The organism is Limosilactobacillus sp. (assembly GCF_051873035.1).
Classification (GTDB): Bacteria; Bacillota; Bacilli; order Lactobacillales; family Lactobacillaceae; genus Limosilactobacillus.
On sequence record NZ_JBJEEL010000010.1, the window covers coordinates 1 to 57671 of the forward strand.

A 57671-nucleotide genomic window follows, 5' to 3' on the forward strand; every position below is an offset into this window, starting at 1 on the left:
ACATTTGATTCGTCGAAACTTTGTTCAGTTTTCAAAGGTCTACCTTGTTAGCAGACAGCTAACAAATTTATTTTATCATAACCGCTAATTAATGTCAACAACTAATTTTAATTAATTATTTGTCAGCGCTCAATCAAGCAGCCTTAATAATATAGCATGATATCAAAACGATGTCAAACATATTTCAGAATTTTTTTCAAGAAACACATTGCCGCTTTGACAACGTTGACTATAATACATGGATTTACGATCATCGTCAAGCATTGATTTGCCAACTTTTTTGGTTGTCGGCCAAGAACATGAACTTCTCATCACCACCGCCGGCTTTCGTTTGTGTTTTAAACAAATTGTAAACAAAAAGCGGCATTATGGATTTCATAATACCGCTTTCTTATTAACAATTGTCACAAAAAAATTATTTTACCCGTGCCAAGAAGTAATGCTTCTTACCGCGCCGGACGATTACAAACTTACCGTCAAAGTGCGTGCTTGGGTCGACTTCAGCTTCCAGATCAGTGACCTTTTCACCGTTAATCCGGATGGCACCATTGGAAACATCTTGGCGTGCTTGCCGCCGTGATGGCTCAATCCCGTTATCCGTTAACCAGATAACAATGTTTTCCTTCTTATTTTCAACCTCCACGGATGGCATGTTCTTGAAGCCTTGTTCAATTTCATCGACGGATAATTCGGCAACATCCCCAGAGAAGAGGGCCTTGGTAATCCGTTCAGCTTCTTCAACCGCCTTTTCACCATGGACAAATTTAGTAACCTCTTCGGCCAGTCGCCGTTGCGCTTCCCGCTTCCAAGGTTCCTTCTTAACCTTTTCTGCTAAGTCGTCGATTTCTTCCTTAGATAGGAAGGTAAAGTACTTCAGGTATTTAACGACGTCCCGGTCATCCTGGTTAATCCAGAACTGGTAGAACTCGTATGGTGAGGTTTTCTTTGGATCCAGCCAAACAGCCCCACCGGCAGTCTTACCAAACTTTGTTCCATCCGCCTTCAGCATCAACGGAATTGTTAAACCATATACCTTAGTTTCTGGTCCTTCCACCTTGTGGATCAAGTCAATTCCAGATGTAATGTTTCCCCACTGGTCGGAACCACCAATCTGCAGTTGAACATTATTATGCCGGTACAGGTGTAAGAAGTCGACCGACTGGAGAATTTGGTAAGTGAATTCCGTAAAGGAAATCCCGGCGTCCAGACGACTGGCAACTACTTCCTTATTCAGCATCGTATTAATGTTGAAAAGTTTACCGTAGTCTCGTAGGAAGTCCAATAGGCTAATCTGGGAAAGCCAGTCATAGTTGTTAACAATCGTGAAGTTTTCGGTCCCGAAAAGCTTCTTCATTTGGGCTGTCAGGGCTTCTTCGTTATGGCGAACCTGGTCCATCGTCTGGAGCTTCCGTTCACTCTTCCGGCCGGACGGGTCCCCAATCGCACCCGTTCCCCCACCGATGATAATAACGGGGTGGTGGCCCGCCAACTGGAATCTCTTCAGGATCATAAATGGGATCAAGTGCCCGATATGAAGACTATCGCCTGTCGGGTCAGTCCCACAGTACAGTGCGATCTTATCGTTTTCCGTCAACTTCTTTAGTGCGTTGAGGTCAGTGGCCTGGTTAATCGCACCCCGCCACTCCAAATCGTCAATAATGTTCATTACTATTCCTCCTAAATCTCAGACAGCGGATAAAAAAAGTCCCTAACTTCAAAAGAAGTCAGGGACGATTTAACCGCGTTACCACCTTGAATTGCAGCCCTAAGGCTACCACTCTCGTCGATAACGGGACGATCCGTTCATTTAGACGGGCTCGGTAAGTGTAATTCGTTAACTAGCATTGGTGGGCTTACAACAACCGCCCACTTTCTATCTGTCCAGCTAGCCACTACTGTTTTACGTCAGCGCCCTTTAATAATTGCCGCTATTGTACCGGCTTTTGACCGTTGCTGTCAACCCTTATTAGCGGGCGACTCGTTTTAAGAAATGGTCATTTTGCAGGTAATGGTGACCCGCCGTTAGGTCATACTGGACCAACTGGTAGTCATGGAAAAGGCGGCGCTGGTGCTTATTTAACTTAACATGGCGCCCCTGCTGGTCAATAAAGTCGGTACCCCCTTGGTGGGCCGAGTTATTCTTGGCAGTTCCGTTAGTCGGCAAGGAGATGGCGGGCAGGTCAGTTTGCACCCTAGTTAGCAGCGCATAGTATGGCGAAACCTGAACGTCCATCTTAGCCAGTGCCATAGCCGCAAAGTCATTAGGGCTTACTAACTGGTGCGGCTTAACTAGGCGGTCATGGTTCATCCGCCGGGCGGCTTTATTACTATAGATAAAGTAATCCGTTTCGTGGAGCGGTACCCCGTACTTACCCATCGGCAGACCGTGATAAATTCCGGGAAGGTGGTCCCCATACCAGACTACGGTGATCGGTTGCTTGCTAGCATCCAGGCGTTGGATCCATGCCCGTAAGGCCTGATCAGTATAGTGAACCCCCTGAATATAGGCCTCAATCTGGCCCTGTTGGTCAGGATTATTGAAGCCCCGACCGCTGACATGGTACTGCCGCCGACGGTAATAATTTGGCTGGTACGGCATATGGTTTTGCATCGTGGCAACCTGGACAAATTTACCGTGAGGCTGGCGACGAAGGTTTAAGTCGATTTCCTTATAAGTCGAATCATCGCTAACCCGGGGATTATGCTGAATTTTACTCGTGTAGGTAATCTTGTCCCCACCATCGAAGTGGTAAAACTTATTAAAGCCAAACTTCCGATAGACCGTCTTCCGACTGTAAAGGTTGGCCGTGAAGGGGTGGATCCCAATACTGTAATTGAAGAGGTTATTAATGGTAAAGGTTCGCTTCTGGTATGGAACTAACTGGGAGTACGGTGTCGGCAAGGTCGGTGAGAAGTTGGCAATTGATAACCCGGTCAATGCCTGGTACTCCATATTAGCCGTACCACCACCATAGCCCGAACTCAGCATCAGGCCGCTGGTCGTTTGCTTCTTAAACTGGTGAAGGAACGGCAGTGGGTCGCCACCGCTGATCTTCATCCCCGGTACCCGGCGGGGGTCAGCAAAACTCTCACTCAGTACAAAGACCAAGTTCTGCTTCCCAACGGTTCGGTGGGTCCGCTGACGGTTAATCTGCTCCCCCACCCGATTGTAGCGACGTTCAATCTGCTGCATCCTAGCCGCCGAGTATCCGGCCGGCCGGTTCATGACGTGAACGTCGATGTTATTAGCAAACTGCAAGAGCGTCCCGTTCATCCGGGCACCCCGGATTTGTGAGTAGAAGTAGGGGGTGTCATCAATCCGTTGTAACTGTTTGTAAACAACTGAATTACTGTGGTTGGCCCGGGTAAAGCAGGCTAAGAAGCCGACCGCCAGGCAAGCTACAATCACCCGACTGACAATGTTAAAACGACAGGCCTTACCATAGCGGTGTTCTAGCCAGACAAATAGGGCCAAAACGAGGATAATCCCCGCTACCGTGACGATAATTACCCTTGGGTTAACCATCCCTAGTAACTCGCCCGGCGCCGCGACCGCTGAAATATCCGTCGGTAAGATCGGCTCATTTCGGGCCGCAATCTTAAGTACGGATGCACAGAGCCAGCCCAGGTAGAAGATAATCCCGATTCCGCTACTGAGCCACCAGCGGTTAGTGAGGGCCATCAAGATGAGGACCAGGGCCAGAATTATCAAGACGTTCACCGTTACAATCTTGGCCCGTTCCGTAATAACCCACTGGACCATCGTCAGGTCGTTGGCCCAGAGGTAGGCAAATGACGCTACAGTAATTAGCCAGAGAAGGGCGTAAGTCAACAAGAGTGGCCAGTAGCGACGGGCCACTTCACGCAGTCCGTGGAGTAGCTGCGGCCAATCAAATTGGAACTGCCACCGGCGCCCCAACCTTACCGCTAGCCAAGGCAGGGCCAGGGTTAGTAGCCAGAGGATAACCGCCGTCGTTACCGCCAGTGACCAGTTGACGGTGGGCCGCACCATTGGTGTGATTGCCCGTGCAGTCCCCAGCAGTCCCAAGAGGATAACCAACTGGCTAGCATTTTGGTCGTTAGCCCAGCGAACCGTTGTCGACCGCACCAACCAGGCCACTGCTAGGATACAGGTAATTACTACCAGTGGCTGGAAGGGGTTGATCGCTAATAGGTAGTGGGTATCGGGCGTTAATCCCTTGTGGGGGCTGTAAATTACGTGGCTCATATTAAGCCAGGTTACAATTCCTGACAACAGGAATGCTCCAATGGTAATGAGCAGGTAGCGCCACCGGGCCCAGCGTGCCAACCAGGCACGGTCATTAACTAACCAGTCCCCGACGGCAAAGAGGTAGATAAACCAGATCGCACTGGTCCCCCGGTGGAAGCCTAACAGGTCATTCCCATTAAAGAGACGTATCAAAAAATACGCCACCGTAATTCCAATCAACCAGTGGCGCCGTTGGCGAATCGACCAGCGGTGCAGTAGTCGCTGGAGTGGTTGCGCCAGTGCAAACAAAAAGGTGCTAGACAACCAGGTCACGAATATTTCCTGCGCCGCATAAAGTTCTGGCGACGACTGGGCCGCATTGACCACCGGCTGGGTCGTGTACTTGGCCCACAGGAAGCCCAGTGCCCCAATCAGCCAGAGAACTACCGTGGCCCCCCACCGCGACTGGGTATGGCGTTGTCCGCACCCAATCAGAATCGGTACTAGCACCACTAGGGCACCAACCGCTAACTTAACGAGCCACCAGCCCGCAAATAGTAGTGATGAATGGCCGGTTAAATGTGTCAGTAATTGTCCGGCCGTACAAAAGTAACACAGGATTGTCACTGCACTGATAAAAGCACCTGCAATGTAACCCGTGTTTCTCAAACGTTTGTTACTCATCCAATCCAACTTTCTATTAGAAATTCACTATCCATTATAAAAAGTCAACTACTGTCGATTCAATAGTCATTCCTGGGAATTAGTGTCATGATGCAACAACCAAAAAAGCTCCTAGTATTCTAACTTTGAACACTAGGAGCTAAAAATATTGCTACTTAATTAGGATTAGTCTTCCTTCTTAGCTTCCGGCTTCTTTTCATCGTCCGGTTTAACCGTTGGGGAAGGTTGTTCCTTGGCCTTCTTAGGTACGTAAACTTCGTGCACAAAGGCCTCACCGGTTAATTTTGCGACCGGCTTGAAGACATCCTTGAAGTCATCTTCAATGTCATCATCCGCTTTACTCTTAACATAGAAAAGAGCCCCGGTTGCAAAGACTACGGGTAGGTAGCAAATCAGACCGATAACGGCGATCAGCAGGCCGATGTACATCAGAACGTAAGTAGCGGTGTAATTACCGTAAAAGGCCAAGCCACCAAAGATTGCGGCCCAAACGACCATCGGTAAGATGATAACCAACAAGGTTACCAAGAAGTAGTTCAACTTGCGACCACCCATGAAGCGCCGACTAGCAGTTAGGGCGTGCCGCATCGATTGACCAAGAAACTGTGGTTGCTTTTCCCGGTACAGGAAGTAAGATTGGGAGAATTCAATACTCTTCCAAATTACAACGATCTCATTTACCAGTTGAATACCGCAAAGCCACATGGCGTTGTGTGTTAAGCCGCCGACCACATCTGCAACGATGGTTAACGACAGGCTCCACAAGAAGATAAACAGACCAATGTAAAGGGCAATCCGCCACAGTTGGTTCTTCCGTAGGTGCTTAAAGTACATCCAGATTGAACCAGCACTTACCGGTTGGTCCGGATTAGCCAAGTAGTCTTGGTAGGCATATTGGGCTGCCACCACGTAAAAGTTATAGAAGAAGGACAGCGTGGCAATCAGGGCAATTCCCACGAGTACTTCCAAAAGTCCCATCAACAGTGCTAATGGTGAGGCCATCCCGTACATGATCATCATGACACTCATCATCATTGACTGCAGAACGTTGGTTGCAAAAAGACTAATAATGCAAACAAGGGCAAAGTAAATAATGGTAACCCCACCGATCGGCCACATCGCTGAAAGGTAGTGTGGCTTCACCAGGGCCTTGAGATCCTTCACGAAGTCACTCAAGGATAAACTATGCTGTTTCTTCATATAAAAAACAATCCACCTTTTTAACTCAATTTGTTTTCCATCATACCACAACCTGTGCAGAGCTCAATTCTTTGGGCAGATCTTCGCACTTTTTTCATTAATTCAAAAGAGCATACGGCCCGCAGAACCCCCACAAGCGCAAATAGGCTTCAAGTGTTCAGATCACCCGAATACTTGAAGCCTATTTAATTTAACTCAATGTGTAGCACTTATATTTTAGTACTTTTCCTTGCTCAATACGTTGAGCTTGTCATCGAAGTCGTAAACAACTGGTTGGCCGGTTGCCATTTCCAGGTTCATGATGTCTTCGTCAGAAATGTTTTCGATGTACTTGCTCAATGCACGCAGTGAGTTACCGTGGGCAGCAATGATAACGTTCTTGCCATCCAACAGCTTTGGTGCAATTTGGTCTTGCCACAATGGGATAACCCGTTCCAGCGTAACCTTTAAGTTTTCACCACCAGGAATAGCCCGTGGGTCCAGGTTAGCGTAACGACGGTCGTTAGCAGCAGAACCTTCGTCGTCAGCACTCAGCAGTGGCGGCAAAACATCGTATGAACGACGCCAAATGTGAACTTGTTCGTCACCGTACTTTTCAGCGGCCTTCTTCTTGTTGTGGCCTTGAAGAGCACCGTAGTGACGTTCGTTCAAACGCCAAGTCTTGTATTCAGGAATCCACAATTGGTCACATTCTTCAAGTGCGTAGTGCAAAGTCTTGATAGCCCGCTTCAAAACAGAAGTGTAGGCGTAGTCAAATTCAATGCCGTGTTCCTTAAGGGCCTTACCAGCGTTCTTAGCTTGTTCAACACCCTTTTCACTTAAATCAACATCAACCCAACCGGTGAATTGATTGGACAGGTTCCATTCACTTTGACCGTGACGGATAAGTACTAATTTAGCCATGTTCAAATTGACCTCTTTCTTCTTAAAATCACTATATTATATAGCATACCCTACCATTTTAATCCAACCGGCTTAAAAATCCAATAGTAGGGACTAATTTTCGGTCGTCAGCCCCGCCTTGGCACCAATGTCGTGGCGGTAAAAGCACTCCGGTTCGTTCAAACTAGCCAGGTAAGCATAGACCCGGTCGTGGGCCGTTTGAAGTGAATCGGCTAAGGTTTCCACCATTAATAACCGGCCCCCGTTCCCGACGAGCTGGTCCTGGTCACCAGCAACGTTAGCATAGTCAATACTAATTCCGGCAACTTGGGGGAAACGGCCTAGGGTTTGACCGTGAACCGGCTTTTGCGGATAGCCCTTGGAAGCGAGCACGACACCAAAACTAGCCTGTGAGCTGGTCTTTACTTCTGGCAGGGGCTGGTCATTAAGTGCCCGGTCAACCAGTTCGAACAAGTCGGTCGCTAGTCGGGGTAGAATCACCTGGGTTTCTGGATCACCAAGCCGAACGTTATACTCAATTACCTTCGGACCCGCCGCGGTCATAATGAGGCCGATGTAAAGGATACCGTGGTAGTGGTACTCACCAGCCACCAGGCCATTAACAGTTGGTTCGACGACCTCATCAATGATTTGCTGGCGCGCGGCCGCCGATAGTTGGGGTAACGGGCTGTAAGCACCCATCCCCCCGGTATTGGGTCCCCGGTCACCATCATAGGCCCGCTTATGGTCTTGGGCCATTGGTAAAATCCGGTAGTGACCATTGCTCAATAGGACAAACATGGAGTATTCCTGCCCCGTCAGGCATTCCTCCAGTACCAACCGGGCCTGCCCGCTAGCAAACATTTCCTTGATCGTCCTAATGGCGGTTTCTCGGTCTGGCGCAATTACAACCCCTTTGCCGCCGGCTAGGCCATTTTCCTTAATCACAAGTGGGAAGCTAAACTGGTCAACCCCGGCTAACGCAGCCGTTTGATCACGGTACGAAGCGTGGCGGGCGGTTGGTACCCCGTAATTATTCATGAAGTTAAGGGCATAGTCTTTGGAGCCTTCGAGCTGGGCCGCCCGGGCACGCGGGCCAAACGCCTTTAAACCCGCTGCCTGAAAGTCATCCACGATTCCATCAACCAGACAATCTTCCGGGCCCACAAAGGTCCAGGCTACGTCATGTTCCTTAGCGAATTTAATGAGGCCGGCAAAATCAGTTTCCGCAATATCAACCGGCTGGACGCCCACCGTCGACATCCCAACATTTCCCGGTGCACAATAAACTTGCTTAACGTGGGGACTGGCCTGTAATTTTTTAGCAATCGCAAACTCCCGACCACCTTCACCAACAACTAATAGATTAACCTGTTCTGACATGCTAACCCTCCTACTAATTAGTGCCGGAAATGCCGGACGCCAGTTGTTACCATGGCAATTCCATACTTATTAGCCATGTCGATCGATTCCTGGTCCCGGATCGAGCCACCTGGTTGAACCACGGCCTTAATCCCGTGCTGACCGGCATATTCAACGCAATCACCAAACGGGAAGAAGGCATCACTGGCCATCACGGTGCGGTCATCGATATCGTCACCGGCGTGCTTAACGGCAATTTTTAGTGAGTCAATTCGGTTCGGCTGACCTTCGCCTACCCCGAGGGTCCGGTCACCATTGGCGACCACAATGGCATTAGACTTGGCGTGCTTAACCGCCTTCCAGGCAAACATCAGGGCCTTGAGCTGGTCTTCACTTGGCTGGGCCTTGGTGACACACTTCCAGTCATGGTAGTCCTCAGTTAGGACATCTTGTTCCTGCATCAAGAGACCGCCCATAACCGAAACAACCTCGTGACGCGGTTCTTCATCCTTCTTACTAAAGTCAACGGTCAGTAAGCGGATGTTCTTCTTCTTGGCTAAAACCGCGTAGGCATCATCATCGAACCCGGGGGCAATGACGATTTCCAAGAAGATCTTGTGCATCTTTTCCGCCGTAGCCAGGTCAACTTGCCGGTTAAGGGCAATGACACCCCCGAAAATTGAAACCGGATCCGCTTCGTAGGCCCGGTCCCAGGCCTGTTCAAGGTTGGCACCGCGGCCGATCCCACACGGGTTCATGTGCTTCATGGCAACAACCGTTGGTTCGTCAAACTCACGGATACACCGCAGGGCCTCATCCGCATCCTTAATATTATTGTAGGAAAGTTTCTTGCCGTGCAGCTGCTTAGCGGCCAGTACCGAGTATGACTTTGGCAAGGCGTCTTCGTACAACCAGGCCTTCTGGTGACTGTTTTCCCCGTAGCGCATCGTTTCCTTGAGGTCCCAAGTCAAAGTTAACTTTTCCGGATCTTCCAGGCCATTTTGCTTGGTCAGGTATTGGGCGATTAGGGCATCGTAAGCAGCCGTGTGCCGGAAGGCCTTGGCAGCCAGTTGCGCCCGGGTCGCTAGCGTCGTCGTTCCCTGGTTCTTAATTTCGGCAAGAACCCGGTCATAGTCAGCCTGGTCAACCACAATCGTGACGTCTCGGTAGTTTTTAGCGGCGGACCGGACCATTGATGGGCCACCAATATCAATATTTTCAATCGCATCGGCTAGCTTAACGTCCGCCTGTTCGATCGTCTGCTTAAACGGGTAGAGGTTGACACAGACCAAGTCGATTGGCGTAATGTTAAGTTTCTTCAGCGTTGCCATGTGTTCAGGTAGCTCTCGCCGGGCTAACAGGCCACCATGGACGTAGGGATTTAGTGTCTTAACCCGGCCATCAAGGATTTCAGGGAAGTGGGTCACGTCTTCAATGCTAATCGTCTTAACTCCTGCTTCATCTAAGACCCGCTTGGTTCCGCCAGTAGAAACAATTTCGTAGCCGTTATCAACTAATCCTTGGACAAAGGGGACTAGGTTCGTCTTGTCCGATACGCTTACCAATGCTCGTTTCATTATTAAAACTCCTTTTCTGTTGCCGCTAATAGTGCTTCACGTAATGCTAATGGGTACAGCTGGTGTTCAGTGGCATGAACCCGTTTCTCCAAACTTGTCAGGGTGTCATCTTTTCGAATTGGGACGTGGCACTGGGCAATTATTGGACCGGCATCCAGGGCCGCGTCAATATAGTGGACCGTTACCCCTGTCCGGGGACGGTGGTCATTAAAGGCCCGCTCAATAGAATGTAACCCCGGATACTCCGGCAGCCACGCCGGATGCAGGTTTACGATACGGTGGTCATATTCAGTTAAAATGGTCGGTCCAACTACCCGTAGGTACCCCGCCAGGGCAATGAAGTCAACCCGGTACTCTTTCAACACCGCCAGTAGTTTCTTCTCATATTCTTCTTTGCTCCCGCAAGACTTCACCGTAAAGCTAACTGCCGGAACCCCCAGTCGTTTGGCGCGGGCCATCACCGGGGCGTCCGGGTGGTTACAAAAGAGTAATACCAGTTCCCCCGGAAGGTCACCGGCCTGGAAATGCCGGGCAAGTTCTTCAAAGTTAGTCCCGTTACCAGATGCCAAAATTGCTACTTTCATCTCATTGCCTCACTTAATCTCGATCTTTTCTGCACCCGCTGGCCGTGGTTGGAGGGCCCCAATCCGGTAGTACGGCTGCTGCTGATCTTGCAATACCTTTTCAACAGTTGCTAATCGATCTGGCGCAACTGCTAACACGAAGCCGATCCCCATATTAAAGGTCGACCAACAATCGGCTAGCGGGAGGTCACCAAGTTGGCGGAGGTAGTTAAAGACGGGCAGCTGGGGCCAGCTTTGCCCATCAATTACCGCCTGCAAGTTATCCGCAAACATCCGTGGAACATTTTCAATCAGGCCACCACCCGTAATGTGGCTAATCCCGTGGACCAGACCCTGCCGAAGTAATGGTAGGACCGGACGAACATAAATTTTCGTCGGTTCGAGGATGGCCGCACCCACGGTTGCTCCCGCAAGTTCCGCTGGTCGATCACTGAGTTGAACATCGTGGTCCTTAAATAAGATTTGCCGAACCAAGGAAAAGCCGTTTGAATGCAGACCACTGGATGGTAACCCTAACAAGATATCCCCTGCTGCTGGTCGGTCGGCGGTTAACAAGGCCGCCTTATCAACCACGCCGGTCACGGTTCCCGCCAAGTCATACTCCTCTTTGGCATACATATCTGGCATCTCCGCCGTTTCACCACCAATCAAGGCTGCTCCTGCCTGCTGGCATCCTTTAGCAACCCCACTGACAATCGCTGCCATCTTAGCTGGCTCGTTATGACCAGCTGCAATGTAATCGAGAAAGAAGAGTGGTTCGGCCCCCTGCGCCAACACATCGTTGACACACATTGCGACCACGTCAATTCCAATGGTGTCATGTTTGGCCATCTTTTGGGCAATTAATAGTTTGGTTCCGACCCCATCGGTTCCTGAAACAAGGATCGGATGTTTCACGTGTAACATCCCCAGGTCAAACAGGCCACCAAAGCTGCCAATACCGCCCACCACTCCGGGACGGTTAGTTGAGGCCACGGCCTTTTTAATGCGGTCAACCAGTTCATAACCGGCATTAACATCGACCCCGGCTGCTTGATAACGGTTCATCGACTAGCACGCTCCTTTCGCTCACGCTGTTCTTGCTCGTTCAATGATTTTAAGTAACCGGCCTCGTAGTCATACAGTGGTGTCGGATAATCACCATTAAAGTAGGCGACCGTCAACCCGCCATAGGGCGCATTCCCAGCATCCGGGACATTAATCGAATTGATCAGGCCCTTGATGCTTAGGAAATTCAGGCTGTCGGCCCCAATCCGGCGGCGCATCTCGTCAACCGAGTAGTGGGCCGCAAACAACTCGGACCGGGTAGAAATATCAATCCCGTAGAAGCAGGGAAACTTGAATGGCGGTGAGGCAATCAGCATGTGGACCTCACGAGCACCGGCGGCCCGGAGCATTTTGATAATCTGCTTAGAGGTGGTCCCCCGCACAATCGAGTCATCGACCACCGCCACCCGTTTACCACTGACCACACCGCGAACGGCCGAGAGCTTCAGGTGTACCCCCCGCTCGCGTAGTGCCTGGGTTGGCTGAATAAAGGTCCGGGCCACGTACTGGCTCTTGATTAACCCCATTTCATACGGTAGGCCAATCTCCTCAGCATACCCCGAGGCGGCCGACAGTGAAGAGTTCGGCACCCCAATCACCATATCGGCATCCACCGGGTGTTCCCGGGCCAGTTGCCGTCCCATCGCCTTACGGGCATTATGAACGGTTACCCCATGGATAATCGAATCCGGCCGGGCAAAGTAGATATATTCCATTGAGCAAATGGCCAGTTGGGTCTTGGTGGTGTAGTGGTCGATGTGTAGGCCATCACGGTCAATGATGATCAACTCCCCTGGCTGAACGTCCCGCACAAAGCTGGCATTAACGATATCCAGGGCGCAAGTTTCGCTAGCGACCACGTAGGCCCCGTTGGCCAACTGGCCAATACACAGTGGGCGAATACCATTCGGGTCGAGGGCCGCAATCAGGCGGTCCTTTTGCAAAAGCAGGTAGGCAAAGCCCCCGTGGACCTGGTTGAGGCTTTCCTTCAGTGCTGGTATTAGGCCCTTTTTAATGTGCTTGCGAATCAAATGGATCAAAATTTCCGTATCAGAATCAGACTGAAAGACGGCCCCCTCGTCTTCAAGTTGACGACGGAGGGTGACTGCGTTAGTCAAGTTGCCGTTATGGGCCAGGGCAATATCACCATCGTGGAAGTGGAACAAAAAAGGCTGGACATTCACAATCGAGTTATGGCCACTAGTTCCGTAACGAACATGACCAATCGCCGAATCGCCAACCAACCGTTTTAATTCGGCCGGGTCGGCAAAGACCTTTGCTAGTAACCCCCGGTCCCGGTGCTGGTAAAGCTGTTGACCATCAGTAGAGACAATTCCGGCTCCTTCTTGTCCCCGGTGTTGGAGGGTATGCAGGCCGTAGTAGGTCAGCTGGCTGGCATCAGGCGCGCCAAAGACGCCAAAGACACCACATTCTTCATTTAGTCCTTTGATTTCAGCTGGCACGGCAAAGCCTCCTCCCAGATTTTCTGTAATTCCGTAACATTCTCATTCAGCTCGGCATCGGCTAAGTGGGCTTCTAACCAGTGGGTATTAGTGACGGCCCCAATTAATTGGGCCGCCGTACCGACCTTCTTTTCAAAGGCGGCCGCAAAGTTAGCTGGAACGGTAACGAGCAACCGGCCCGGCGTCTCGCTAAAGAGCTGGTTGGCCGTTACTTGTCGTAAGTCGAGGTCGAAGCCGTAGTCCGTCTTAAAGAGGGCCTCACTCAAGGCCACCCCGAGGCCACCTTCACTCAGGTCATGGGCACTTGCGACATGGCCGGCCTGCATCTCGGCCAGCACGCTGGTCAACTGGCGGTGGACCTGGTCAAGGTCAAATTCATTCAGGGTACCACCGATCTCCCCCGTCAGCATCTTTTGCAATTCAGACCCCGCATAGTCAGCGCCGGTCCGTCCCACCAGGTAAACCCGGTCACCGGGGTGTTGGACCGTCATCGGGATCACGCGGTCAACGTTTTTAACCAGACCAACCATCCCCACCATTGGCGTTGGGTGGATCGCCTGCCCGTTGTTTTCGTTGTACAGGGAAACATTGCCCGAAATAACCGGGGTATCAAAGACCCGGCAGGCAGCGGCCATCCCCGCAACGGACTGGTGGAGTTCCCAGAAAATCTCGGGATCATTCGGGTCCCCATAGTTCAGGCAGTCCGTAATCGCTAGCGGTTCGGCACCGGCGGCAATTACGTTAGCGGCTGCCTCAACCAAGGCAATTTGGCCCCCAACCTTAGGGCTGAGGTAAACAAAGCGACCATTACCATCAGTAGTCATCGCAAGGGCCTTGTGTGTTCCGCGAACCCGAATCACTCCCGCGTCGCTACCGGGACCGACAACCGTGTTAGTCCGAACCTGCGAGTCATACTGCTGGTAAAGACTACTCTTATCCGCAACGGTGCTCTGTTGAAGCAGGCGCCGTAAAATAGCTGCCGGATCCTTAATAGCGGGTTGCCAGGCGGGTGCCGATTCAGCAGCCGAAATCCGGGCCGGTTTCTTTTCGGCACTGGCCTCTTCCAGCACGTCATCGGTTAGGCTGGCTACCGGAATGTCACAGACAACCTGACCATCGTGGTGTAAAACGTACTGGTGACCGTCAGTAATCCGCCCGATCGTAACGGCTTCTAGGTCGTAGTTATCGAAAATCTGTCGAACATCTTCTTCGTGACCCTTGTTGACACACAGGAGCATCCGTTCCTGTGATTCGCTCAGCATAATTTCATAAGCCGACATATTGGCTTCCCGCTGGGGTACCAGGTCTAAGTTGAGGTTCATCCCGCTCTTTCCTTCCGCGGCCATTTCGGCACTGGAGGACACAATCCCAGCGGCCCCCATGTCTTGAATCCCAACTAGCCAGTCGGGATGTTTGGTAATGACTTCTAGGCAGGCTTCCAAAAGTAGTTTTTCCATGAAGGGATCACCCACCTGGACAGCTGACCGTTGGGTGGCGTGCTCATCACTAAAGTCAGCCGAAGCAAAGGTGGCCCCGTGAATACCATCACGCCCGGTCTTGGCACCGACGTACATCACCGCGTTGCCAACCCCGGCGGCCTTCCCCTTTTGAATGTCCTTTTGGTCCATCAGGCCAACACTCATGGCATTGCACAAGACGTTACCCTGGTAGCAGGGATCAAAAGTGGTTTCGCCAGCCACCGTCGGAATCCCCATACAGTTACCGTAGTCACCGATCCCCCGAACGGTCCCCGTAACTTTCATCCGGGTCTGATCGTTATCTAATTCGCCAAAGTGGAGTGAGTCGAGCGAGGCCACCGGACGGGCACCCATGCTAAAGATGTCCCGGAGAATTCCACCGACCCCGGTTGCTGCTCCCTGGTAAGGTTCGACCGTCGTTGGGTGGTTGTGGCTTTCCGCCTTGAAAACGACCGCCTGTCCATCGTCAATGTCGACGACCCCAGCACCCTCACCAGGTCCCTGCAGGACACGTCTACTCTTGTTGGGAAAAAGCCGCAGGACTGGCTTTGACTTCTTATAGGAACAGTGCTCGCTCCACATGGCCGAGAACAGGCCGGTTTCGGTATAGTTAGGTAACCGTCCCAGGAGTTTTTCACTAATGTAGTTATACTCATCCTCACTTAGGCTCCAGTCCAGGTAGGGTTTCTTCTCCTTAATTTCTTCCGGTGTCATCGCTTGCTTCATTATCTATTCCTCCACTCGTGCACGACCGTTTTCCAACAGCGACTTAAATAACCGTAGTCCATCAGTATTTCCTAGGATGGCTTCGACTGCCCGCTCGGGGTGGGGCATCATTCCCAGAACGTTTCCCCGGCGGTTAGTAATCCCCGCAATGTTACGGAGGCTACCGTTGGGATTTTCCTCGGCATAACGGAAAACTACTTGGCGGTGGGCCGCCAAATCGTCTAGTGTCGCCTGGTCAGCATAGTAACTACCGTCAGCATGGGCAATTGGTAGGGCAATCCGTTCATGGGCCTGGTATTGTTTGGTAAATAGGGTTTGGTTATTGACGACTTCCAGCGGTACCGTCTTGCAAATAAACTGCTGACTATCATTACGCTTCAAGCCCCCTGGTAACAACCCGGCCTCGGTTAAAATCTGAAAACCATTGCAGGTCCCGAAAACGGGCTTTCCCTGCTTGGCCATCTTTACTACGGCACCCATCACCGGTGCAAAACGGGCAATGGCACCCGCCCGCAAATAGTCACCATACGAGAAGCCCCCCGGTAACATCACCGCATCATAATCATCCAGCTGGTCTTGCTTATGGGAAACATAGTCCACATCGGCATGGCAAGCCGTGGCGAGGGCTTCGTAAATATCAATGTCACAATTAGAACCAGGAAAAACGATTACCGCAATCTTCATTAGTCTTCCTCCATTACTTGGTAGGTATAAGTTTCCATATTGAAGTTAACCAGCAATTGGTCGGCAATTTCCTTCACGGTTGCGGCTACTTGGTCGCCGGTCGCGGCTACCGTAATGTCAAAGAACTTCCCAACCTGGACATCTTTAACCTCGTCATGGCCCAAGGTGTGGATGGTCTTTTTAATTGTGTCCCCCTGGGGATCAAATACGGACGGCTTGTAGGTAACGAAAATCCGAACTTTAGTCATTAGTCTTCCTCCGCAATTGCTTTTTGTAACCGATCCAAAACTTCATCATAGGTGGTCGTTAAATCGGCCAGGTCCCGCCGGTAAACATCCTTATCCAGGTGGGCGTTAGTTTTCAGGTCCCATAGGCGGCAGTTGTCCGGCGAAAATTCATCGGCCAAGACGATCCGGCCATCACTGAGGTGACCAAATTCCAACTTAAAGTCCACCAGCCGCATCCCGGCCTGGGCAAATAAGTGGGTCAACAGGGTGTTAACTTCGCGGCAAATCCCCCACATTTGCTCTAGCTCCCAGTGCGTTGCAATACCGAGTGCGATTGCGGCTGATTCATTGATAAAGGGGTCATCAAGCTGATCACTCTTGTAGAAGGTTTCTTCTACCGGTGTCGTCAGGCCAGTGCCTTCTTTTAGGCCATAGCGGCTCGCAAAGTGGCCCGCGATGATATTCCTGGTAACGAATTCTAATGGAACCATCCGGCACTTTTTGACCAGCTCTTCGTTATCGGCCAGCTTCTTAATGAAGTGGGTTTGAATACCATGACGGATCAAATATTGGAAAACCAGGGTTGAAATAGCATTGGCGGCCTTCCCTTTTCCCGCAAAGTGGTCCTTTTCCTTCCCGTTGAGGGCCGTGGCCTGGTCCATGTAAACGACCCGCAATACTTCGGGATCTGTTGTCTGCCACATTTGCTTAGCCTTACCGGTATACAATAACTTTTCCATCTTTTCGCCGACTCCTTCTGATAAAAACCGAATATTTTCAAGACACAAGCGAATTTAATTCGCTCTTTTACGTAATCAATATACTATTTCACAATAATGGTGTCAACATAATACGCTAACTTTATGTATTTTGTTCGGCGAGATAGTTCGTGTTTTGGCGAAAGGAGACTTTAAATAGGACTCGAAATCAGTTAATTATCCGTAAAAAAAGCTTCTCATATTCTAAGGCAGAATATGAGAAGCTAAAATTCTTAGGTTAACCGCATAATTAGCGCTACAATACTAGTAAATTAAAACGTATCAAGGAGGAATCCCTTGTGATTGAACATAATAAGATCCAAATTCGTCGGGCCCAGCCAAGTGACCGTCAGACAATCATTGATATCTATAACGAGGCGGTCCTGGCCGGAATTGCCACCGACGAAAGCCAGCCCGTCACCGTCGCTGCCCGGCAAGGTTGGTTTGACCAGTTTGATGCCCGGCACCCGCTTTGGGTAATTTGTGTCCAGGGCCACGTCAGCGGCTGGTGTGCATTAGAACACTTTTACGCCCACCCCGCCTACCGTGACTCGGCAGAAATCGCTATCTATATTCGTCGGCAGTCCCACCGGCATGGTCTTGGACGAGCCCTATTAAATTATGCCGACCAGCAGATCAAGGCCCACCTGCACTTTAAGACAGTAGTTGCCTACATCTACGAATACAACCGCCCAAGTCAGGGCCTCTTTGCTAGTTGTGGTTATGAAAAATGGGGCCACCTGCCGGCCATTTCTAAAGTTGACGGCGAATACCGGGAGCTCAAGGTCTTTGGTAAGAACTACCCCACTATTAAGGCCGGCGCTTAATTAGACAAGCAACCAGGAAGATGAGCCCGAACGCCTGGCAACCAAAGTCTAGCCACCGCCCTAGTGGGTCCTGATCAGTTGCCAGGTCAACTAGGGGCATCAATACCAGGGCCAGGCCAAACAGAAAGCTATTAGTTTTATAAAAGTGACGATTAAATTGCATGTTGAATTACCTGAAACAGCTCCTGACGATCAAAATAAACGCCAGGAGCTGTTATTTTTTAGTCTAAGCCAACCCGCTTGTAAATATCATCGACGTGGCGAAGGTGCCAGTGGTAGTCAAAGGCATCGTCTAAGTCTTCCTTAGTCAGTTGCTTTTGAATCGTCGGATCAGCTTCCAGTAATGGGCGGAATGGTACCTGGTCGGCCCAACACTTAGCCGTGTAAGGCTGGATCAGGTCATAAGCGGCTTCCCGGCTCATCCCGCTGTTAACTAACTTCAAGAGAACCCGGCCACTGTAGATCAACCCCAGCGTCTTGTCCATATTCTTCTTCATCGTTTCTGGGAAGACATCCAGGTTCTTCAGGATTCGACCGAAGCGCCGCAACATGTAGTCGATCAGTGAAGTTGAATCCGGTAAAATCATCCGTTCAGCACTGGAGTGGGAAATGTCCCGTTCGTGCCACAAAGGAACATCTTCGTAGGCCGTTACAATGTTGCCACGGAGAACCCGGGCACAGCCGCAAATGTTTTCCGAGCCAATCGGGTTCCGTTTGTGCGGCATGGCAGACGAACCCTTCTGGCCCTTAGCAAAGTGTTCTTCGACTTCGTGAATTTCGGTCCGTTGGAGGGAACGGATTTCGGTAGCCATTTCTTCCAGGCTCGTGCCGATTAAGGCAATCGTCGCGATGTATTCGGCATGCAGGTCCCGTGGCAAGATCTGGGTAGAGATTTCTTGGGCACGGAGGCCGAGCCGCTTGCAGACGTATTCCTCAACGAAGGGATCGATTTCCGCAAAGGTCCCGACCGCACCAGAGATCTTACCGGCCTCAACACCACGGGCGGCATGTTCAAACCGTTCCTTGTTCCGCTTCATCTCTGAGTACCAACGGGCCGCCTTCAAGCCGAAAGTGGTTGGTTCCGCGTGTACACCGTGGGTCCGGCCCATGCAGACGGTGTACTTGTACTTCTCGGCCATTTCCTTTAGGACCGCCATAAAGTCGTCGATGTCCTTACGGATAATATCGTTGGCCTTCTTCAGGCGGAGGCCCTGGGCAGTATCAACAACATCGGTACTGGTCATCCCGTAATGGACCCACTTTCTTTCGGGACCCAGGGACTTAGAAACATCCCGGGTAAACGCAATGACATCGTGGTGGGTGACCGCTTCAATCTCGGCAATCCCCTCTACGCTAAACTTAGCATTCTTCTTGATCTTTTCAACATCTTCAGCCGGAATGTGCCCGAGCTTACTCCAGGCCTCATCCGCCGCAATTTCTACTTCCAGCCAGCACTGGTACTGGGTCTCCAGGCTCCAGATCTTTTTCATTTCTGGACTAGTATAACGATCAATCATCAGTCAAAAGTTCCTCTCTATACTTATTCTGCACCTATTATCGCACAGGACCGGGATTCGCCCAAGTCCTTACTTATCCCAAATATGGGTGGCCGCAATTTCGTTTAGCGTCTGGTCAACATCGTCAGTTAAAATCGTCACATGCCCCATCTTGCGGTTATGACGAATTTCCGCCTTACCGTAGTCATGAAAATGCCAGTATGGTTTTTTAGCGATCTGGTCACGCACCCCCTGGACGTGTTGGCCCAAGACATTCACCATTACAACGGGATGTAAGAGGCTAACCTTGGGCAGGGGCCAGTTACAAATCGCCCGGTTATGGATGGCAAACTGGGAGAAGTCACAGGCCTCAATGGAGTAGTGACCCGAATTGTGGGGACGGGGAGCGAGCTCATTGATGTAGATCGTACCGTCGTGGCCGACAAACATTTCAACCCCCAGGATACCGCGGAGGTTAATTGCGTGGGCAATTTTAACTGCCATCTGTTGCGCACGTGCTTGCAGCTCTGGTGAAATTCGGGCCGGCACAATGCTAATGTGGAGAATCTCATTATGGTGAATATTTTCCGCAACCGGGAAGACGGTTACCTCGCCGTTTTCATTCCGGCCCACCATCACAGAACATTCAAGCTGAAACGGTACCCACCCTTCCAGGATGGCATCCTTGGTCGATAAAATCCCCGTGCACTTTGCTAAATCGGCTTCACCTTGTAAAACTTCCTGGCCATGGCCATCATAGCCACCCTCGCAGGTTTTAAGGACACAGGGATAGCCCAGTTTGGTTACCGCCTGTTGTAGGTCAGCCTGATTTCGTACCGGCAAAAACGGGGCCGTCTTCAGGCCGGCATTCCGTAGAAAGGTCTTTTCGCGAAGACGGTTCTTCGTCGTGTACAACAAGTGGGTCCCTTGCGGCACGTAAGCCTGATCGGCGACGTCACGGAGGGCATTGAGGTCCACGTTTTCAAATTCATAGGTTAAGACATCGGCACGCCGTGCTAGTTCTTCAATCGCCTTGACATCAGCGTATTCTGCCACGATCTGGTCATCGGCCACCTGGCCAGCGGGACAGTGCGGGGTCGAATCCAAGATGATAACCTTCATCCCGGTTTGCTTAGCATCCAGTGCCATCATCTGGCCTAGCTGCCCGCCACCGATGATTCCAATTGTTTGTCCCTGTTGAATCATCTTAGTCAAGGTGGGCACCGCTTTCCATGGCTGCATCGTGCATCTGCTGGCGGTAGTCAACAATTTGCTGTTGAATTGTTTGGTCAGTGATCCCCAGGATCTGTAATGCTAACAGGGCCGCATTTTTAGCTCCGGCAACGCCAATCGCCGTGGTTGCTACCGGAATCCCCGCCGGCATCTGCACAATTGACAAGAGGGAGTCCATACCACCCAAGGCCTTAGTTTGGCCCGGAATCCCAATTACCGGCAAGGGGGTATTAGCCGCAATCATCCCTGGGAGGTGGGCTGCACCCCCGGCACAAGCAATAATGACCTTCGTTCCCTTAGAAACTGCTCCCTGGGCAAAGGCGAACATTTCCTTAGGCATCCGGTGCGCCGAGATAACGTTTTTATCATAGTCAACGCCAAACTGGTCAAGGATCTGGCAAGCCGCCTTAACCGTTGGCCAGTCCGACTTACTGCCCATTACAACACTGATTTTACTCATCACACTACCTCCTTCAGAACTGCCTTAAGGATACCAGATCGCAGTGTGTTCTTCAATGATATTTACGAACAAAATTATTATATATTATTTTAATGTTCGATTTTATTTTTTGGCCACTTTAACCCATCCTTCATCAACTGGTCCATTATCTTATCTGAAACCGGAATAACCGGATCATATGTCGGTGTAGAAACCCGATAATTAGTAGTCATTTTTCGATACTGAAGAGGGCTTACCCCAAAGTGCTTTTTAAAGGTCCGTGAAAAGTTTTTACTGTCCGGAAAGTGAGCTTGTCCCGCAACTACATATACCGGCTCATTACCTAATGCTAGAAGGTGCTTGGCATACTCCAGACGCTGTTCTAGTAAGAATTCATAGAGCGAAATATGGTACATTTCCTTGAATTTACGATTTAAATAGGGAATCGAAAATCCCCAAATACCATTGAGGTCATCTAAGCGATCGATCTCCAAAAAATGGACTACCAAATACTTATGGACACTTTCGGCCACATTAATATGGTCCGTATTCTTCTGCTGGCTGCGTACTAACTCAGCGTAATCGGCACTCATGAGTATTAGGAATTGGGCAATTGCTAAATCAGAGTAATAACTATTCCCCATCTTTTCGGTATTAATTAATTCAAGCGCCGAGCTAATTACCCTGGGTGCGTTATATAGGTAACCATGCTGCGGTAGGGATGCCTCCTCAACACGTGCAGGCGAATACCTTTCCGTGATCTGGGCTTCTTTGCGTGGAAAGAAGTGAATCCAAATATACTTTGTCCCTACCGGGAGTTTTCTAAATCCTTTTGCCGGTTTAAAAGGGGGAACGATCAAATATTCATTGGTATGAATTGAGAATTCATGGTTAGCAATTGAAAGGTAAACTATCCCGCGAAGAACTATCAATAAGCCATAGTTCCCCGGTTGAATCAGCTCCTTACGCCGCCATTCTCGTGTTCCTTGAAAGATACCCGAAACATAATAAAACGGAATTTTTTTAAGGTTAAATTTAAAAAACTGGTTCACCAATATCACCTCTTTTTTGAAAAAGGTTAGTTCGTTTTCAACACTATCTAACATTATATCGCTGTTGTACAGTATTTCACATTTTATATAATAAAGTCGTAAGCGCTTACCAAATAGATTCTAATAAGAATGATTTGGGAAGAAGGATAAAGCATGGAAATCTACCAGGAAAACGGCTGTTTATACCAGCTTAACAATGGCGAAAAAATTGAGGTACGTCCTTGGGGTGACAATAGCTTCCGGGTACGGAGTACTAAGTTTGATAACTTTACGGGCCATAAAAACGCCCTGACGATGCCAATTAAAGAAACGCAGCCTGCCAAGATCACGCTTGGTGCTAATGGTCATGCCGGAGCAATCACTAACGGAAAGATCACTGCTAAATTTGATGTTTACGGTAATATTGCGTTCTTTAACCAGGACAATAAGCTCCTGTTGCAGGGGTGGCAACGTACAAGAATTACCGCAATGGATCCCGGAACCGATGATTATAAGATGAACCACTTTAATAGTGCACTCGACTTGGATTGGCATGAATTTAAAGGGATCGCCGGTGGTGACTTTAAACTCCATGTTCGTTTTGAAGCCGATCCTGATGAGCGGATCTATGGAATGGGACAATACCAGCAAAACTTTCTCAACCTAAAAAACGCTAAATTAGAATTAGCGCTTCGCAACTCCCAGGCATCCGTTCCCTTCTATCTTTCAAGTAAAGGATACGGATTTTTATGGAATAATCCTGGTGTTGGTGAAGTTTCCTTTGCTAAAAACTTAACTGACTGGAAAGCCAGAGCAACTAAGGAAATGGACTTTTGGATTACCGCTGGTGACACCCCGCACCAAATCGAAGAACAATATGCCGCCGTCGCGGGAACTGTCCCAATGATGCCAGACTACGCAATGGGTTACTGGCAATGTAAGTTACGTTACCAGACTCAAGATGAGCTTCTTTCCGCTGCCCGCGAATTTAAGAAACGGAACCTGCCAATTAGTGTTATCGTGATCGACTTCTTCCACTGGCCAAAGTCTGGTGAATGGTGCTTTGACAAAGAGTATTGGCCTGATCCCAAGGCAATGATTAAGGAACTGCACGAAATGGGAATCAAGCTAATGGTCTCCGTTTGGCCAACGGTAGATAAAACTAGTTCCCACTACCAGGAAATGCGTGATAAAGGTTACCTGGCGCAAGTCGAACGGGGGGTTCCAATTACAATGGACTTCCTCGGTAATAATGGTTTTGCCGACTTTACTAATCCCAAGACTCAGCAATACGTCTGGAATCTTCTGAAAAAGAATTATTACGATCAAGGCGTGGACCTCTTTTGGCTTGATGAAGCGGAGCCCGAGTATTCAATCTACGACTACGATAATTATCGTTACCACGATGGCAGCGTACTTGAGGTTGGCAATCGCTTCCCCGTTGGCTACTCGAAGATGGTTTTCGATGGCATGAAAAAGGAAGATCCCAAGCATCAAGTTATTAACCTTGTCCGAAGTGCCTGGGCCGGCAGTCAACGTTATGGTGCCCTAGTATGGTCCGGTGATATTGATTCTAGTTTCCGCGCCCTACGTAACCAGCTTTGCATCGGCTTAAACATGGGAATCGCCGGCATCCCTTGGTGGACTACTGACATCGGTGGTTTCCTCGGTGGAAAGACAACCGACCCTAAGTTCCATGAACTAGTTACCCGGTGGTTCGAATTTGCAACCTTCTGTCCCGTTATGCGGATGCACGGTGATCGTGAACCACACGCTAAACCACTAGGAACTACCGGTGGCGGTAAAATGCCATCCGGTGCCCCAACCGAACCATGGGCATATGGTGATGAGGTCTATGAAATCATGAAGAAGTACATGGTTCTCCGTTACCAGATGCATGACTACATCAAGCAATTGATGCAGGATGCCCACGAAAAGGGAACCCCGGTTATCTCACCGCTCTTCTACCATTATGATCAAGATAAAGAAGCCTGGCAGATTGAAGACGAGTTCATGTTTGGTCCACAAGTACTCGTTGCGCCGGTCCTTCATGAAAAAGAAAGTGAACGTTCTGTCTATCTCCCAGCCGGTTACCAATGGACTGATATTTATACTGGCAAGAGCTACAACGGTGGTCAACGGCTCACTGTTAAGACACCGCTTAACCAAATTCCGGTCTTTACGCGGACCGATAAGCCAGTTAAAGAGCTCTTAGAATTTGGGAAAGAAATGTAGGATAAGGTGAGGTGGCAAAAATGAGTAATTCGAACACTTCACTTGCCAACGGGCCACTGCCGTTTCACGAAAAATTCGGTTGGGCAATCGGTGACCTTGGTCAAAACCTGATCATTCAAACGGTCAGCACGTACTTACTGTTTTTCTATACTAACGTCTACGGTTTACCGGCCGCTGACGCAGCAACCATGTTTCTAGTTGTTAGAATGATCGATGCCATCAACGATCCAATTGTTGGTACATTCGTCGATAAACACAATACCAAATGGGGGAAATATCGTGGTTACCTCTTGATCACTTCAATTCCGTTGGCAATCATGGCAACACTTTGCTTTTACGTGCCCAATTTTGGTAGCGTCGGTAAACTAGTCTATGCTTACGTTACTTATGTGGGGATGTCATTGATCTATACAACCGTTAATATCCCCTACGGTTCCCTAAATGCATCTATGACCCGGAATAACCAAGAACTTATTTCAATGAATTCGCTGCGAATGTTCCTCGCCCAAATCGGTGGAATTCTGGTGACATTCGGGATTCCGATCTTTGTTAAACTGTATTCCGGTGGCTACTATTCCGGTGTGCATGCCGAAAAGGGCTGGTTCTTAACGATGATGAGCTATGGTGTCTTAGCAGCGGTAATCCTATTGTTTACCTTTAGTCAATCAATTGAACATATCCACATGGACACCACGGATGAAGCTAATATCAAGGTTAGCGACCTATTCCGTCAGCTAAAGATCAATCATCCGTTACAAATCCTTGCAACCTTCTTCATCATTACGTTCGGCCTAATGTCAGTCACTGGCGCAGTTGGTGCCTACTATATGACCTATAATGCTAACAACCCAGATTTAATGAAGTGGTATAACCTAATCGGATTACTACCAATCTTTATCGTCTTACCAATTCAACCAAAAATCAGTAAGAAGTTTGGTACCCAGGCACTAATGCAAACTAGTTTAATAATTTCGATTCTGGGTTCCCTAATGATGTTCTGCACACCGGCAACCAATCTTTTCATGACGTTTGCTGGTCACGCTTTGCAAAACTGTGGGATCCTTTTCGCTGAAACTTATGAGTGGGCCCTTGTTCCACAAACGATTACCTATGGTGAGTGGAAAACCGGTAAGCGCGAAAACGGGATCGTTAATGCCATCGTCGGTTTCTTCTTCAAATTTGGGATGGCCCTCGGTGGTATTATTCCAGGGTACGTTCTGGCAGCATTTGGTTTTGTCGCTAACCAAACACAGACTGCCCACAGCTTGTTTGGGATTAAGCTGCTAACTACCATTATTCCGGTAATCTTAACCGTTTTAGCAATGGTGGTCTTCCACTTCTACCGTTTGACTAACGAAAAAGTGGAAAAGCTTAACCAAGAAATCATTCAGCGCAAAGCAACTAAATAGACTTTAATAACTACAAGTGGGGCCGGCGATTCTGACGCGCCACTCCCCAATAAACACAAATAGGCGTCAAGCGTTCGGCTTTTTCCCGAATGCTTGACGCCATTTGTATATTGCATTATTGAGTTTTAATTCATATTACCGACCTTAGTTGTCAATGACGACCCGCGTTCCAGTTGGTACATTATGCATGAACCAGTAAGCATCTGGAACGGACAGCCGGATACAACCGTGCGATCCTTGGTTGACCCCTAACTGTGAAGCCTCATATGGCTTGTAATTACCACGGGCATCAGTTGGAACAGTATGGAAGAGGTAAACCCCATGTTGTAAGAACGAGGTCCAGTAGTTAGCCCCTTCACCGAGAGAACCGTTATAGAAGCTGTTCCCCCGTTCCGCTTGAACGTAGAAGGTTCCCGTTGGCGTGGTGCTGACACCGTTTTGGTAGTAACCAGCCGTGCAATACATCGTGTAAACCACGTTATTACCGTCCATCAGGTAAACCCGGTTTTGCCCAATCCGGACATGAATCCAGAAGTTACCTAACTGACGAACGTTTGGATACGGGGCATATTCGGATGGTTGCCGGTAGTCAATCGGCAAGCGCATTAAGCCCAGTGAAACTAGTCCAGACCTGTAGTCACTAAAGTTACCGTTACCAGCCGGGTCATCGGTGAAGCGATGAATAATGTAAACCTGTTGGTGCTGCAGGTTAGCAGGCATATTAAAGCCTAGTTGATAACCTGAACGGTCGCTGTTGTAAATGCCCGGATAGACCTTAGCAACGTCAGCACGGCTCCGGTTAATGTCTAATACTCGCTGCCGGTATAATTCCTGACCATTTTGGTTTAAGAAGATTAGGTATTCGTAGGGTTTATTGACTGCTTGGTTGCTAGCGTGCCAGCCGGAAACGTACAAACCATTTCCGTTGACCTGGACCTTATCAAAATTACCAGCATTAGAGCTAGTCGCCGGAACATATTGATCAACAAAGTTACCGTTGCCGGCCGGGTCATCGGTAAAGCGCAAGATGACCTGCATTGTCCCGTTGACGGCCGTCGGATTTAGGGCAACCAACGTTGAAAAGCCACTATTGGCACTATCATAAATACCACTGTATACCTTGGCAACGTCTGGACGACTAGCTAACTTAACCGCTGTCCGACCGACTTCCTTACCGTTATTCAGTACAATCACGTAGGCATATGGGCGGTGCATTGATTGTTGACTCGCCATCCAGCCGGTAACTTTCAGACCGTCCTTGGTCATTTGCATACTATCAATCGAGTAGGCCTGTTGGTTCGTCGGTAGCGTCACCTTAAAGGAGCCATCATTGTAGTTACCTTCAGGGTTAATGCCGTTATTATCACTATTGGTTGAGGACCGACTAGTAACAATGTAGTTATGTCCCGGAACTAGCTTAAGCTTGGCAAGGTCAAAGCTGGCCGTAAAGCCACTGTTTTCTGCTCCCGGAACATTTGGATAAACCTTGGCAACGTCCGGACGGTGCACAATCGTTGCCGGGGCCGCGGCTAATAGTTCATTGCTTTCCATATCGTACAGGAGAATGGTCTGCTGGTTTTCAAACGGCATGACGGTTGTCACATGCCAACCCGTGACCACTAGGTGCTGACCATCACTAATGTCAAAGTTATCTAAGTTTTCCCAGTTTTCGACTCTTCCATTAGTCAGCGGTGCAAACCAGTAATCAATATAGTCACTATTACCATCAGTCGAAGCGGAATAACGGCTGACGACCTGCAATTCATGGTTGAAGTTAATATTAGTTAACGGTAGCTGCACGTCAAACCCGGACTGACCGGCACCAGCAATGGTCGGAAAGACCTTGGCGACATCGGGACGAGCAAGGTTAGTTACTTCTTGACGTGTAACCTCGCGACCACTGGTCTGGTCATAAATAATGATAAAGTGGTGTGGTTTATTCAGGGCCATGTTCGTCGCGTGCCAACCAGATAATACGAGGTGGTTATTATTAACCGTCGCGTGGTCAAGGTTGGCCCGGTTCTGCTGGTCAATCATAATTGGTGTGAACCAGTAGTCAACCGCATTACCATTCCCCTGAGCATCATCAGTATAACGACTGACAATTTGAACCTGGTTTAGATTGGTTAGCTGTTTACTCAGGTCAAAACTAGTATTAAAACCAGAAGCAGCTGCGCCATAGACGTGGTGGGCCGCCGCAACATCCGGACGGCTAACCGCTTGTTCAGTGACGTTTTGCCGACCGATCTCACTATTAGTAGCCCGGTTGAGGGCGATAATATAGTGATATGGACGATCCTGTGAAGCATTGGTGGCGTGCCAACCGCTGACCGTTAATTGACCATTAGCATTAATTTGTGCCTGATCAAGGTAAGCATAGTTTCCCCGGTCATTAGGATCGGCTTGCGCCCCCCCAATTTTGAACTTGCGCCTCAGGGGCCGCTTGACTGCTTGCCTGCTGGGTTACCGTAACATTTTGACCTTGATTAGCATCAGCAGAAACATTATTTTGGTTTACCCACAGCAGGAATGCACAGCTCGTCAACGCTGCACAGCCGGCCGCCACCTTCTTAGCGTGATTAAAATCAATAAGCAATTGAAATCCTCCCTACATTATTAAACTAGTAAAATAAAATCCTCAGATAGGTTCATTATACCACCATTCGGCCCGCAAACTGGCACCGGTTACAATTCCTTAACTGCAAACGGTCCTAAGCGCTTAGAAAGTTTCCAAACGCTTAGGACCGTCTTTTTAGTAAAGGGACGTGACATAAGTCCCTCTGTATAGATCAAAAGCGAACAACGCGGTACACAAATGAGGTCCAGAGTCCGGCAAAGCCGAACTCTGGACCTCTATTTGTGCTCGCGGGGGTTCGAAAACGAAGTCGTAACCGACTTCTGTCTCACTCCCTTAACCGCTTTTATATTCTTAGAACAAACCGGTAATCTTACCATTCTTATCAATGGTCATGTTAACGGCAGCTGGCACCTTTGACAGGCCCGGCATCGTCATCATGTTACCCGACAATGCCACAATAAAGCCCGCACCCAACTTTGGTACCAGGCCCCGGATATGGAAAGTAAAGTCTTCCGGTGCCCCGAGCTGGGTCTGGTCATCCGTAAAGGAGTACTGGGTCTTGGCAATGCAAACCGGCAGTTTATTCCAACCGAGCTCACTGAACTGCTTCAGTTGCCGCTGGGCCTTCCGGCTAAATTCAACATCCTTGGCCCCGTAAATCTTGGTAGCGACAGTCCGGATCTTCTCTTCCGGTGTGGCGTCTAGGCTGTACAACTCGTGGAAGTCACTCTCCTGGTCGGTCAACCGAACCACTTCTTTAGCCAGGTCATGCGTACCGGCACCGCCCTTCGCCCAGGCATCGGCCGTTACCACATTGACACCGAGTTGCTTACAGTTGTCTTCAATCAGCTTGATTTCGGCCGCGGTATCAGTTGCAAAGTGGTTAATTGCCACCACCAATGAGACCCCGTAACGCTGCATATTCTTGATGTGGCGGTTAAGGTTGGCCATCCCCTTTTGCAACTCTGCCAAGTGCTCGTTCTTAAGGTCGGCCAGGTCAGCACCACCGTTGTATTCCAATGCCCGCACGGTAGCCACAATCACTACCGCATCCGGGTTCTTACCGAGGACCCGCCGCTTAATGTCCATGAACTTTTCGGCCCCCAGATCGGCACCAAAGCCGGATTCCGTTACGGTGTAATCAGCCAACTGTAACGCGGTCTGGGTGGCGAGAACACTGTTACATCCGTGGGCGATATTGGCGAATGGTCCCCCGTGAATGATCGTTGGGGTATGGTCCAAAGTTTGCACCAGGTTCGGCTTGATCGCATCCTTGAGCAAAATTGTAATGGCATCCGCAAAGCCGAGCTCGGCGACCGTTACCGGCTTCTTATCATAGGTATAACCGACCACGATCTGGCCAACCCGCTTCTTTAAGTCCATCAGGTCAGTGGAAAGGCACAAAATCGCCATCAGTTCCGAAGCCGCCGTGATATCAAAACCGGTCTGCCGGGGAACCCCCTGCATTAGGCCACCTAAACCGGTAACCACGTTCCGGAGGGCCCGGTCGTTAACATCTTCCACCCGCTTCCAGATAATCCGCCGGGGGTCTAAGCCCAATTCATTATCCCGCATCACGTAGTTATCAACCAGGGCCGCCAAGGTATTGTTGGCACTAGTCAGGGCGTGGAGGTCACCTGTAAAGTGCAGGTTAATGTCTTCCATTGGAACCACTTGGCTGTAGCCACCACCCGTGGCACCACCTTTAATCCCGAACACTGGACCCATGGACGGTTCCCGCATCGCAATGATGGTCTGGTGGCCTAGTTGGTTCATCGCATCGCCCAGGCCAACCAGGACGGTGGACTTACCTTCACCAGCAGGCGTGGGATTAATCGAGGTGACTAATACCAGCTTATGCTTCTTGTCTGGGTGGGCTTTAACTGGCAAAGTGATCTTGGCCTTGTACTTACCGTATTGCTCAATATCATCCTCGCCTAGGCCAATTTGTGCAGCTACTTCCTTAATCGGCTTCATTTCCGCTTGGTCAGCAATTTCGATATCCGTCATCATCGCAACCGTCCCCTTTCAACATTCACGAACTTTATTGTTAAATTATAGATATTTGTTTGTCTATATAGACAAGATACTGTATTTTCTGCAGTATGTAAACCTCTTTTCACGAATAATTAGCTAATTTAAGTAAATTAACCAGCTACTTAAGCTTAGCTGTTCTCAGAGGGGCTGTCAAAGGGAAAACACATTGCCTTCCCACCGTGAATCCAAAAATTGGGCGGCAAGTATTCGGATTTTCAGAACACTTGCCGCCCAATATATTACGACCCTATTCATTATTTCCTTCAGACTGGGCAATGCTATCACGCACCGTCGCCAGGTCGACCGATCCCTGCCGAAAGGCCTGGTCGGTGATTGGGAAATGCTGGTCTAAACTATCAAAGATTTGCAGGTCCCCGCTTAGCTTTGGCGCATTAAATTCTAGCAGGTGGCCGGCGAATTGACGGTCATCACTAATAAAGTGGAGGTGCCAACCCGCGGCAGTAACACTACCGAAAATTTCCGGTGCGTAATAACCGATAATGGTTCCGGTGACGTTATCACGGGTAAAGGTTGGCTGCCCCTTAGCCACTTCTAGTAAGCTCGGGTATGGCGCCGTCTGCTTAGGGGCGATCCGTACCTTAACATGAGTAAAAGTTCCCTGTAAGTGTAGGGCCGCAAAAACATTACTGAGCTCATGCTGCTTAACAAATCCACCATTCAGGCTGGCAAAGTTAACCTCTGCCAAATCTAACGGCTGTAAGTCGCCCGGTTCGTGGACTGAAGCAAAGGGCATCTTAGCCGTTAGGTCGGTGATGTGGTTAACCTGACCACTAGAGACGGCCTGGTAGACTTCCCCATCTAAAATAACTACTTCGCCGTCAAGGCCATCAAAGGTCCCGATCCCCCTAGAACCATGCTTCAAAAGGTCCCCCAGGGTGATTGTCCCGGCCATGTTACCAGCCATTAATGAGGCCAGTGTGCCGTGTTCATACAACGTACTGATACGATCAAATCCTTTCCTTATCCTAATTGTGAATCAATCAGGTGGGCCGCCAGTTCCTTGTTATTACTGTAGTCAACTGGAACATCGACTACGACCGGTCCATCAACATTAAAGGCTTGGTTCATTACCTTCCCCAGGTCGGCTGGTTTATCAACCCGTAGGCCCGTGGCACCAAAGCTTTCGGCATACTTTACAATGTCACAGTCACCAAACTTAACACCGGCCGCTTGGGGGTACTTCATTTCTTCTTGGAACTTAACCATGTCATAGTGGCCACCATCGTTCCACACAACCACCACGAGGTTCAGGTGGTGCTGGACCGCCGTTGCCAACTCTGCACCAGAGAAGAGGAATCCACCATCCCCACAAACGGCAACCGCCTTCCGTTCAGGGTGAAGCATTGCGGCTACCATCGCCCAAGGGAGGCCGACTCCCAGCGTCTGCATCCCGTTACTGATTAATAGGTGGCGTGGTTGGTAGCAGCGGAAGTGCCGGGCCATCCAAATGTAGTGCGAACCCACATCCAGTGAAACGATCATGTCATCAGTCACGTTTTCCTGAATTGCCTGTACTACCGCTAGGGGATGACTCTTACCGTGACTTTGTGGTGCCGGTAGTTGCTTATCTTGATCTAACTGGTGCCGGTATTTTAAGAGTTGGTCCTTAGCAGCGGCCGGGTAGGTAAAGCCCTTCAGCAGGTGATCCAGCTGGTCCAAACTAGCGGTAATATCCCCAACTAGTTGCATTACCGGTGTGTATTGGTTATCGACCTGGGCCGGTTTCGTATCCAGGTTGACAATCCGCAGTTGTCCTTCCTTATTCCAGTTCCGCGGTTCGTATTCAATGGCATCATAGCCCACCGCAATGACCAGGTCACTTTGTTGGAGCAGTTGGTCACCAACCTGGTTACGGAAGAGGCCCACCCGACCAAAGTAGGACTGGTCTTCCAGGTCACGGGAAACTACCCCGGCCGCCTGGAAAGTCTCTACTACCGGGAAGGCGTAATCATGAAGGAGACGGTGCAAGGCAGCCGCGACTTGCTGGCTACCGGCCCGTTGACCAACTAAAATTACCGGCAACTGACTATGCTTAATCATGTCAACTAACTTAGCCAGTTCTCCCGGGTCAGCCGGGCCCATCTTCGGTGCCTCGTAAACTGGTAGCGGGGCGACCGTAACTTCGGCATCGTCAACGTCTTGTGGCAGGCTTACGAAGGCGGCTCCCTTTTCTGCCCCTTGGCTTGCTTCGAAAGCGTTGGCCATCGTTTCCGAAATATTATTTGGATCCTGAATTTCGGCACTGTAGCGGGTGATCGGTGCCATAATTTCTGCTGATGGCGTACTCTGGTGGGTTAACCGGTGGAGGTCCTTTCGTTGAACCTGACCACCAATTGCTAGTACGGGGTCCCCTTCGGCATTGGCCGTCATGATCCCGGTGGTCAGGTTACCAACACCAGGGCCCGACGTACTGATCGCCACCCCGGTCTTCCCAGTTAACCGGGCATAGGCCTGGGCCATAAAAACCGCATTTTGCTCGTGACGGGTCACAATTAGGCGGGGCGCATCCGCACTGTCTTGTCCATCCAGTCCTTCAAACAAGCGGTCAATCTTGGCACCCGGAATCCCAAAGACCAGGTTAACCCCATGCTTGCGGAGACTATCAATAACCACATCAGCACCACGTAACTTCTTCGACATCTAAACCACCTCATCGATTCTTTAAGTTCACTATTCACTAGCATTCTAAGCGTCACCGCTACATTTCACAAGATTGTCGTTTCTTCACATAGGACGAACGGTGACGTAATAGCAATACTTATTTTAAATTCACTAATCACGCTGAAAAATTCACAAAGTCAATCAGTTTTGGCCGGCGTACGGCGTTTCCCCTTGTGAATTGACTTTACACCTAGAATATCTAACAGGAAGGTAAAAATTGGTACCCCGACAATTAGGCCCCAGGTTCCCCAGAAATGTTCACTAACCAGCAGGACGATAAAGGTGTAGAAGATCGGTAGGTCGGTCTGGCTTGACATGAACTTAGGGTTTAGTACGTAGGCTTCGATCGCGTGAATCACAATTACCATTACAATAATGTAGACGACATCCCGGAGGCCACCAACCGAATAAGCCACCAGGCCAAGTGGGATCGTCGAAATAATTACCCCGGCAACTGGTACCAGGCTAAATACAAAGACCACTAGGGAAAGGGCAAAGATCTGTGGCATTTTCATAAAGGCCAGGCAAATCGTCGTAATAACGGTATTGCAGATGGCAATGAAGAACTGGGCCTCCAAAACCACCCCGAACGTGTTGGTAAACTTTTTGCCGAAGTAGGCCACGTCTTGGAAGAACCAACTAAACCGGCTGTTTAAAAACAAACGTGAGAAACTCTCCGTTTGCCTAAGCTCTAATGTATAGAAAAAGCTCAGGATCAGGGAAAGGAAAAAGGTAACCGCGACCGCGCCAATGCTGGTAATGGTGCTAACCGCTAACGTCAACCCATGTTTGACCTGGTTCATAATCGTTCGGGCACTAATGTAGTGGTTAATATACCGGTACAGGGCCGTGGCGTCATTGGAACCATAGAAACGCACCACCGAATTAACCATTTTCGTAATTTGGCGAACCAGGATCGGCAAGTACTGGGTAACCCCTAAATAGAGTCCCCAAATCAGCAGCGCGTAGGTAATTATGACCACTAGCCCGGGTGATAATTTAGGTAGCCACCGGCGGACCAAGTGGACCCAGTTGACGACAATGTAGGTCAAGATGAAGGTAAAGAGGATCAGGTTCATCATCGACCGCATCATCCAGAGCACAAAAATAATTAACGCTAGAACCGCAAACCGGCGGAGTTCAACGTTGTTTATAAAGCGATGCCATGCATCTGTCATATCATCATCCCTTTAACAATGTATTAACCTCAGTTTACCCTAATTTGGCAGGCAATTAGCATTAATTTACCAGATTTAAGTTTCCCACCATTAAAATAATTGATGGGGTGTTATAATAAGCATATTCGATTGAGAAAGAAGGAAACGTTGAAATGTTAGAAAAGACGTTCTACAAGTCACTGCTTAGTCACTCCTTTACCATTCCAGTTAAGGTTGTGTACTGGGACGGTAAAAGTGCCGTTTACGGTAATGGTGAGCCCCAAGTAACAGTCACCTTTAAGGAAAAGATTCCAATTCGTGATGTTACCAAGAACGCCTCAATTGCCCTCGGTGAAGCTTATATGGACGGTAAGATCACAATCGATGGTAGTATCCAGAAGTTAATTGAATCTGCCTACGAAAGTGCTGATAGTTTCATGCGGAGTTCGAAGTTCCGTAAGTTCTTGCCTAAACAGGGACACTCCGAAAAGGAAAGCCAATCCGACGTGCAAAGTCACTATGATGTCGGTAACGACTTCTACAAGTTATGGCTCGATGACACCATGACTTATTCCTGTGCCTACTTCACTGACGGTAACCACGACGACCTAACGAAGGCCCAAGAAGATAAGGTCCGCCATATTCTGAAGAAGTTGGACCCGAAGCCCGGCAAGACCCTCCTCGATATTGGTTGTGGTTGGGGAACACTGATGCTGACCGCCGCCAAGGAGTACGGACTTAAAGTTACCGGGGTTACCCTGAGTGAGGAACAATACCGCTTCGTCAAGCAACGAATCAAGGACGAAGACCTCGAACAAGTTGCTGACGTTAAGCTAGTTGACTACCGGGAACTGGGCGACCAAACTTGGGATTACATCACCTCTGTTGGGATGTTTGAACACGTTGGTAAGGAAAATCTGGGCCTGTACTTCAAGGATGTTAACCGTTACCTAAAGAGCAATGGGGTAGCCCTAATCCACGGTATTACCCGGCAACAAGGTGGGGCCTTTAACGGTTGGATCAACAAGTACATCTTCCCAGGTGGCTACATCCCTGGTCTCGCCGAAATGGTTAACCACATTGAAGAAAACCGGATGCAAATTGCCGATATGGAAATGTTACGGCGCCACTACCAACGGACGCTTGAAATCTGGGATGCCAACTTCAATGCCAAGCGGGCACAGATTCAAGATATGATGGGTGAACGGTTCACGCGGATGTGGGACCTCTACCTTCAAGCATGTGCCGCTTCATTTGAATCTGGTAACATCGATGTTATCCAGTACCTGATTACTAAGGGCGCATCTGGCAAGAACCTCCCAATGACCCGGGACTACATGTACAAGGATTAAAATTATCCTGCTCTTAATAATTCACAAAACGAAGAAAGAGGGAGCGAAACAGGAGTCATAACCGGCTTCTGTTTCGCTCCCTTTAGTGTATTATTCAGGAGGAGGTTTTCTACACTATTCTTCTAGTTTCTTTACCGTTTCATCGAACCGGGTCTTGATGTAGTTAGCTGACTTTTCCAGCAGCTTCTGTTCGTCCGCCGTCAAGTTCAACTGGAGTTGTTTTTCCACCCCGTCTTTCCCTAGGATTGCCGGGTAGCCACAGTAGATTCCGTATTCTTCACGGAAGTTGGAACATGGCAACTCAATCTTGGCATCATTAAGGATCGCCGTTACCAACCGCAGGGCCGCGGCGGCAATTCCAAAATTAGTGTACAACTTTCCGTGGAAAACGGTGTAACCGCCCGCCTTAGTTGCTTCGGCCAGGGCATCCAGGTCCAACTGGTCACTAACCGCGGCCAGGTCCGTAATATTTTGACCAAGGACCCGGACTTGTGACCAAGCCGCAAATTGGGAATTACCGTGTTCGCCCAGGGCATAACCGGAAACGGACCGGGGATCGACGTCGAGCGCCTGTCCCACTACCTTACGTAGCCGGGCTGTATCCAGCAGGGTCCCCGTCCCAATTACCTGTTTCTTTGGCAGGCCCGTGTAACGCTGGAAGAGGGCCGCAATGACATCACAAGGGTTACTGATGGAAACCAGGACCCCGTTAAAGCCCACTTCCTTCAGCTTGGTACCGACCTCTTTGGCAGCGACACTGTTGACGTTTAGTTCCATAAAACGGTCATGCTTAGCATCATCATTTTGAACGCTAATATTACCAACCGCAATCACCACGACGTCCGCGTCAGCAAGCGCTTCATAGTCGTTACGGATGACCTTCGCATGGGTTGGCAAGTTGGCTGCCATATCCTCGAAGTCGGTTGCGTTAGCGTTTAGCTTCTTTTCATCCGTATCCACCAGGACCAATTCGTCAACGGTTCCGGTCACCAGGAGGTTATTCGCCAGCGTTTCACCGACGTGCCCTTGACCGATTACACCTACTTTACGTGTCATCATCAATCACTTCTCTCTAATATTGCCATTTGTTTTTCTAATCATATTTTAATGGCACTTTAATACTAAAGGGTATGGATGTCAACCCGTTTCGTTAAAAAAGCGACCGTCGGCTAATAAATTAGTCGATAGTCGCTTTTTAATAATTAAGCTTTATCCGCGTGCTGCTTACTCCACGTGGCCGGGTCCTGGCGCCAGTCATTCAGTGAGGCTAGGTGGTCAGCACTAATTAGTCCCTGCTCCTTGGCAACGTTCACCAGGGTTGGGTAATTCGTCACGGCATAGTATTTAAGTCCCTGGGCAGCAAAATTTTGGGCCGCTGCTGGTAGCTGGTAGGTAAACACGGCTACTACGCCGACTACCTTGGCCCCCGCCTTATTAACGGCCGCGACCGCATTTAAGACACTGCCCCCGGTAGAAATTAGGTCATCAATCACCACGACTTCTGCTCCCGGTTTAATGACCCCTTCGATCTGTTTACCGCGGCCGTGGTCCTTTGGTTTGGACCGGACATAAACTAGCGGTAACCCCATTTCTTCGGCAACCCAAGCTGCGTGGGGAATCCCGGCCGTCGCCGTACCGGCAATTACCTTAGCACTCGGAAAATGGTTCTTAATCAATTCCACCATTCCATGGTAGATTGACCGCCGGACCGCTGGATAAGAAATCGTCAAGCGGTTATCGGTATAGATTGGCGAATGAAGGCCACTGGCCCAAGTATAGGGGTGGTCCGGGCTTAACATTACTGCGTGAATTTCTAGTAGGTCTTTAGCCACCGTGTCTGCATAGTTCATATTAGTCCGCCTCCGTTAAAAATTCTTTCTCAATAGCCTGATAAGCCGTTACCGGGTCCGAAGCCTGGGTAATTGGCCGGCCGACAACAATCGCATTACTGCCAAGTACATGGGCCTGATGCGGCGTTACTACTCGCTTTTGGTCCCCCTTGGCAAAACCCTGTGGCCGGATCCCCGGGGTTACACACAGGAAGTCCGAACCGGTGACCTGACGAATAGCCCGCACTTCCTGCGCGGAACAAACCACCCCGTCGGCACCGGCGTGTTCCGCCAGTTGGGCATAGTTCTGGACCGATTCGACTAGGGAGAGCGCAACGTGTTGCTCATTATGCAAGACTTTTTCGTCAATCGAAGTCAACTGGGTAATTGCCAACAGCTTGGGTGCCGGTAGACCCGCTGCGGCGGCACCCGCCCGTAAGCCCTGTGCACCAGCGGCTACCATTGCACTACCACCAGCCGCGTGAATAGTCGTAAAATCAACCCCTAATTGGCCAAGAACAAACATGGCCCGTTGAACCGTGTTCGGAATATCATGAAGTTTAAGATCAAGGAAAATCTTAAATCCCCGGTGTTGGGCCTCCTTAATGATGGCCGGACCAAAATGGTAGTACAGCTCCATCCCGATTTTAAGAATTGGCCGCGGTTCTACCGTCAACTGGTCAAATAACGCTAATGCCGCATCCTTGGTTGCCACATCAATTGCGACCATTGGTGAATATCGTTTCAAAATCTTACCTCCCATAGGTCCGTCAAGCGCTTAACTCCGTAGCGGTCCATTACAAGTGGCAGGTCGGCCACAATCCGTGGACAGGCCAGCGGGTCATGGAAACTTGCCGCCCCCACTTCGACAGCGTTCGCACCGGCCATCATAAACTCCAGGACGTCTTCAGCGGTCTCGATCCCACCGACACCGATAATCGGTAGCTTAGAAACGGACCGGACCTGGTGAATCATCCGCAGGGCCAGTGGCTTTAAGGCCGGGCCGGACAGGCCGCCCGTTACGTTGGCCAGGACCGGCCGGCGGGTCTTGAGGTTAATGCTTAACCCGGTCAGGGTATTAATCATCGTCAGACCGTTGGCACCGCCCCGTTCAGCCGCCTGGGCTAACGGTACGATGTTAGTAACATTAGGCGTTAATTTGACATAGATCGGCTTGCCATTGGCCTGGCGAACCACCTTGCTGGTCAGGTCCTCTAAAACGGCCGGGTCAGTTCCCATCGCTAGGCCACCGTGCTTCACATTGGGACAGGAGACGTTAAGTTCAATCGCATTCACTTCTGGTGCCGCGGCCAGCCGGTGAACCACCGTCTCGTATTCGGCCGTCGAGAAGCCTGCCGCACTAGCAATTACTGGTAGATTTGGGTAGTGTGTCCGTAACCATGGTAGTTTTTCACGGACGACCGCATCGACCCCCACGTTTTGCAGGCCGTTAGCATTTAACCAGCCGGCACTGGTTTCACAAACCCGCGGGCGCGGATTCCCCGACCGGGCATGAAGAGTGGTCGATTTTAATACCAGTGAACCGAGGCGGTTTAAATCATAGTTTTGGGCAATTTGTTGGCCGTAGCCACAGGTCCCGCTTGCCGGGATCACCGGGTTTTTCAGTGCTAAGCCCGGTAGGTTGACTGCTAGCCGTTGTGCAGTTTCCATCATTAGGTGCTCCCTTCGTTTGCGACAACAAAAAACAGCGACCACCTAATCCATTCCTGATTAAGCGATCGCCGTGCTTTTTCTCTTCTCTATTATGCCAAACACCGTACCGTTTTGCTCTCACAGGAGTCAATTAAATGGTTCTCGTATTTAACAAAATACCCTAGATCACATTGATGGTCCCGCACGCGGATCTTAAGTCCACCGGGTCAAGGCTGGAGAAATTCTGTAAAATAAAAGCCTTCTTAGGTGGACTAAGAAGGCCGTCTTTGGTAACGCACAATTAAAATCCTTCTTAGCCTCTCTGGACTAGTTTAAAGGTAAATTTGTTACTAATGATAATACTCACTCTATTCGTAAAAGTCAACACCGTTAGTCAATCTCTTGCCCCGTTTTACTATTAACAAAGTCCCGCTGAATCAAGACCGAGACCAACATCGCAACTACGTCAATGATTACGAAAACGATCAGGGTAACGTAGTAATTATGCAGGACCTGGTGGGTGTATGAAAGGAGGACTGGTCCAACCATCCCGGCCGCGGCCCAGGCCGTCAAAATATAACCGTGAATGGCCCCTAACTGCTTAGTGCCAAAGACATCCCCCAGGTAGGCAGGAATTACCGAAAAACCGGCCCCGTAACACGAAAGTAACAGGCAAAGGGCAAGGGCAAAGAGCAGTGGCGTCTTGCAAACCAAAAGAACAAAGAGCATCGCAATGTCTAGAATAAAGATTAGGCTATAGGTTAGTGGGCGCCCGATGTAATCGGACAGGGTCGCCCAGGCCAGCCGACCAAAACCATTAAAGAGGCCGATGATCCCGACCATCACTGCAGCCGCACTTGCCGTCATGGCCGTCATATTTTGGGCCATTGGGGAAGCAGCCGATACCAGGCCGATACCAGTCGTAATGTTAATAAAGAACATCAACCAGAGGAAAGCAAAGGTCCGGGTACGTAATGCCTGGTTGGCCGTCAATTCCTGCCCCGTCAAGCTAACCCGCCGCGCCTTTTGGGCAATTGCTTGGGGAAGTTCGTGGGGACGGGGCTTTTTAATAAACTGTGCGGCAATGATCATTACCAAGAAGTAAAAGGCCCCCAGAACGTAGAAGGTATTAGCAACGCCTACCGCCGCCATCAGTTTTTGGGCAACCGGGCCGGTTAACAGGGCCGCGAAGCCGAAGCCCATAATGGCCAAGCCGGTAGCTAACCCCCGCTTATCCGGGAACCAGCGAATGATGGTAGAAACCGGGGTAACGTAGCCTGAGCCTAGTCCGAGGCCCCCGATAACACCATAGGCCAGGTAAAGCAGCCACAGCTGGTGGCTTTGCACCGCCAACCCGGTCAGTGCAATTCCCGATCCATAACAAACACTAGCAATGGTTCCGGTAACGGTTGGCCCAAACTTTTCGACTAGTCGGCCCATAAAGGCGGCTGACATTCCTAAAAAGAAAATTGCGAGGCTAAAGGCAAACGAAACTGCTGTTTCCCGCCAACCCGTTTGCTGGGAAATGGGCTTGGTAAAAACGCTCCAGGCATAGACACCCCCAATCATTAAGTGGAGAACTACCCCGGCCAGTGCAACACCATATCGATTCCGTGACTTGGTCATCAAATATCCTTCCTCTCAGTAAAACGCGAACAATATTATATATATTACCGATTAAATTCGGTGTTTAAACAGTAACACAGGGAGGAGTTATCGACAATGGTTAATTTCATTTCTAATTAAAGTTTAACTTTACGGCCCTGACATCCCGAACATTCCGTTTTCGCCCACGTTGCCAAAACCGAACAATAAAAAAAAGACCGGTTTGAAAACCGATCCCTATTAACTAAACGACCATACTCAGTAGCCATACCGCGACTAACCCACTAATTACCGACATCGACATCGAGCGGGTAAAGTAGGCGACGATCATTACGATTATCGCCGCCAGTATTTGTTCAACATGGCCAAACGGTACGAAGTGATAACCAGCCGTCGTAATAAAAACGTTTTTAACCACCAGGGCCGTAAAGAGGCTCACTGGCACATATTTCATCCATTCATTAAACCATTCCGGTATTTTACGGGTTGAGAAAAAGAGGACCGGGAAATACCGGGGAATGAAGGCGGCCGCGGCCGCGATCACAATTACAATGATATGATATAAAATTTTATTCTGCCCGGTATCCGTGATCAGCACCGGCATATTTGTAAATAGTTGTTCCATCAGCTGTCCCCACTATTTATCCTTCGGTTGTTTTTCGTCTGCTTCAAGTTCCTGCTTAGCCATCTTCATTTCCCGGCGTTCTTGTTGGTCTTCAACGGTGGTCCGGGTAATCTTCGGCCGGAAGATCTTAGTTAAGAACCAATTCTCTTCCGGTTTACTACTATGTTGACGGACAGTATTTTCAATCAAGAAACCGACAAAGGATGCAATCAGCGTTGCAATAATTACCCCGATGATGCTGTGGGTCCAAACCATAAAGCAGACCGCCAGCACTGCCGAAAGCAGGCTGATTAAGAAGGTCAGGTGGTTTTGAACCTGCATCACGATCATGTACAAGAACAGGGCCGTCAACGCAAAGTCAACTACTTCCAAGTTGATGGAAATGGCACTACCGATCAGGCCCCCGACCATGTTGGCCACTGACCATGAAATCAGTGAATAGTGCTCAACCAGTAGGGCATCTTTGGGTGTCCATTTCTTATCCGTCGCAAACTTCAAATAGTTAATGGCATAGTTTTCATCGTTCATCGAAACCGCGAACAGCCAAATGAAGTGTTGTGATTCACTCTTAATATATTTGGACAGGCTGGATCCCAGTAATGCATACCGTAACTCCAAGAAAAACAGGGTTACAAAAATCGATGATAGGGGTGCATTAATCGTCAGCAGAGAAGCCAAAATAAACTGGGCTCCACCTGAAAAGACAACTATCGACACAACCAGGGTCATAATAAAATCAAACCCCGCCGCATGTAATAAAATCCCACAAGCTAAACCAATTGGAATATAGCTCAAGCAAAGTGGCATTGCAACACCAAGGACTTCAAGCCACCGTGCTTTTTCTGGATTTATTTGTGCTTTTGCCACAGAATTTCCTCCAATGTTTGTCAACTCATTTAATTATCAAGGCACACAATGCCTCTTAAGTCTAACATAGAATATTTTACTTGAATATAAAAGAGCGAAAAATTTCCCAGGAAATTTCCGCTCTTTTACTCATGCGCTTGCATTTTATTATCCTGTTTTAAAGGCAGGGTCACAATAAAGGCCGTTTCGTCATCGTCCGAAGTTACCCGGACCGACCCGTGGTGTAGGTCCACAATGCTCTTGACAATTGCCAATCCGAGCCCGGTGCCCCCGGTGGCCCGGGAACGAGAGGCCTCCGCCCGGTAAAAGCGCTCAAAGAGGTGGTCTAATGCCTGGGGTGGGATTGGGGTCCCATCATTGGCTACCGTTACCTCAACGTTACCACCCTTTTGCAGGGCATTAACCTTAATGTAGCTTGCACCATTGCCATATTTAAAGGCATTGGCCACTAGGTTATTAAATACCCGCCCTAACTTTTCGGGATCGGCCTCAATCATTAAGGGGTTGGGGACGACCTTCGAGGAGATATTAATTCCCCGGTGTTGGGCCTCGAGCTCAAAGCTGGCTGTCAACTGCTCTAACAGCTGGTTTAGGTCAACCCGCATGATATTTACTGGTGCACCATGCTGTTGTACCTTGGTGTATTCGAACAGGTCCTCGACTAACGTTTTCATCTGTTTGGCCTTTTCGTAGGCCGTGTGCGTATATTTGAGGATGTCTTCTTCACTTTGGTACTGTTTATCCTCAATCAAGCCCAGGTAGCCGATGATACTCGTAAGGGGGGTCCGTAAGTCATGACTAACGTTGGTAATGAGCTCATCCTTTGACTTTTCAATCTTACGCTCGTCATCCATCGACTTAACGGCGCTGTCAACCAGGGCATTGACACTACTGATCACGTGCTGTTGGTTTCCCTTTAACCGAAAGGGAATCCGGTGGTCAAGGTGGCCCTGGGCAATGTAGTGCAGTTCCCCAATGATGTGGTTCATCTGGTACAAGTGGTAACGCCGGCGCAGGCGCCACCATACAACCCAGGCATCAATTACTACAAAAATAGCAATTAGGATCCGCTGGTAGCTCCAGATCTGGGTTTGGTAAGGGCCAATCCGGAGCGACTGTTTGATGATAAAGATCCCGTTCGTCACGCCGGGGTTGCCCTGGATAATGTCTTGGATGATCATGATGATCGCCATGTTTAGCAACACCAGCAAGATCACGGTGACGACCCCTTCAAAGATTAATGAACTTTTTTCACGCCCCGTTAACTTCACTTTTTACCTCCCGGCAGTTACTACTAGTGACTTTCGACCTTGTAACCAACACCCCAAACGGTTTGAATTACCTTTTCACCGTTAGTGGCCTCTTCAATTTTATCCCGCAAGTGACTGACGTGGACCATCACCGTCTTAGCAGAAACAACACTTTCCTGTTGCCAAACCCGCTCAAAGATATCATCAGCGGAAAAGACCCGGTTCGGGTGACTGGCTAAGAGGTAAAGGATCCCAAATTCCAGGGCCGTTAACTGGATGACGTCCCCCTTAATTGTCTTAACTTCGTGAGAATCCTTGTTAATAATCAGTGGACCCACGTTTAATACGTCCGGCTGGTCGTTAGTGACCTCGCCCTGGCTCCGCCGTAACAGCGACTTTACCCGGGCCATTACTTCTAGTGGGTTAAAGGGTTTGGTGACGTAGTCGTCCGCCCCGGAAATCAGGCCCTGAATCTTATCCATGTCCGCGGTCTTGGCCGACAATACCAGGATCGGAATGTCTGAATCCTTCCGAATTTGCTTGATGACCTGCATCCCATCCATTTCTGGCATCATTAAATCTAGGATTACTAAGCTAATGCCAGGGTTAGTGTTGAGTTTGGTAAGGGCCTCCTTACCGTTATAGGCCGACACTGGCTCGTAGCCTTCGTTGCGGATATAAATCTCGAGCAGTTGAACAATCTCTTTATCGTCATCGACAACTAAAATTTTCATAATCTGGCCACTCCTTACTAATTCGAATACTCTAATATACTATTATAACTAATCACCGGTCAAAGCGCCCCTTTTGCTAACTGCCTTAAGAAAACTTTAGCTAAGCACGCTTAATTTTCCGCGTCTAGGTTCGCCGTTTCCAGGCCCAGACTCTTACGCAAAACATTCGATACTCGTTGCTGTTCATCCTTAGGCACCACTTCAAAGGCCTGACCATCATCACTTTCTCCTTCACCTTGCGCATGGTCTTGGCTAATGTTTCGGGTAGCCTTACGGTAGTGACGGGCCAGCTGGAGCATGTTGTTAAAGGTCAAGTCCGTCTTGGAGTTATGCGAGATCGACCGTAAGAACTGCTGGTTCAAGACTGTCTTGTAGGAAACCGACTTCTTCAAGAGGGCCTTGATCACCAGTTTTTGCCGCTGCTGCCGTCCATAATCACCTTGGGGATCATCATACCGCATCCGGCTAAATTTCAGTGCCTCGGCGCCGTTTAAGTGGTAGGTCTGACCCTTGGTAAAGTGGCTACCCTCATAATCAAAGGTTAGTGGTGACGTGACGTTGACCCCGCCAACCTGGTTAATGGCCTGCTTTAGGCCCCCCATGTTAACCAAGACATAGTAGTCAATCGGGATATTGAAGTGCTTTTGCAAGACGTTGATCGTCTCCTTCACCCCACCATAGGTATAGGCAGCGTTGATCTTCGCAGGAGAATCTTCAGGATAGCCCGGCAGGTTAACCTTCATGTCCCGCGGAATGCTGACCAGCGTCGTCTTGTTCGTCTGCGGGTTAATTGTCATGATCATCACCGTATCAGTCCGTCCCTTGTATGACCGCCCCAAAGCTCCGGTATCAGTTCCCAGCAAGAGAATTGACACGGGCCGCCGCTGGTCTAAGACCTTTTGGGCATCTCGCTGACGACTGGCTCCCGAAGAGTTAAACATATTATTAGTAGTGACCTTAACATTACGCCAGGCCATAAAGGCATAGATGCCAGCAATAATTACGATAATTACAACGATAATACCGAAGATCTTCCGTCCCCGGTGCTGGTGAGAACCGCGGTTATGCCGTTGTTGGTACTCACGCCGTCTTTCGCGTGGTTCCTGATTATCCATAGTTACTCTCCCTAATGTAATGAAAATACAGTTCAACTCTGATTGTACCAGTTTCAGCCCTAAACTGCAGTATCACCGCCTAATTCTTCACCAACGCATAAAAGAGGACGGTAACTTAAGTCTGTTAGATCGGTCAAAAGTCAACGGTGCGGGACACAAATGGGGTCCAAAGTTCGGTAAAACCGAACTCTGGGCCCCATTGTGCTTACGGTAGTGGCAGTTAGCCTAGCTACGCGTCGTGAAGACAAGTCGTAACCGACCTCTGTCACACTCCTGATAAAGCATCATGTTTACTTGTAATTAGGAGCGGCGCGGGTGATTTGAACATCGTGAGGGTGTGATTCCCGCAAACCGGCATTGGTAATTTGAACAAATTGGGCATTATTAATTAGGGTTGGGATGTCTGGTGCACCAACGTAACCCATTCCAGAACGCAGACCACCGTCGATTTGGAAGACGATATCGGAAACGTCACCCTTGTATTCAACCCGGGCTTCAATTCCTTCGGGGACTAACTTGTTTGCTTCGTTAACCCCACCTTGGAAGTAACGGTCAGAGGAACCATGGGCTTGGGCCATCGCACCAACGGAACCCATTCCCCGGTAGGCCTTGTAGCGCTTGCCGTTATCTTCAAAGACTTCGCCCGGCGCTTCGGTCGTACCGGAAAGCATGCTTCCCAGCATAACAGCATTACCACCAGCGGCTAGGGCCTTAACAACGTCACCGGAATACTTAATCCCACCATCGGCGATGATTGGCTTGTGGTATTCACGGGCAACAGATGCGGCATCATAGATAGCAGTAATTTGTGGGACACCAACACCGGCAACCACCCGGGTAGTACAAATTGAGCCAGGGCCAATGCCGACCTTCACAACGTCCACACCAGCATCGTAAAGGGCCTTCGTGGCTTCACCAGTAGCGACGTTCCCAGCAATCAGGGTCACGTCTGGGAAGTGGTCGCGGATTTCCTTAATCTTCCGCAAAACACCAGCAGAATGGCCGTGGGCCGTATCAATGACAATGGCATCGGCGCCGGCCTTCAAAAGGGCCTCGGCACGTTCAAAGGTGTCACTGGTAACACCAACGGCGGCGGCACAAAGTAGACGGTTCTGGTCATCGACCGCAGCCTTAGTAGCACTGGCCGGAACAACCACGCTCTTGACGTTTGCAACTTCGCCGGCTTGGGCTTGGATGGACATGTTCTTGTGAACTACACCCAGGCCACCTTGCAGGGCCATGGCAATTGCCATCGGACCTTCAGTAACGGTATCCATTCCGGCACTGATCAACGGAATCTTTAGCTTAAGGTTATCAGCGAGCTGGGTGCTCAAGTCAACCTCGTTTGGTAAAACGTGGCTTTCGGCAGGAATCAGTAAAACATCATCAAAAGTTAAGCCTTTTTTGGCAAACTTTGTGTCCCAATTTGACATTGATCATACACACTCCTTAAATTTGTTAGGTCAATGCTACTCGGATTTACCAATAAAATCAAGAAAAAGTTAAGATTTCTGTGTATATCGCAGCAAATTGTTCGCACTTTCCTGATCAATTACCAGCGTATTGGCGTAACCAGCGGTTAAAACGCCATTAATTGCTGGTACCTTGGCGACATTGGCCGCCACTAAAATACTGTGCTTCTTCTTTTTCAATTCGGGCAGGTCAATACCAATGGTCCGCTGGTCAATTTGCTGGTCTACTATCTGGCCCTGGTCATCAATAAAACGTGAGAAAACATCCCCAACGGCCTCTTTTTGCAGGGTCCGTTGTTCCGCTTCCGTAAAATAACCCAGGTGAAATAACATTGCCGAATCCCGTACGGTCCCAACGGTAAAGAGGGCAATCTCTGCCTGGCGTCCTAGCTTCAGGATGTATTTAATATGCGTATCGTTAGCAACTAATTCCCGTGTTTTCGCATGGTCAAAGATAACCGGCACTGGTAAGTACTGGGGAAGGGTGTTAAAGGCCCCCGCCAAGGTGTTAACCGTTTCAAACGCATAATTACGGGTCTTAGTATTAGCCATACTTCCCTTCATCTGCACGACCTGGACTCCGGAAACATCTTTCGGGTCGATATTAAGGGCGACCTGGTAGACGGTTCGGCCCCAGCCTAGGCCAACGATCTCATTATCCTTAACGATTTTTTCAAGGTAGTGTGCACCGGCTACCCCTACTTCCTCGAGGGGGTTATCCTTACCCGGGACAATAATAATTTTCTTAAGTGCCGGATACTTAGCTAGTAGGTCCGTTTCTAACTGGTGTAAGGGGGCCAGGGGATTATTAATCTTAATCGTTACCAGGCCCTGTTCGCGGCCAAATTGTAGTAACCGTGAGACCGTTGCCCGGGAAATATTTAATTCCGTCGCAATGTCTTGCTGGTTAAAGCCATCCCGGTAGTACAGCGTGGCGACCTTAAGTGCCTGGTTAATTTTCTTATTAACGTCGTTTTCCATTTAATGAACCTCCTTCACCACAATAAGGGTCCGTACAGAAATGCATCTACCACGGGCCCTTATTGTGATTCCCTTTAATTCGGACGTCGCTTATTTATGGTTATTATATACCATTATTTACCAGCGATCGCCGTTTCCAGCGAAATGTTAATCATGTCGTTGAACGTCTTTTCACGTTCTTCCGCCGTCGTCTTTTCTTCACCAAAGATCAGGTCACTAACGGTCAACACAGATAGTGCCCGGAAGTGTAGCTTAGCAGCCAAGAGGTAGAGTCCGGCCGACTCCATTTCCGTCCCTAAAATACCATAGTCACGGAGCTTGGTCATGTCTAACTCATCATTGTAGAAACGGTCAGCCGCAAAGATGTCACCAACCTTAGTGTCAATATTGAGCTTTTCAGCAACGTGATAAGCAGTATCGAGCAACTTAAAGTCGGCCAACGGTGCGTAATGGAAGCCAGGGCCAAAGGTGTTCATCGTTACTGCCGAGTCGGTAGAAGAACCCTGGGCCAAAATAACGTCACGGAGGTGAACATCAGGCGCGATTCCACCACAGGAACCAACCCGGATAATGGTTTTAACCCCAAATTCCCGAACTAATTCGTTGATGTAAATGGACATTGATGGGATTCCCATCCCTGATCCCTGGACTGAGACCCGGTGACCCTTATATTCACCGGTGTAGCCAAAGGCATTCCGGACGGCGTTAACCTGCTTAACATTCTCCAAGAAATTCTCCGCAATGTACTTTGCCCGTAATGGGTCTCCTGGAAGTAAAACAACGTCTGCGTAATCACCCTTTTGGGCACCAATGTGTGTACTCATTTGTTTGTTCCTCCTTGCTTATTCAATAATCTCGTGAATTAATTCCGGCTTTTCATAGTGGTCACTGATGGCAATGCTTTCGTCGAGTAGTTTTTCGACGGCGGGAACCTCTTCCTGGTTACTGTAAATCGTCAGAAGCGGTTCACCGGCCTTAACGTGATCCCCTAGTTTATGGTGGAGCTCAATACCGACACTGTAGTCGAGCTGGTCATCGGCCTGTTGGCGGCCACCGCCGAGCAACATACTAGCCGTTCCCACTTCATCGGCCGACAGCCGGCTCAAAATTCCCGACTGCTTAGCCCGGTATGGAAGCTGGTACTTAGCCTGTGGCATAACCGAGTAGTCGTCAATTACCCGGGGGTCGCCACCCTGGGCAACTACCATCGCCTTGAAGCGGTCGAGGGCCGTCCCGTCGCTAATTGTCTGCTCCAAAAGCTGGCGACCAGCCGCTGGCGTAGCGGCCTTGCCGCCCATAACAACCATGTAACTCCCTAATGTTAGGACGAGCTCGGTTAAATCTGCTGGTCCCTTCCCCTTAAGGACATCAATCGATTCTTCAATTTCCAGGGAATTACCGACCTTATTACCAAGTGGTTGGTTCATGTCTGAAATCACGGCCATACACTGCAGACCGGCTTGCTTACCGATATTGACAAGGGCGTGCGCAAGGTCTCGTGATTGGTCGAGGGTTTTCATGAAGGCCCCCGCACCAGTTTTAACATCAATTACCAGCGCATCGGTTCCGGAAGCAATCTTCTTACTCATAATCGAACTAGCAATTAAGGGGATTGAATCCACCGTATCGGTAACATCCCGGAGACCATAAATCTTCTTATCGGCCGGTGCGACTTCACCAGTTGCCCCCACGATGGCCAGCTTTTCCTTAGCAACCTGGTCGATGAAGTCCTGTTCACTAATCTCGACTTTAAATCCCGGAATTGCTTCTAGCTTATCCAGCGTGCCGCCAGTATGACCGAGTCCCCGGCCGGAGATCATCGGTACCGGGATCCCGGTGGCGGCGACCATCGCAGCGAGTGGCAAACTCACCTTGTCACCAACACCACCAGTGGAGTGTTTATCAACCTTAATTCCGGGGATCCGGCTCAGGTCTAAGTGCTCCCCGGAGTTCATCATCTTCATCGTCAGACTAGTCTGCTCCTGGCTCGTCATCCCTTGAAAGTAAATGGCCATCAGGAGTGCACTAATTTGGTAATCCGGAATTGAACCATCCACTACCCCATCCACGAAGAATTGGAGTTGGTCATCCGTTAAGGTCTGGCCGTTTCTCTTGGCGTCAATTACGTCCACCATCCGCATTGCTAGCGCCCCTTTCCTATTGCTTAGTCGTTACTAATCTCTTTGTAGAAGCTGGTTCCCCGAACAGAGTCCACGTTAAAGTTCTCCAAAATCGTTGCTCCTAGGTCGGAGAAGGTCTTCCGCAGTCCCAGCGACTGGTTAGACTTGTTCATCGATGGGGAGTAAACCAGCAATGGCACATTTTCACGGGTGTGGTCGGTCCCGCGGAAGCCAGGGTCATTACCGTGGTCCGCCGTGATCATCAATAGGTCATCCGGCTTCATTTCCTTTAGAACCGTCCCGAGCCGCTTATCAAAGTCCATCAGTGCTTGACCAAAGCCCTTTGGATTACGACGGTGGCCATACATGGCATCGAAGTCTACGAGGTTGGTGAAGCAGAAGCCGTTAAAGTCTTGCTTCATCACCTCATCGACGTGGTCCATCCCGTCCATGTTGCTCTCGTTGTGGTAGCCCTTGTCAATTCCTTGGCCAGAGAAGATGTCATTGATCTTACCAACCCCGATCACGTCATAGCCGGCCTCACGGAGCCGATCCATGTCGGTCTTGCCAATTGGCTTTAGGCTAAAGTCGTGCCGGTTCGCAGTCCGGGTAAAGTGGTCTTTGTCTGGACCCACGTATGGCCGGGCAATGATCCGTCCAACGGTGTATTCTGGTCCGTTTACCAGGGTTCGGGCGTACTCACAAATCTTGTAAAGTTCCTTAACCGGGATAACATCCTCATGTGCGGCAATTTGCATTACGGAGTCCCCAGATGTGTAGAGGATTAACTCCCCGGTCTTCATCTGCCGTTCACCATAGTCATGGATAACTTCCGTTCCGGAGTAAGGCTTGTTAACAATCACCTTGCGGCCGGAGAACTTTTCAAGCTTATCAACGATTTCTTGTGGGAAACCATTTGGGAAGGTGGAAAGTGGCTTGGTAACCGGCAGCCCCATCATTTCCCAGTGACCGTCCATACTGTCCTTACCAGCGGAAATTTCTTCCATCTTACCATAGTCACCAATGGCTGGATCAGCAACGGGTACTCCTTCGATCGGTGTCTCCCGGAGGTTGCTAATACCCATCTTACCCAGATTTGGTAACTTTAATTGGCCCTTGTAGTATTCACCAACGTGGCCTAAAGTATCAGAACCAACGTCATCAAACTTGTCAGCGTCATGAGCAGCACCAGTACCAACTGAATCCATTACAATTACAAATACACGTTTATATGACATCTTGACCCCTCCAATGTGTTAGCTAAAAGTGAATAAACCTAGTCCTGTTGTGCAGCTTCTTCCAAGATCTTAACGGAAGCCGAGACACCCAAGCGGTTAGCGCCGGCTTCGATCATGTCATAGGCCTCTTGAAGACTGTGGATACCACCAGCAGCCTTAATCTTAAAGTCAGGGCCAACCGCTTGCCGCATCAACTTCACATCTTCAACCTTGGCACCAGAAGTTGAGAAGCCGGTGGAGGTCTTAACGAAGTCGGCACCACCCTTAACCGTCAGCTTTGAAGCCCGGGCCTTTTCTTCATCCGTCAACAGGCAGTTTTCGATAATTACCTTCAAGAGCTTGCCCTTTTCGTGGGTTGCTTCGGCCACGGCCCGAATATCATCTTCAACGGCCTGGTTGTTGCCGCCCTTTAATTCACCAATGTTGATGACCATATCAATTTCATCGGCACCATCTTCGATCGCCTGCTTCGTCTCGAAAACCTTGCTGGCGGTTGAAGTTGCCCCAAGAGGGAAGCCAATCACGGTACAAGTATTAATGTCTGTCCCCGCTAGCCCTTCGTGAACTCGCTTAACCCAGTAAGGATTGATACATACCGAGGCAGTGTTGTATTTCCGTGCTTCCGCGATCGTCTTATCGATCATCTCAGCAGTCGCTTCTGGCTTGAGCATCGTGTGGTCCATGTACTTAGCTAATTGTGCTTGTGTCAACTTCATAATTGAATCTCCTTTTTGTTAGTGAATCCGCTTTCATCAAACTACGTGTATAGTTTAACAATCTTTTGAACGAATGTCCACATTTTTCTAGAACATTTTTTCAGACTTTAAAAACGTTTTACTATTAAGCAAGGCTAACCAGTAAGAATTTGGTTTAAAAATAAAAAGGGGGACGTGACATCAGTCCCTCTGTATAGATCAAAAGCGAACAGCGCGGTACACAAATAGAGGTCCAGAGCCCGGTAAAACCGAACTCTGGACCTCTGTTTATACTCGCGGGAGCAGAACTACGAGCCTAGCCCCCTTAATTATTTAATTTAACGCCGCCGCCGACGGTTGTTACCCCCATAGACACCAGCAACATGATAGCGATTACGGAAGTACATATCACCACCAAAGGCAACTAGACCAAAGACAATGTAAACCCAAGCATTCAACCGTGGGTTAATTACATTTGGCAGCCAGCTGGCCATCATGTAAATTCCTAGCCAGACAACTAAACCGATAACCAAGATTAAGATCCGCATTGCCAGTGGCCGGGCCTTTTTCTTATTAACCGGTTGAATTTGGAGCATGATGTAGCTAAACAATACCCCACCGATAAGTGCCACTAAAACAATGGCCGTAATACCAGAACTCCCATACTGCTTGGTCTTCAAAATTTCTGGTGAGAGCAGGAACATAATCCCGTACATGAAGGTGAAAATACTGAAGAAGATCAGACTATTATCCACCGTTAGTAACTTCATTGACCGCTGGGCCGTGGCTGACTCAGTTGGTTTAGGATTCTTCAATTCCTTGGCGTACTCGGTCGGGGTGCCAAATAACCCCTTGGCCGTTTGCCCCTTCTTCTGGCCGGCTAACAGCTTATCAATGGTTTCCTTAATCATCGCCGGCTGCTTATCCTTAGCAACCCCCTGCCGGTCCAACTGCTTATTTAGTTGGTAAACAAACTCTTCGTTTTTCCGGGTTAAACCATAGTTAGAAAAAGCACTTCCCTTTTCCTGGCGCTGTTCTTTTTCGTGCTGTTTTTGCCGTTGACCAGCCTGTGCGTTACGTGGTTGTTCTTCACTCAATGTGAAACTCCTCTCTTCGCTCACTGCGGTTAGACATTGAAGCGGAATTCAACAATGTCGCCATCTTGCATTACGTAGTCCTTACCTTCCAGACGGAGCTTACCAGCTTCCTTAACGGCCGCTTCGGAGCCCAGCTTATCGAGGTCTTCAAAGCTCATTACCTCAGCCCGGATAAAGCCCCGTTCGAAGTCAGAGTGGATAATTCCGGCTGCTTGGGGCGCCTTAGTTCCCTTCCGGTAGGTCCAAGCCCGCGTTTCCGGACCACCAGCAGTAAAGAAGGTTTCTAGACCCAGTAACTTGTAGGCCGCGCGAATCAGACGGTTTAACCCTGGTTCCTTTACGCCTTCCATTTCCAAGAAGTCGGCCTTGTCAGCGTCATCCATTTCAGCAATTTGTTCTTCGGCAGCAGCAGCAACACCGATTACTTCACCATCGCCCTTAACGTGTTCCTTAATCGCATCCATGTACTTGTTGCCGTCTGGGTCGGCCATGTCATCTTCCGCGATGTTGGCAACGTACAGAACCGGCTTACTAGTTAGCAGGAAGAGCCCCTTAACAATCTTCTTTTCATCGTCGCTAAAGTCAATTGACCGGACACTCTTACCATCTTCAAGAACTGGCTTAATCTTGTTTAATACGGCAAGTTCGGCCAGGGCATCCTTATCACGGCCCTTAGCTGCCCGTTGAACCTTAGATAACCGCTTATTAACTGCGTCGAGGTCGGCCATTACCAATTCTAGATTAATGGTGTCGATATCTTCAATTGGGTCCACCTTACCGGAAACACTGGTGATGTCGTCATCATCAAAGGCCCGGACCACGTGTACAATGGCATCCGTTTGCCGAATGTTTTCCAAGAATTTATTACCAAGTCCTTCACCCTTGCTGGCACCCTTAACGATCCCAGCGATATCAGTAAATTCAAAGGTCGTTGGGACGATCTTCTTGGCCGGAATTAATTCTTGAATCCGGTCCAACCGTTTGTCCGGCACTTCAACCATTCCGACGTTAGGGTCAATTGTGGCAAATGGGTAGTTAGCCATTTCGGCCCCCGCCTTAGTAATCGCGTTAAACAACGTTGACTTACCAACGTTTGGTAAACCAACAATTCCTGCAGTTAATGACATGAGTTTTTCACTTTCCTTTTTTAAATTTTATAAAAATAACGAACAACTAATTATTAGTTTTCCGTGGGCCCTTTTTCAAGGACTTTCTTAAATCCCTTATCAAACTTTTGCCGAGTCATCATCACGACGTGGCCACAACCCTGGCATTGGATCTTAATATCGGCACCAACTCGGGTAATTAGCCAGCGGTTCGTACCACATGGATGGGCCTTTTTCATCAATACCACATCACCTTTGTCGTAAGCTGCCATCGTGTTTCCTCCTAATCTAATGTAATGTTTAACAGTTCTAAAATCCGCGTCAAGTCTTCATTAGACGTGTACGGGATTTCAATCTTCCCGGCACCGCGTTTGCGACTTTGGGCCACTGCCACCTTGGTCCCAAATTTACTCTGCAACTGGGCCTCCGCTTCTCGAATATACACCGGCTTGCGGGTGCCCTTCCGAGCGGCCTTCTTCTTGGCCGTTCCGTTCATCCGGGCAACCACGTCCTCTAGCTGACGAACGGTCAGGTTATCGGCCATTGCTCGTTTAGCCAGGGCCACCAGCTTTTTCTTATCCTTTAGGCCCAGAATCGTTCGTGCCTGCCCCATTGACAGCCGGCCGTCATTTAAAGCTTCCTTAATTAACTTTGGCAGCCCCAGTAGACGGAGGTAGTTAGCAATGTACGGACGACTCTTTCCTAAGCGTCTAGCAACTTGGGCCTGGGTAAGGGACAACTTATCCATTAAGGTCTGGTAAGCCTGGGCCTCTTCTAGTGGCGTCAAATCCTCCCGTTGGAGGTTTTCTAAAACTGCCACTTCCATCATTTGTTCGTCACTCATGTTACGGACAATTGCTGGAATCGTCGTCTGCTTAGCCAATTTGGAAGCGCGGAACCGCCGTTCACCGGCAATTAGCTCGTAGCGTTCAACTGCCGGGTCGGGTTGCCGTAAAATAATCGGCTGGAAAACCCCACTTTCTTCAATGGACTTCGCTAACTCTTGTAATGCTGCCCGATCAAAGGTCCGGCGCGGCTGGTAAGGATTAGGCCGGATAAGCGTTAGCTTAATATCTTGAACCGTTTCACCAGCGGCTGGTTCTGCAATCGTGTTTTCTTCAAACAAGGCCTCGATTCCCCGACCGAGGCCGCCCTTTTTACGCCTTGCCATTATTAGCCAACACTTCCTTTGCTAATTCCTTGTATACGCGTGCACCGGTCGACCGCTTGTCGTAGTCGATGATTGCCAGCCCATGACTTGGGGCCTCCGAAAGCCGGACGTTACGGGGAATTACCGTCTTATAAATTTGATCCCCGAAGAACTTTTTAACCTCAGCATTGACCTGCTGACCCAAGTTGGTCCGCTTATCATACATTGTTAAAAGTACCCCTTCGATCCGTAATTCGGGATTAAAGTGCCGTTGAACCAACTTAATGGTGTTAATCAGCTGGCTCAACCCTTCCAAAGCATAGTATTCACTCTGGACAGGAATGAGGATCGAATCACAGGCAGTAAAGGCGTTAATTGTCAACAAGCCCAGCGAGGGTGGACAGTCAATCAGGATAAAGTCGTACTGCTTCCTAACATCACCAAAGGCATCCTTGAGCCGCGTCTCCCGGGCCATCAGGTTTGTCAACTCAACTTCTGCTCCCGAAAGGGCAATCGTGGTCGGCGCAATATCCAGGCCGGGATGGCTGGAATGACGAATGACGTTGGCCAACGGCTCATCATTAATTAAAACGTCATAAACACTCTTTTCAATCTCACGCTTTTCAACCCCTAACCCGCTCGTGGCATTACCTTGCGGGTCAAGATCAATTAAGAGCACGTGCTGGCCCTGGTCAGCTAGGCAGGCCCCCAGGTTAACGCTGGTCGTCGTCTTACCGACCCCACCTTTTTGGTTAGCTAATGCAATTACTGAACCCATTAATCTGCCTCCTACTGTTTCTTCGGAATCTCAATTACTAGTTGGTAAACCTGGTCATCATCTTTTTCCGTCGTCGTCACGGTAAAGCCGCTATCGGTTGCCATCTTAATCGACTTCTTAATCGTGTTCAACGCTAACCGGGCATCGTTAATTTGCTTAGCCGGTTTGGCCTTGGTCCGCCGTTTTTTCTTACCCTTAGGGGCCTTTGCCGGGGAAGTCGGTTGCACTGAGGTGGCCATTTCAGCTTCCGGCGCCATTTCAGCCAATTCCCGTTTCCGGGCAGCCGCCTTTTGCTTGGCCACTTCTGACGGTAGGGGCCGCCCCAATTCACGTGCGACCTCATCTTCCGTTTGCCGGACCGTCAGCCGGTTATTAACTACCTTCATTAGCATATCCCGCTGCTGCTTTTCATCGAGGTCCAACATGGCCCGTCCATGCCGTTCCGAAATCCGGTGGTCAAGGATGGCCGTTTGCACCGGCTTGATGAGCTTTAAAAGCCGTAGCTTATTAGCGACAAAGGACTGGCTCTTACCCATGCCCTTAGCCAGGGCGGCCTGGGTTAAGTGGTTTAAGTCCATTAACCGCCGGTAAGCCTGCGCCTCTTCTACTGAACTCAGCTGCGAACGCTGTAGGTTTTCAACCAGGGCCAAAGAAGCCGCCTCGTGATCACTCATCTTTTCAATAATCGCCGGTGCCGTCTCCCATTGCAGTAACTTCATTGCCCGAAAGCGGCGCTCACCAGCAATAATTTCGTACTTGGCCGGCTCGTATTGACGTAACACAATTGGTTGAAGCAGACCATGCTCATCAATTGTTTGGGCTAACTCCTGGATACCTTCGCGGTCAAAAACCTGACGGGGCTGGTAGCGGTTGGGCACGATCTGGTCGAGCTTAACATCAACTACCTTTTGTTTGGCATTATTGTTATCGCTTTTGCCAAAGTTAAATAATGAAAAGGCCATTGTTTATCCTCCTCTCTTATTGTAACGGCTTTTTATTCGGTAATCCCGGCCGCCGGGGATACTTCTTAGGGGTCGTCGTTACCTTATCAATTATTACTATTTTACGCTGTTCATCCGTTCCTGGCAGGGTTAACGCCAGTTCCTTTTGAACCTGACCGCCCAGTTTATTAATTGCCCCCTGAGCCGCAGCCAATTCTTCATCTGCGGCGCTCGCCTTATAAGCAATTAGTTCACCGCCAACCTTGGCCGCTGGTAAGCATAATTCACTCAAGACGCTCAACCGGGCTACTGCCCGCGCAGTTACCAGGTCATACTGTTCCCGGTGGGCTGACTGCTTAGCAGAAAAGGTCTCTGCCCGGTCATGGACTAAGGTAACCCCCGTTAGACCCAGCTTAGCTACCAATTCCTGTAAGAAGTTAATCCGTTTGTTCAAGGAATCAACAATGGTCACCTTCAACTGTGGGAAGGCAATCTTGAGGGGGAGCGATGGGAACCCGGCTCCCGCACCAATATCACACAATGTTAAGGGTTCATTTTGGAGGCGTGGTTCGGCGAATGCCCCCGTCAGTGAATCATAAAAATGTTTGAGGTAAACATCATTTTCGGCCGTAATTCGGGTTAAGTTGACCCGCTGATTAGCCGCTACCAATAGGTGATAGTAGTCAGCAAATTGAGCCATTTGATGATCAGTTAGGTCAATCCCGTGGTCAGCCAGTATTTGTTGAAATTGTTCTGGGTTCATTAAATAAGTACTCCTTTTCGTGAAACATTTATGTTTCACGTACTCTTATACTGTAACCTAAATTGGTCGCCCTTTCAACTAACTGGACCCACGAATTAAGAATAATTTCCCGGGAAATTAACCCGCTTCAGCGTAAGCACTATTTCCCTTTAAAACCAAAACGGGCGGACGGTAAAGTAACTTACCGTCCGCCCGTTATCTCAGTGCCAAATTAGTTCTACTTCATCTTGCTAACTTCGTCTAGGAACCACTGGTTGAAGTAGTCGGCATCAATATCTAGGCAAACCTCGGCAT

At 49.4% G+C, this 57671-nt stretch carries 52 protein-coding genes (1 of these 52 running past the window's edge); 4 read left to right on the plus strand and 48 right to left on the minus strand.

Features of this window, described 5'->3' with window-relative positions:
* Positions 1 to 415: 415 nt before the first annotated feature.
* From tyrS to purC, 13 genes are all read right to left on the minus strand, one after another.
* On the minus strand, positions 416 to 1666 hold the full coding sequence (gene tyrS, locus ACI31H_RS00830) for a tyrosine--tRNA ligase (protein ID WP_439770104.1): 1251 nt from the start codon (positions 1664 to 1666) through the stop codon (positions 416 to 418).
* 300 nt (positions 1667 to 1966) lie between these two features.
* On the minus strand, positions 1967 to 4894 hold the full coding sequence (locus ACI31H_RS00835; RefSeq protein ID WP_439770105.1) for an LTA synthase family protein: 2928 nt from the start codon (positions 4892 to 4894) through the stop codon (positions 1967 to 1969).
* Positions 4895 to 5059: 165 nt separating this feature from the next.
* Positions 5060 to 6094, minus strand: coding sequence for a hypothetical protein (locus ACI31H_RS00840; protein WP_439770106.1), 1035 nt, complete (start codon positions 6092 to 6094; stop codon positions 5060 to 5062).
* A gap of 216 nt (positions 6095 to 6310) precedes the next feature.
* Positions 6311 to 6997 carry a 2,3-diphosphoglycerate-dependent phosphoglycerate mutase gene (locus ACI31H_RS00845; protein ID WP_289558916.1) on the minus strand — a complete coding sequence of 229 codons (687 nt, stop codon included), beginning with the start codon at positions 6995 to 6997 and terminating at the stop codon, positions 6311 to 6313.
* Positions 6998 to 7090: 93 nt separating this feature from the next.
* A complete protein-coding gene (purD, locus tag ACI31H_RS00850; protein WP_439770107.1) occupies positions 7091 to 8359 on the minus strand; it encodes a phosphoribosylamine--glycine ligase in 1269 nt (422 codons plus the stop codon).
* A gap of 17 nt (positions 8360 to 8376) precedes the next feature.
* On the minus strand, positions 8377 to 9915 hold the full coding sequence (gene purH / locus ACI31H_RS00855) for a bifunctional phosphoribosylaminoimidazolecarboxamide formyltransferase/IMP cyclohydrolase (protein WP_439770108.1): 1539 nt from the start codon (positions 9913 to 9915) through the stop codon (positions 8377 to 8379).
* Between the two features lie 2 nt (positions 9916 to 9917).
* Complete coding sequence (purN, locus tag ACI31H_RS00860) at positions 9918 to 10499, minus strand: phosphoribosylglycinamide formyltransferase (protein WP_439770109.1); 582 nt, start codon at positions 10497 to 10499, stop codon at positions 9918 to 9920.
* Between the two features lie 9 nt (positions 10500 to 10508).
* Positions 10509 to 11546 carry a phosphoribosylformylglycinamidine cyclo-ligase gene (gene purM / locus ACI31H_RS00865; RefSeq protein ID WP_439770110.1) on the minus strand — a complete coding sequence of 346 codons (1038 nt, stop codon included), beginning with the start codon at positions 11544 to 11546 and terminating at the stop codon, positions 10509 to 10511.
* On the minus strand, positions 11543 to 13009 hold the full coding sequence (gene purF, locus ACI31H_RS00870) for an amidophosphoribosyltransferase (RefSeq protein WP_439770111.1): 1467 nt from the start codon (positions 13007 to 13009) through the stop codon (positions 11543 to 11545). Before purF ends, purM begins: the two co-directional genes overlap by 4 nt.
* Positions 12985 to 15213: a phosphoribosylformylglycinamidine synthase subunit PurL gene (gene purL, locus ACI31H_RS00875; RefSeq protein ID WP_439770112.1), complete on the minus strand. Its 2229-nt coding sequence runs from the start codon at positions 15211 to 15213 to the stop codon at positions 12985 to 12987. The genes purF and purL overlap by 25 nt, the downstream gene beginning before the upstream one ends.
* Before the next feature lie 3 nt (positions 15214 to 15216).
* Positions 15217 to 15897: a phosphoribosylformylglycinamidine synthase subunit PurQ gene (gene purQ / locus ACI31H_RS00880; RefSeq protein ID WP_439770113.1), complete on the minus strand. Its 681-nt coding sequence runs from the start codon at positions 15895 to 15897 to the stop codon at positions 15217 to 15219.
* A complete protein-coding gene (gene purS / locus ACI31H_RS00885; RefSeq protein WP_439770114.1) occupies positions 15897 to 16145 on the minus strand; it encodes a phosphoribosylformylglycinamidine synthase subunit PurS in 249 nt (82 codons plus the stop codon). Before purS ends, purQ begins: the two co-directional genes overlap by 1 nt.
* Positions 16145 to 16864 (minus strand): phosphoribosylaminoimidazolesuccinocarboxamide synthase, encoded by a 720-nt coding sequence (gene purC, locus ACI31H_RS00890; protein WP_439770115.1) that lies wholly within the window; start codon positions 16862 to 16864, stop codon positions 16145 to 16147. Before purC ends, purS begins: the two co-directional genes overlap by 1 nt.
* A gap of 317 nt (positions 16865 to 17181) precedes the next feature.
* On the opposite strand from purC, the gene ACI31H_RS00895 reads away from it, so the two are divergent.
* Positions 17182 to 17709: a GNAT family N-acetyltransferase gene (locus tag ACI31H_RS00895; RefSeq protein ID WP_439770116.1), complete on the plus strand. Its 528-nt coding sequence runs from the start codon at positions 17182 to 17184 to the stop codon at positions 17707 to 17709.
* On the opposite strand, the gene ACI31H_RS00900 is transcribed toward ACI31H_RS00895, so the two are convergent.
* The 5 genes from ACI31H_RS00900 to ACI31H_RS00920 all read right to left on the minus strand — a co-directional run bounded on the left by ACI31H_RS00900 (position 17693) and on the right by ACI31H_RS00920 (position 21983).
* Positions 17693 to 17872 carry a hypothetical protein gene (locus ACI31H_RS00900; protein WP_439770117.1) on the minus strand — a complete coding sequence of 60 codons (180 nt, stop codon included), beginning with the start codon at positions 17870 to 17872 and terminating at the stop codon, positions 17693 to 17695. The genes ACI31H_RS00895 and ACI31H_RS00900 overlap by 17 nt on opposite strands.
* A 58-nt stretch (positions 17873 to 17930) precedes the next feature.
* Positions 17931 to 19226: an adenylosuccinate lyase gene (gene purB / locus ACI31H_RS00905; protein ID WP_439770118.1), complete on the minus strand. Its 1296-nt coding sequence runs from the start codon at positions 19224 to 19226 to the stop codon at positions 17931 to 17933.
* 69 nt (positions 19227 to 19295) lie between these two features.
* The gene (gene purK / locus ACI31H_RS00910; RefSeq protein WP_439770119.1) at positions 19296 to 20447 is read right to left on the minus strand and encodes a 5-(carboxyamino)imidazole ribonucleotide synthase; all 1152 of its coding nucleotides are present in this window, start codon (positions 20445 to 20447) and stop codon (positions 19296 to 19298) included.
* Positions 20413 to 20898, minus strand: a complete 486-nt coding sequence (gene purE, locus ACI31H_RS00915) for a 5-(carboxyamino)imidazole ribonucleotide mutase (protein WP_439770120.1) — start codon at positions 20896 to 20898, stop codon at positions 20413 to 20415. The genes purK and purE overlap by 35 nt, the downstream gene beginning before the upstream one ends.
* 89 nt (positions 20899 to 20987) lie before the next feature.
* Positions 20988 to 21983, minus strand: a complete 996-nt coding sequence (locus tag ACI31H_RS00920; protein ID WP_439770121.1) for a helix-turn-helix transcriptional regulator — start codon at positions 21981 to 21983, stop codon at positions 20988 to 20990.
* 99 nt (positions 21984 to 22082) lie between these two features.
* Between ACI31H_RS00920 and ACI31H_RS00925 the strand changes: the two genes are divergently transcribed.
* Both ACI31H_RS00925 and ACI31H_RS00930 read left to right on the plus strand, forming a co-directional pair.
* The gene (locus ACI31H_RS00925; RefSeq protein ID WP_439770122.1) at positions 22083 to 24143 is read left to right on the plus strand and encodes a glycoside hydrolase family 31 protein; all 2061 of its coding nucleotides are present in this window, start codon (positions 22083 to 22085) and stop codon (positions 24141 to 24143) included.
* A gap of 20 nt (positions 24144 to 24163) precedes the next feature.
* Positions 24164 to 25552 (plus strand): glycoside-pentoside-hexuronide (GPH):cation symporter, encoded by a 1389-nt coding sequence (locus tag ACI31H_RS00930; protein WP_439770123.1) that lies wholly within the window; start codon positions 24164 to 24166, stop codon positions 25550 to 25552.
* Between the two features lie 144 nt (positions 25553 to 25696).
* On the opposite strand, the gene ACI31H_RS00935 is transcribed toward ACI31H_RS00930, so the two are convergent.
* The 6 genes from ACI31H_RS00935 to ACI31H_RS00960 all read right to left on the minus strand — a co-directional run bounded on the left by ACI31H_RS00935 (position 25697) and on the right by ACI31H_RS00960 (position 34027).
* A complete protein-coding gene (locus ACI31H_RS00935) occupies positions 25697 to 27589 on the minus strand; it encodes a L,D-transpeptidase (RefSeq protein WP_439770124.1) in 1893 nt (630 codons plus the stop codon).
* Positions 27590 to 27944: 355 nt separating this feature from the next.
* Positions 27945 to 28148, minus strand: coding sequence for a hypothetical protein (locus ACI31H_RS00940; RefSeq protein ID WP_439770125.1), 204 nt, complete (start codon positions 28146 to 28148; stop codon positions 27945 to 27947).
* A gap of 333 nt (positions 28149 to 28481) precedes the next feature.
* Positions 28482 to 30143 carry a formate--tetrahydrofolate ligase gene (locus tag ACI31H_RS00945; RefSeq protein ID WP_439770126.1) on the minus strand — a complete coding sequence of 554 codons (1662 nt, stop codon included), beginning with the start codon at positions 30141 to 30143 and terminating at the stop codon, positions 28482 to 28484.
* 271 nt (positions 30144 to 30414) lie between these two features.
* Positions 30415 to 31131, minus strand: coding sequence for an acetolactate decarboxylase (budA, locus tag ACI31H_RS00950; RefSeq protein ID WP_439770164.1), 717 nt, complete (start codon positions 31129 to 31131; stop codon positions 30415 to 30417).
* A 17-nt stretch (positions 31132 to 31148) separates the two neighbouring features.
* Positions 31149 to 32828 carry an acetolactate synthase AlsS gene (gene alsS / locus ACI31H_RS00955; protein ID WP_439770127.1) on the minus strand — a complete coding sequence of 560 codons (1680 nt, stop codon included), beginning with the start codon at positions 32826 to 32828 and terminating at the stop codon, positions 31149 to 31151.
* A gap of 158 nt (positions 32829 to 32986) precedes the next feature.
* Positions 32987 to 34027, minus strand: coding sequence for an AI-2E family transporter (locus tag ACI31H_RS00960; RefSeq protein ID WP_439770128.1), 1041 nt, complete (start codon positions 34025 to 34027; stop codon positions 32987 to 32989).
* A 152-nt stretch (positions 34028 to 34179) separates the two neighbouring features.
* Between ACI31H_RS00960 and ACI31H_RS00965 the strand changes: the two genes are divergently transcribed.
* Entirely contained in the window at positions 34180 to 35358 is a 1179-nt protein-coding gene (locus ACI31H_RS00965) for a class I SAM-dependent methyltransferase (protein WP_439770129.1), read from the plus strand.
* A gap of 114 nt (positions 35359 to 35472) precedes the next feature.
* Here the strand turns inward: ACI31H_RS00965 and ACI31H_RS00970 are convergent, their stop codons facing one another.
* The 24 genes from ACI31H_RS00970 to rihC all read right to left on the minus strand — a co-directional run.
* Positions 35473 to 36414, minus strand: a complete 942-nt coding sequence (locus ACI31H_RS00970) for an L-lactate dehydrogenase (protein ID WP_439770130.1) — start codon at positions 36412 to 36414, stop codon at positions 35473 to 35475.
* 146 nt (positions 36415 to 36560) lie between these two features.
* The gene (gene pyrE, locus ACI31H_RS00975; protein ID WP_439770131.1) at positions 36561 to 37208 is read right to left on the minus strand and encodes an orotate phosphoribosyltransferase; all 648 of its coding nucleotides are present in this window, start codon (positions 37206 to 37208) and stop codon (positions 36561 to 36563) included.
* 1 nt (position 37209) lies between these two features.
* Positions 37210 to 37950, minus strand: a complete 741-nt coding sequence (gene pyrF / locus ACI31H_RS00980) for an orotidine-5'-phosphate decarboxylase (protein WP_439770132.1) — start codon at positions 37948 to 37950, stop codon at positions 37210 to 37212.
* Positions 37932 to 38858 (minus strand): dihydroorotate dehydrogenase, encoded by a 927-nt coding sequence (locus ACI31H_RS00985; RefSeq protein ID WP_439770133.1) that lies wholly within the window; start codon positions 38856 to 38858, stop codon positions 37932 to 37934. The genes pyrF and ACI31H_RS00985 overlap by 19 nt, the downstream gene beginning before the upstream one ends.
* Positions 38859 to 39230: 372 nt before the next feature.
* On the minus strand, positions 39231 to 40466 hold the full coding sequence (locus ACI31H_RS00990) for an L-lactate MFS transporter (RefSeq protein ID WP_439770134.1): 1236 nt from the start codon (positions 40464 to 40466) through the stop codon (positions 39231 to 39233).
* A gap of 223 nt (positions 40467 to 40689) precedes the next feature.
* The gene (locus tag ACI31H_RS00995) at positions 40690 to 41070 is read right to left on the minus strand and encodes an AzlD domain-containing protein (protein WP_439770135.1); all 381 of its coding nucleotides are present in this window, start codon (positions 41068 to 41070) and stop codon (positions 40690 to 40692) included.
* Between the two features lie 12 nt (positions 41071 to 41082).
* The gene (locus tag ACI31H_RS01000; protein WP_439770136.1) at positions 41083 to 41937 is read right to left on the minus strand and encodes an AzlC family ABC transporter permease; all 855 of its coding nucleotides are present in this window, start codon (positions 41935 to 41937) and stop codon (positions 41083 to 41085) included.
* A gap of 125 nt (positions 41938 to 42062) precedes the next feature.
* A complete protein-coding gene (locus ACI31H_RS01005; protein WP_439770137.1) occupies positions 42063 to 43208 on the minus strand; it encodes a sensor histidine kinase in 1146 nt (381 codons plus the stop codon).
* Positions 43209 to 43231: 23 nt separating this feature from the next.
* On the minus strand, positions 43232 to 43921 hold the full coding sequence (locus ACI31H_RS01010) for a response regulator transcription factor (RefSeq protein ID WP_439770138.1): 690 nt from the start codon (positions 43919 to 43921) through the stop codon (positions 43232 to 43234).
* A gap of 110 nt (positions 43922 to 44031) precedes the next feature.
* Positions 44032 to 45036: an LCP family protein gene (locus ACI31H_RS01015; RefSeq protein WP_439770139.1), complete on the minus strand. Its 1005-nt coding sequence runs from the start codon at positions 45034 to 45036 to the stop codon at positions 44032 to 44034.
* Positions 45037 to 45326: 290 nt separating this feature from the next.
* Positions 45327 to 46469 (minus strand): IMP dehydrogenase, encoded by a 1143-nt coding sequence (gene guaB / locus ACI31H_RS01020; RefSeq protein WP_439770140.1) that lies wholly within the window; start codon positions 46467 to 46469, stop codon positions 45327 to 45329.
* A 69-nt stretch (positions 46470 to 46538) separates the two neighbouring features.
* Positions 46539 to 47489 carry a sugar-binding transcriptional regulator gene (locus ACI31H_RS01025; protein WP_439770141.1) on the minus strand — a complete coding sequence of 317 codons (951 nt, stop codon included), beginning with the start codon at positions 47487 to 47489 and terminating at the stop codon, positions 46539 to 46541.
* Between the two features lie 113 nt (positions 47490 to 47602).
* Positions 47603 to 48313, minus strand: coding sequence for a purine-nucleoside phosphorylase (gene deoD, locus ACI31H_RS01030; protein WP_439770142.1), 711 nt, complete (start codon positions 48311 to 48313; stop codon positions 47603 to 47605).
* 18 nt (positions 48314 to 48331) lie between these two features.
* Complete coding sequence (locus ACI31H_RS01035) at positions 48332 to 49630, minus strand: pyrimidine-nucleoside phosphorylase (protein ID WP_439770143.1); 1299 nt, start codon at positions 49628 to 49630, stop codon at positions 48332 to 48334.
* 23 nt (positions 49631 to 49653) lie between these two features.
* The gene (locus ACI31H_RS01040) at positions 49654 to 50847 is read right to left on the minus strand and encodes a phosphopentomutase (protein ID WP_439770144.1); all 1194 of its coding nucleotides are present in this window, start codon (positions 50845 to 50847) and stop codon (positions 49654 to 49656) included.
* 38 nt (positions 50848 to 50885) lie between these two features.
* Entirely contained in the window at positions 50886 to 51563 is a 678-nt protein-coding gene (deoC, locus tag ACI31H_RS01045) for a deoxyribose-phosphate aldolase (protein WP_439770145.1), read from the minus strand.
* Between the two features lie 317 nt (positions 51564 to 51880).
* Positions 51881 to 52639: a DUF1129 domain-containing protein gene (locus ACI31H_RS01050; RefSeq protein WP_439770146.1), complete on the minus strand. Its 759-nt coding sequence runs from the start codon at positions 52637 to 52639 to the stop codon at positions 51881 to 51883.
* A 29-nt stretch (positions 52640 to 52668) separates the two neighbouring features.
* Positions 52669 to 53766, minus strand: coding sequence for a redox-regulated ATPase YchF (gene ychF, locus ACI31H_RS01055; RefSeq protein ID WP_439770147.1), 1098 nt, complete (start codon positions 53764 to 53766; stop codon positions 52669 to 52671).
* A 53-nt stretch (positions 53767 to 53819) separates the two neighbouring features.
* Positions 53820 to 54017, minus strand: coding sequence for a DUF951 domain-containing protein (locus tag ACI31H_RS01060; protein ID WP_439770148.1), 198 nt, complete (start codon positions 54015 to 54017; stop codon positions 53820 to 53822).
* Between the two features lie 11 nt (positions 54018 to 54028).
* Complete coding sequence (locus tag ACI31H_RS01065; protein ID WP_439770149.1) at positions 54029 to 54916, minus strand: ParB/RepB/Spo0J family partition protein; 888 nt, start codon at positions 54914 to 54916, stop codon at positions 54029 to 54031.
* Entirely contained in the window at positions 54903 to 55673 is a 771-nt protein-coding gene (locus ACI31H_RS01070; protein ID WP_439770150.1) for a ParA family protein, read from the minus strand. Before ACI31H_RS01070 ends, ACI31H_RS01065 begins: the two co-directional genes overlap by 14 nt.
* 11 nt (positions 55674 to 55684) lie before the next feature.
* On the minus strand, positions 55685 to 56635 hold the full coding sequence (locus tag ACI31H_RS01075) for a nucleoid occlusion protein (protein ID WP_439770151.1): 951 nt from the start codon (positions 56633 to 56635) through the stop codon (positions 55685 to 55687).
* Between the two features lie 16 nt (positions 56636 to 56651).
* Complete coding sequence (gene rsmG / locus ACI31H_RS01080) at positions 56652 to 57377, minus strand: 16S rRNA (guanine(527)-N(7))-methyltransferase RsmG (protein ID WP_439770152.1); 726 nt, start codon at positions 57375 to 57377, stop codon at positions 56652 to 56654.
* A 217-nt stretch (positions 57378 to 57594) separates the two neighbouring features.
* Positions 57595 to 57671, minus strand: partial view of a ribonucleoside hydrolase RihC gene (rihC, locus tag ACI31H_RS01085; protein WP_439770153.1) — the 3' end only. It continues 832 nt past the right edge of the window; the window shows 77 of its 909 coding nt (coding positions 833-909); its start codon lies off the right edge, out of view — the gene reads right to left on this strand; it ends in the stop codon at positions 57595 to 57597.

Excerpts from the sequence above, each read along its gene's own strand:
- ychF (WP_439770147.1), bottom strand. The coding sequence starts at position 53,766 with ATGTCATTAACTGCAGGAATTGTTGGTTTACCAAACGTTGGTAAGTCA.
- purN (WP_439770109.1), bottom strand. The coding sequence starts at position 10,499 with ATGAAAGTAGCAATTTTGGCATCTGGTAACGGGACTAACTTTGAAGAA.
- ACI31H_RS01035 (WP_439770143.1), bottom strand. The coding sequence starts at position 49,630 with ATGCGGATGGTGGACGTAATTGACGCCAAGAGAAACGGCCAGACCTTA.
- ACI31H_RS00935 (WP_439770124.1), bottom strand. The coding sequence starts at position 27,589 with ATGATTGACCAGCAGAACCGGGCCAACCTTGACCACGCGACGGTTAAT.
- purB (WP_439770118.1), bottom strand. The coding sequence starts at position 19,226 with ATGATTGATCGTTATACTAGTCCAGAAATGAAAAAGATCTGGAGCCTG.
- ACI31H_RS00920 (WP_439770121.1), bottom strand. The coding sequence starts at position 21,983 with ATGTTAGATAGTGTTGAAAACGAACTAACCTTTTTCAAAAAAGAGGTG.
- ACI31H_RS00995 (WP_439770135.1), bottom strand. The coding sequence starts at position 41,070 with ATGGAACAACTATTTACAAATATGCCGGTGCTGATCACGGATACCGGG.
- ACI31H_RS00960 (WP_439770128.1), bottom strand. The coding sequence starts at position 34,027 with ATGACAGATGCATGGCATCGCTTTATAAACAACGTTGAACTCCGCCGG.
- purQ (WP_439770113.1), bottom strand. The coding sequence starts at position 15,897 with ATGAAGATTGCGGTAATCGTTTTTCCTGGTTCTAATTGTGACATTGAT.
- ACI31H_RS01060 (WP_439770148.1), bottom strand. The coding sequence starts at position 54,017 with ATGGCAGCTTACGACAAAGGTGATGTGGTATTGATGAAAAAGGCCCAT.
- purK (WP_439770119.1), bottom strand. The coding sequence starts at position 20,447 with ATGCAGCCATGGAAAGCGGTGCCCACCTTGACTAAGATGATTCAACAG.
- ACI31H_RS00835 (WP_439770105.1), bottom strand. The coding sequence starts at position 4,894 with ATGAGTAACAAACGTTTGAGAAACACGGGTTACATTGCAGGTGCTTTT.
- purH (WP_439770108.1), bottom strand. The coding sequence starts at position 9,915 with ATGAAACGAGCATTGGTAAGCGTATCGGACAAGACGAACCTAGTCCCC.
- ACI31H_RS00970 (WP_439770130.1), bottom strand. The coding sequence starts at position 36,414 with ATGACACGTAAAGTAGGTGTAATCGGTCAAGGGCACGTCGGTGAAACG.
- guaB (WP_439770140.1), bottom strand. The coding sequence starts at position 46,469 with ATGTCAAATTGGGACACAAAGTTTGCCAAAAAAGGCTTAACTTTTGAT.
- rsmG (WP_439770152.1), bottom strand. The coding sequence starts at position 57,377 with ATGAACCCAGAACAATTTCAACAAATACTGGCTGACCACGGGATTGAC.
- ACI31H_RS01075 (WP_439770151.1), bottom strand. The coding sequence starts at position 56,635 with ATGGCCTTTTCATTATTTAACTTTGGCAAAAGCGATAACAATAATGCC.
- ACI31H_RS01025 (WP_439770141.1), bottom strand. The coding sequence starts at position 47,489 with ATGGAAAACGACGTTAATAAGAAAATTAACCAGGCACTTAAGGTCGCC.
- ACI31H_RS00945 (WP_439770126.1), bottom strand. The coding sequence starts at position 30,143 with ATGATGACGGATATCGAAATTGCTGACCAAGCGGAAATGAAGCCGATT.
- deoC (WP_439770145.1), bottom strand. The coding sequence starts at position 51,563 with ATGAAGTTGACACAAGCACAATTAGCTAAGTACATGGACCACACGATG.
- purD (WP_439770107.1), bottom strand. The coding sequence starts at position 8,359 with ATGTCAGAACAGGTTAATCTATTAGTTGTTGGTGAAGGTGGTCGGGAG.
- purE (WP_439770120.1), bottom strand. The coding sequence starts at position 20,898 with ATGAGTAAAATCAGTGTTGTAATGGGCAGTAAGTCGGACTGGCCAACG.
- ACI31H_RS01070 (WP_439770150.1), bottom strand. The coding sequence starts at position 55,673 with ATGGGTTCAGTAATTGCATTAGCTAACCAAAAAGGTGGGGTCGGTAAG.
- ACI31H_RS00925 (WP_439770122.1), top strand. The coding sequence starts at position 22,083 with ATGGAAATCTACCAGGAAAACGGCTGTTTATACCAGCTTAACAATGGC.
- ACI31H_RS01010 (WP_439770138.1), bottom strand. The coding sequence starts at position 43,921 with ATGAAAATTTTAGTTGTCGATGACGATAAAGAGATTGTTCAACTGCTC.
- tyrS (WP_439770104.1), bottom strand. The coding sequence starts at position 1,666 with ATGAACATTATTGACGATTTGGAGTGGCGGGGTGCGATTAACCAGGCC.
- ACI31H_RS01015 (WP_439770139.1), bottom strand. The coding sequence starts at position 45,036 with ATGGATAATCAGGAACCACGCGAAAGACGGCGTGAGTACCAACAACGG.
- ACI31H_RS00845 (WP_289558916.1), bottom strand. The coding sequence starts at position 6,997 with ATGGCTAAATTAGTACTTATCCGTCACGGTCAAAGTGAATGGAACCTG.
- ACI31H_RS00965 (WP_439770129.1), top strand. The coding sequence starts at position 34,180 with ATGTTAGAAAAGACGTTCTACAAGTCACTGCTTAGTCACTCCTTTACC.
- ACI31H_RS00990 (WP_439770134.1), bottom strand. The coding sequence starts at position 40,466 with ATGACCAAGTCACGGAATCGATATGGTGTTGCACTGGCCGGGGTAGTT.
- ACI31H_RS01040 (WP_439770144.1), bottom strand. The coding sequence starts at position 50,847 with ATGTCATATAAACGTGTATTTGTAATTGTAATGGATTCAGTTGGTACT.
- ACI31H_RS01065 (WP_439770149.1), bottom strand. The coding sequence starts at position 54,916 with ATGGCAAGGCGTAAAAAGGGCGGCCTCGGTCGGGGAATCGAGGCCTTG.
- ACI31H_RS00985 (WP_439770133.1), bottom strand. The coding sequence starts at position 38,858 with ATGGAAACTGCACAACGGCTAGCAGTCAACCTACCGGGCTTAGCACTG.
- deoD (WP_439770142.1), bottom strand. The coding sequence starts at position 48,313 with ATGAGTACACACATTGGTGCCCAAAAGGGTGATTACGCAGACGTTGTT.
- purC (WP_439770115.1), bottom strand. The coding sequence starts at position 16,864 with ATGGAAAAGTTATTGTATACCGGTAAGGCTAAGCAAATGTGGCAGACA.
- ACI31H_RS00840 (WP_439770106.1), bottom strand. The coding sequence starts at position 6,094 with ATGAAGAAACAGCATAGTTTATCCTTGAGTGACTTCGTGAAGGATCTC.
- purM (WP_439770110.1), bottom strand. The coding sequence starts at position 11,546 with ATGAACCGTTATCAAGCAGCCGGGGTCGATGTTAATGCCGGTTATGAA.
- purL (WP_439770112.1), bottom strand. The coding sequence starts at position 15,213 with ATGAAGCAAGCGATGACACCGGAAGAAATTAAGGAGAAGAAACCCTAC.
- purS (WP_439770114.1), bottom strand. The coding sequence starts at position 16,145 with ATGACTAAAGTTCGGATTTTCGTTACCTACAAGCCGTCCGTATTTGAT.
- pyrE (WP_439770131.1), bottom strand. The coding sequence starts at position 37,208 with ATGAACTATGCAGACACGGTGGCTAAAGACCTACTAGAAATTCACGCA.
- pyrF (WP_439770132.1), bottom strand. The coding sequence starts at position 37,950 with ATGGGAGGTAAGATTTTGAAACGATATTCACCAATGGTCGCAATTGAT.
- ACI31H_RS00900 (WP_439770117.1), bottom strand. The coding sequence starts at position 17,872 with ATGCAATTTAATCGTCACTTTTATAAAACTAATAGCTTTCTGTTTGGC.
- alsS (WP_439770127.1), bottom strand. The coding sequence starts at position 32,828 with ATGTCGAAGAAGTTACGTGGTGCTGATGTGGTTATTGATAGTCTCCGC.
- ACI31H_RS00930 (WP_439770123.1), top strand. The coding sequence starts at position 24,164 with ATGAGTAATTCGAACACTTCACTTGCCAACGGGCCACTGCCGTTTCAC.